Consider the following 46,567-nt stretch of genomic DNA (forward strand, 5'->3'; position numbering starts at 1 on the left):
GTAGCCATGACTGCACCTCATTACGATTGTGGTGAGGCTGCAGCCGGTGTGTCAGCACCGACGGCAGCCGCTTGAACCCGACGAGATGCGGAGCGGGGTAGAAATCAGGGTACTTTTCAGGCGCAGCGCGCTATGTGCTTGATGCGTGTGAGTGGTGAAGGCTCATGCGATTCCCACCCAACCACCACCTTTCCTGATTGTCATCCGACTGTCGCCGCCCGCTGTCTTGTGCTGGTCACAGGCAGGGATTATTGTCCATTCGGATTGCTCGAAACGGCAGTAATTACAGCAGTATCAATTGCTGGTATTTCAACGGGTTGTCGAGACTAATTCACGGTATTTTTCTGGTTTGTGGCGAGCTGTGGCATCGCAACGGCGCGGTGTTGCATCGGTCTTCCCGTCTGGGATCTGACGCATTCCATTTCAGGCCATCATTTTTTGCTCATGACGCAAGCCTCGCCCACCGCCGACGTCTTCTCCGCGCACTTCGGACTGACGTCCGATCCGTTCGCTGACGGCGAGCATTTCTTTGCCAGCGACCAGCACGTCCGCGCACTCGAATTCATGGCGCAGGTGCTGTGGTCCCGGGCACGGCTCGGTGTACTGACGGCGCCCCGCGGTTGCGGCAAGACCACGCTGATCGGCCGTTTCCTGCAAGGACTCGATGAGCGGTTCGTCGTCGCGGCCGTGACGCGCGATCACTTGGCGCCGCGTGATTTTCTTCTGGAAGTCCTGCGCCAGTTCGGTTTCTCGCTGGAAGACAACGACAAGAGCGACCGGCGCCGTCTGCTCGAGCGCTTTCTGAATCATCAGGCGGCGATGAATCGGGTCTGCCTGCTGATCGTCGAGAATCCGCAGCTGATGCATCCGTCGGTGCTCGAAGAGCTGCGGCTGCTGGCTTCGCTCGAGGTCGAAGGACGTCGGGTGCTGAAGGTGCTGCTGCTCGGCGAGCCGCCGATCGAGCGAGTGATCGAGTCGCCGGGCATGGCGGGCCTGCTGGCCGGCGGCGTGGTGCGGTTCGTGCTCGAGCCTTTCAGCGAGGACCAGACCGCGGCTTACATCGCCCATCGTCTGCGGGCGGCGGGCAGCAGCAATCCCGATGCGCTGATGCCGCACACGCTCATGTCGCACCTGCATGCGTGCAGCGGCGGGGTGCCGGGACAGATCAATCAGCTCTGCGAGCGTGCGTTCGCCTGCGCAGCTGAGGATGGAGCACAGAGCGTGACGGCAGAGGCGCTGGATCGTGCGATCCGCGAACTGGGTTGGCAGGCCCGGATCAATCGCAACCCCGATCTGGTCCATGCGCGGCGGCGCGCCGAGCTGCCGGAGGTCTGCGGCAAGCTCGTCATTTCGATGCAGGGAATGCCCGACCGCGAAGTCATCCTGGACCATGACCGGGTGCTGATCGGTCGCGGCGACGAAGCCGATGCCCGCATCGACTCCGTCTTCATCAGCCGCTATCACGCCCTGGTGGTGCGTCACGACGGTCAGGACCTGCTGCTCGATCTCGGCAGCACCAATGGCCTGCTGTACAACTCCCGTCGCGTCCTGCGGCGCGTCCTCAAGGATGGCGACCTGATCCAGGTCGGCCCGGCGAAAGTGAAGTACCTGAACCCGCTCGCCGTGCCGGCGGCGCAGCCGGATCCGGCGGAAACCATCTGCTTTGCACGGCCCGGATTCCCGCCGGCTGCGGACGAGGACGACGGCACCGGCACGGTCATCGCCTTCGGTCGACTGGACGAGACGACGACCTTCTCGGGACGCTGATTCGTTTCCCGATTCAGCCGCTTACGCTTGCCGCCCGAGGGGGCTGCCAGTAGAGTGTCGGCCTCCCAACGCCCGCACATCTTCCGCAACGTATCGCCTGGTTCCCTGTGTAGATCGCGATGCACGGGCCGGGCTGCTGCGCGGCAGTCGCAAGGGTGCATGGGGACCGGCGGGCAAAAAGAGACTGGCAAGCAGTGGATCGGTGGCGAGTTCATAAATTCGGCGGCTCGAGCGTCGCCGATGCGGTGTGCATGGAACGCGTGGCACGGATTCTCGAAGAGGATCCCAAGCCGCGCATCGGCGTCGTGCTCTCCGCCTGCAAGGGCATTACGGACGCACTGCTCAATCTCGTTGCCGCTGCCGAGCGCCAGGACGACGATACCGACCGTCGCATCGACGAGATCCGCAAGCGCCATCACGTCATCGCCGAAACGCTGCTGACCGGCGAGCCGCGTACAGAATTCCTCACCACCTTCGAGCAGGACCTGCGCGACATCGCCGGCATCCTGCACACCGTCAGGCTGATCCGCGCTGCCTCGCAGATGGTGCGGGACCTCATCTCAGGCTACGGCGAAATCTGGTCGACGCGCCTGTTCAGCGCCTACCTGCGCGCCCGCGGCAAGCGCCCGGGCAAGGTGCAGTGGGTCGATGCCCGCGACGTCGTCTCGGTCGAGTGGGGCTCGCTCGGACCGTCAGTGCGCTGGGACGTGTCGCAGCAGAACATCGCCAAGGTGGTGCCGCGCGATCCGGCGATCACGCTGATCATCACCGGCTTCATCGCGCGCGATCCGAAAGGCGTGCAGACCACGCTCGGCCGCAACGGCAGCGATTTTTCGGGCTCGATCTTCGGTGCGCTGCTCGATGCCGAAGAGATCGTGATCTGGACCGACGTCGATGGCGTGCTGAGCGCCGATCCGCGGCTGGTGCCCGACGCCAAGGTCATCGATTCGCTCTCGTACAACGAGGCGATGGAACTGGCGTACTTCGGCGCCAAGGTCATTCATCCGCAGACCATGGCGCCCGCGGTGACCAAGGGCATTCCGATCTGGATCCGCAACACCTTCGCGCCGGAAAAGAAGGGCTCGCTGATCTGCGAAAAGCCGACGTCCGACCTGGCCGTCAAGGGCATCACGTCCATCGATCGCTGCGCGCTGGTGAACCTGGAAGGCGCCGGCATGATCGGCGTGCCCGGCACGGCGCATCGCCTGTTCGGCGCGCTGCGCGATCACGGCATCTCGGTGATCCTGATCTCGCAGGGCAGCTCCGAGCATTCCATCTGTTTCGCGATTCCCGAGACCGAAGCCGGCCGCGCCGAAGCGGTCGTGCGCGAGGCCTTCGAGAGTGAACTGCGCCAGGGCCAGATCCAGAGCGTCGAAGTCACGACCGGCAGCAGCATCCTCGCCGTGGTCGGCGATGGCATGGCCGGATCGCATGGCGTGGCGGCCACGGTGTTCGGCGCACTCGGCAATGCGGCGGTGAGCGTGCGCGCCATCGCGCAGGGCGCATCCGAGCGCAACATCTCCGTGGTCATCGACGGCAAGCATTCCTCGCGAGCGCTGCGCTCGGTGCATTCCAGCTTCTATCTGTCGCCGCACACGATCTCGATCGGCCTCATCGGTCCCGGGCTCGTCGGCGGCGCGCTGCTCGATCAGATGGCCTCGCAGGTGGCGCGCCTGTCACGCGATCTCAAGGTCGATCTGCGCGTGCGCGGCATCATGTCGTCCAAACGCATGCACCTCGCCAATGTCGAAGTGCCGCTGAACCGTTGGCGCGATGCCGTCAGCGCGACCGGCGAATCGGCGGACCTCACGCGCTTCGCCGAACACATCCACGCCGATCACCTGCCGCACGCCATCATCATCGACTGCTCTTCGAGCAACGAGATCGCGGCGCGCTATCCGGAATGGCTGGCGCAGGGCATCCACATCGTCACGCCGAACAAGAAGGCCAACAGCGGCGATTTCGAGCTGTACCAGCGCCTGCAGGAAGCGAAGAAGCAGGGCGGCTCTCATTACCTCTACGAAGCAACTGTCGGCGCCGGCCTGCCGGTGATCCAGACGCTGCGCGACCTGCGCGACACGGGCGATGAGATCCAGCGGATCGAAGGCATTCTTTCGGGTACGTTGGCCTACCTCTTCAATGTGTGGGACGGCTCCGAGCCGTTCTCGTCGGTCGTGCGGACGGCGAAGTCGAAGGGCTACACCGAGCCGGATCCGCGCGACGATCTGTCGGGCGTCGACTTCGCCCGCAAGCTGATCATTCTCGGTCGCGAGATGGGTCTGAAGCTGGAGCTGAGCGACGTGCAGCTCGAAGGCCTCGTCCCGAAGGCACTCACGTCCTGCGGCCCGGACGAATTCCTCGACCGGCTGCCGGAGTTCGATGCGCCGATGGCGCAGAAGCTGGAAGCCGCGCGCAGCCGCAATCGCGTGCTGCGCTACGTCGGTTCGCTCGATGCAGCGAGCGGCAAAGCCTCGGTGGGCCTGGTCGAACTCGAACGGTCGCACACGTTCGCGAACATCAATCTCACCGACAACGTCGTGCGCTTCCTGACCCGGCGCTACAACGAAAATCCGCTGGTCGTGCAGGGTCCCGGCGCGGGACCGGAAGTCACCGCCGGCGGCATCTTTGCGGACCTGCTGCGCGTGTGCGCATACCTCGGCGCGAAACTCTGATGCGAACCACTGCGACTGCCTTTGCACCCGCCAGCGTCGGCAACGTGGCCGTCGGCTTCGACGTGCTCGGCCACAGCTTCCAGACCATCGGCGACAAGGTTACGGCGCGCCGCATCGCCGAGCCGGGCGTGCGCATCTCGTCCATCAGCGGAACGGTTGCCGATCTGCCGCGCGAGCCGGAAAAGAACACCGCCGGCATGGCCGTGCTGAGCATGGTGCGCGATCTGCAACTCGACTTCGGTATCGAACTCGAGATCGAGAAGGGCATTCCGATCGGTTCGGGTCTCGGCGGCTCGGCGGCCTCGGCCGTTGCCGGCGTGGTCGCCGCCAACGCGCTGCTGCCGACCTCGCTGAGCAAGCTCGACCTGCTCAAGTTCGCGATGAAGGGCGAGGCGGTCGCGAGCGGCGCCGTTCACGTCGACAACATCGCGCCGTCGCTGTTCGGCGGACTGGTGCTGACGGTCGGCATCGACAATCCCAACGTCAAACAGATTCCCGTGCCGCCGTCGGTGCGCTGCGTGCTGGTGCACCCGCACATGATGCTGTCCACGAAGGCGGCGCGCGAAATCCTCAATCGCTCGATCGATCTGTCCAACGTGATCTGGCAGTCGGCGAATCTCGCGGGCTTCCTCACCGGCTGCTTCACGGGCGATCTGCGCCTGATCCGCGAATCGCTGGAAGACGTGATCATCGAGCCGCAACGCAAGGTGCTGATCCCCGGCTTCCAGGCCGTGAAAGACGCCGCCATCGCCAACGGCGCGCTCGGCTGCTCGATCTCCGGCGCCGGCCCCACCGTCTTTGCCTGGTGCGACGAACCCAATGCCACCGCGATTCGCGACGCGATGGTGGCTGCCTTCGCCGCCCACAAGCTCGATTCCGACGCCTGGATCTCGACGCTCGATCCCGCCGGCGCCCGCGTGATTGACTAACGACGCTCCGTTCCAGACATGCACTACATCAGTACCCGCAACCCGCAGCACCGGGTGTTGCTCGGCGAGGCGATCGCGCAGGGCATCGCGCCCGATGGCGGATTGTTCGTGCCGGAAGAGTTCCCGCACTTCGTGCCGCATCAGTTCGAAGGCAGAAGCAGCCTCGTCGAGGTCGCGCAGCATCTGATTGCGCCCTTTGCAGCGGGCGACGCGCTGCTGTCCGAGGAACTGGGCGACATCTGTCGCGCGGCTTTCGATTTTCCCGCGCCGCTGGTCGAGGTGCCGCAGGCACCGTCGCCGCTGTGGGTGCTGGAGCTGTTTCACGGCCCGACGTCGGCCTTCAAGGATTTCGGTGCGCGTTTCCTGGCCGAGTGCCTGGAGCGCATCCGTCGCGGCGCGAAGCGCAAGCTGACGATCCTGGTGGCGACTTCGGGTGATACCGGCGGCGCCGTGGCAGCTGCCTTCCACAACCGGCCGTGGGTCGACGTGGTCGTGCTGTACCCGAAGGGTCTGGTTTCGCAGCGTCAGGCACAGCAGCTCGCCTGCTGGGGCGGCAATGTGCGCACCTTCGCGGTGCACGGCACGTTCGACGACTGCCAGCGCATGGTGAAGGAAGCCTTCCTCGATCGTTCTCTCGCGGAAACCCACCAGCTCTCTTCCGCCAACAGCATCAACGTCGGGCGCCTGCTGCCGCAGATGGTCTATTACGCCTGCGCCGGCCTGGAACTGTGGCGTCGCAACGGCCGCCGCGCGAACTTCATCATCCCGGCCGGCAATCTCGGCAACTCGCTCGCCTGCATCTGGGCGCGCCATGCTGGCCTGCCGATCGGCGAGATCGTGCTGTCGACCAATGCGAATCAGCCCGTGACCGACTTCCTACGCGACGGCGAATGGCAGCCGCGCGCTAGCGTTGCAACGCTCGCATCGGCCATGGACGTCGGCAACCCGAGCAACATGGAACGCCTGCGGACGCTGCACCCGGACTTCGAGGAACTGCAGGGCCAGATCGGCGCATCGAGCGTCGACGACATCGAGATCCGCGCCACCATCCGTCGCGATGCGCACGAACTGGAGCAGGTCTGGTGTCCGCACACGGCGACGGCCGCGAAGGTGTACCGGCGCCTGCTGGCCCGCGGCGCGAAGGGCGACTGGGTAGTTGTCTCGACTGCCCATCCAGCCAAGTTCAACGATATCGTCGAGCCCCAGATCGGCCGGCCGGTGGAGGTTCCGCCGAGCCTGGCGCGATTGCTGTCGCTGCCCCGACAGGAAAAGGAACTGGAGCCCACGCTCGATGCGTTAAGGGCGCAATTGCAGAACTGACATGCCGCTGCCGACGCAAATTCCCTCCTGGGCCTGGCCGCTCGCCGGTGCGATCCTGCTGATCGCGCTGCTCGCCTGGATTTTCCTGAAGATCCGGGCTTATCGCGCACGCCGCGCGATCGACGCCACCATCGCCAGCGTCGGCTACGAAATGCTCAAGAACGTGCTGCTGCCGAACGGCAACGGCGGCCAGATCCACCTGAACTACGTGCTGCTGACGCAGCGCGGCGTGCTGGTCGCGGATCTGCTCGACCTGCCGGGCGCCGTGTTCGGCGGCGAACAGATGCTCGAATGGACGGCCATCGGCAAGAAGCGCCGCTACACGTTCGCGAATCCGCAGCACGCGCTGTACGACCGCATGGCCGCGGTCAAGCAGTTGATCGGCGACGTGCCGGTGGAAGGCCGCGTCATCTTCACGCTGCGCGGCAGCTTCCCCAAGGGCAGGCCGCGCAACGTGCTGCGCATCGACGATCTCGCCGACGACTTCCCGGTCGTCGACAAGGTGCGCGGCAACATCACCGCCGCCTTCGGCAACGTCTGGGACAACGTCAAGAAGCACGCCGAGCCGAATCCGCTCGCGGCTTGAAGACTAGCTTCCGACTGTAGGTCAGGCTTCAGCCTGACAATTCTCAGGCCGGCTGAAGCCGGCCCCACAGGAAGAAGCGAACTAAGGATCTGAGGGTGAGGCCTCTTGATTGCAAAAGCCAAGACTCGCTGGCTCATCGCCTGCGTCGGCGTGATCGCCGCCGCATGTGTCGTCATTGCAGCGACAGCGACCCTGGCGAATCTGCCCGCTTTTGACGAACCGCTCATTCCAGAGTTGCAGGCACTGAAGGTCGTCCGGCCGCCAGTGCCGGAGCAGAATGCCTATCCCATAGCGCTTGGATTCCTGGCGGCAAACGATGTGGATCCGCGCGTCGTCGGCGAAGCGATGCTGAAAGCGCTGCACGAGCGCTACGAGGCCGGCCAGCGCATGACCATTCCTGCACAGGACATGCGCGCACTGCTCGGCACTGCGAGCCAGCACGAAGAACTGCGATCGCAGTTCAAAAGTCTTGAATGCAACGCCCGTGTCTACCTGGACTGCGCGAACCGCCTGATCGCCGAGGTTGCCGAAGCGCGCCTCGATGGTCGCCTGGCCGTCCTGTTTGCGAGATTCGAAACCCTTTCCCGGCAACAGCGATTCGACGAGGGCCAGGAGCGTGATGCCTACACGCCCGTTGCGCCCTATGACCCGATTCTCGACGTTGCCCGGATTCGGTTGGCGCAGCGCTTCGGCATGGATTCCAGTGTGGATTTCATTGCGCAGGCGGCCAATGATCTTCGTTTCTGGAGACTCATGCTGCGCGACGGCGACACCTTGGTCGCCAAGATGATCGCAATTGCAGGGCTGCAGAACACACTGGATTTCCTGTCGGCGCTGCTGAGAGACCGTGCGCTGACAGCTGCCGAGGTTCAGTCGATCCGGGAACTCGTGAGCCCGCTGACGCGGGAGGAGGCGGATATCGGTGAGGCGTTTCTTGCTGAAGCGCGGAGTTCCGTGCTGACGGACACCCCGCCGTTGGCGATGGGCGCTTCGCGGCTCGATCGCTGGTTGTTGCAGAGGAATGCCACGCTCAACGGGATCTATTCGGACATCCTCCTGCCCATGCGCTTTCGCGCCGCGCTCAGTCCAAGTGAGTTCTACCGCGAAGGTGGCTACCAGCCGCTGAACCCTGCGCGCCGGGCATTCCCTCCGTCCTTGTTCAATTGGGGCGGGGCGCGGCTCTATCGCAACTCCGGGTGGGACCCTCAGCAGTTCATTGCGCGAACCCACGACGAGAATGGACGAATCCTTCTGGTGCTGCTGCAGGCGGAACTGGAGCAAGCCTCCGGGGTGGCGGTCGACGCGGTGCTCGAGGCTTCTTCCTACCGCAACCCATACACCGGCAAGCCCATGGAGTACGACGTTCGGTCCCGCACCATCGGTTTTCAATGCCTGCATACGGCGTTTCACCCGCCGGCGTCTCCGGACAGATGCGTCGTCGCAATCGGCAAGCAGCCCTGAAGCAGGGATGTTCCCGGCCAGGTGCGCAAGGCGGCGCTCGGCCGCCCGCGCTGTGGAGCCGGCTTCAGCTGGCTTCTGACTGTAGGTCAGGCTTCAGCCTGACAGTTCTCAGGCCGGCTGAAGCCGGCCCCACAGGAAGATAAAAGGACCGGTCCGGCAGGAGACTCAGCGCGGCCGCTTCGCGTGTTCCGCCACCACCTGCGACACACATGCCGTCACGCGCTTGCCCGTTTCGATGTCCAGGAATTCATTCGGCCCGTGCGCGTTGGAATGCGGACCGAGCACGCCGGTCACCAGGAACTGCGTGCGCGGGAATTTCTCCGCGAGCATGCCCATGAAGGGAATGCTGCCGCCGGTGCCCATGTACATCGCGTCGCGGCCGAAGAAGTTCTTCGAGGCCGATTGCACGGCGGCTTCCAGCCAGGGCTCGGAAGAGGGCGCATTCCAGCCGCCCATGCTCGACTCGACTTCGAATCTGACACGCGCGCCATAGGGCGGATCGGCTTCGAGCGTGCGCTTCACCGCGGTGGCGGCTTTCTCCGGGTCGACGCCGGGCGGCAGACGGAACGACAGGACGAACGCCGTCATCGGGCGCAGCACATTGCCGGCGCTGCTGAGCGGCGGAATGCCGTCGACACCCGTGACCGATAGCGTCGGACGCCAGGTGCTGTTGAGCAGCAGTTCCGTCGGATCTTCCGACATGGGCCGCATGCCATCGAGGAAGGGGATCTTCCGAAACACTACGTCACCCAATGTTACTGCCGCAGCCTGCGCCTGCTGCGCACGATCCGGCGGCAACTGGCCATGCAGTTCCGGAATCAGGATGCGACCGGTCGCCGCATCTTCGACGCGCGCCAGCAACTGACGCACGATGCGGAAGCTGGAAGGGGCGATGCCGCTCGCCATGCCGGAATGCACGCCTTCGCGCAGCACCTCGACGCGCAGCGTGCCGATGAGGTTGCCGCGCAGCGAAGTCGTACACCAGAACTGATCGTAGTTGCTGCACTCGGCGTCGAGGCAGACGACCAGCGACGGCTCGCCGATGCGGTCGGCCAGCGCATCGATGTAGGCGGGCAGATCGGGACTGCCGCTTTCCTCGCCAGCCTCGATCAGGATCACGCAGCGGGCGAAGGGAATTTTCTGTTCGGCCAGTGCGAGCAACGAGAGCAGTGAGCCGAACACGGCGTAGCCGTCATCGGCGCCGCCGCGTCCATAGAGGCGGCCGTTGCGGATCACCGGCGTCCACGGATCGAGGCCGTCTTCCCAGCCCGTGAATTCGGGCTGCTTGTCCATGTGGCCGTACATGAGCACCGTGTCGTCGATGCTGCCGGGCACGTCGATGAACAGCAGCGGCGTGCGGCCGGGCAGGCGCACGAGTTCGATCTTCGTGCCGGGCAGGGCGCGTTGCTCGCACCACCGGCGCATGAGTTCGGCGGCGCGATCCATGTGACCGTGTTCGGCCCATTGCGGATCGAAGTTCTGCGACTTGTTGGGAATGCGGACGTAGTCGCAGAGCGTGGGAACGATCGAGTCGTCCCAGACGCGGTCGATGTACTGCTTCAGTTGCTGTGTGTTCATGGGGAGCCTCGAACGAACGTCAGTGCGTCCAGTTGAACAGTCGGACGGCATTCGCCGTCGTGGTTGCGGCCAGTTGCATGGCGGATTCGCCGCGTGCCTGCGCGATGGTCTCGAGCACGTGCGGCAGATACATCGGTTCGTTGCGCCGGCTGACCGGTTTCGGTTCGAGGTCGCGCGGCAGCAGGTAGGGCGCGTCGGTCTCGATGAGCAGGCGATCCGCGGGAATTTCGCGCACGACCTCGCGCAGATGATGGCCGCGACGCTCGTCGCAGATCCAGCCGGTAATGCCGATGTACAGGCCGAGATCCAGATAGGCGTGCGCTTCGGCGAGCCCGGCGGTGAAGCAGTGCGCGACGCCGCCGGCCAGTCGTGCGCGGAAATCCCGCAGGATGGCCACGAAATCCTCGTGAGCGTCGCGCTGGTGCAGGAAGACGGGCTTGCCGACCCGTGCCGCCAGTTCGAGTTGCCGTTGGAATGCCGTTCGCTGCGCGTCGCGCGGGGAAAAATCGCGGAAATAATCCAGGCCGCATTCGCCGACCGCCACGACCTGCGGCTGAACCGCCAGTTCGGCCAATGCCGAAAGCGTGGGCTCGTCGAGATCCGTCGCATGATGCGGATGCATGCCGGCCGTCGCACGGAATCTGTCCGGATGCACGCGTGAGAAATCGACGGCCCATTGCGTGCTCGCGAGCGAACTGCCGGTGATCACCATTCGCGTGACTCCCGATTCCACTGCCCGGGCAATCAATGCGTCGCGATCCGCATCGAAGCTGTCGTGCGCGAGGTTCAGCCCGATGTCGATGAGTTCCGGCGGCGTAGTCAAATCCTTCGGTCCGTGGCTTGGAGGCGGGAAAGCAGCGTGTGCTATCGTTCGGCGGCGATTGCGGCGCGAATTGTAGTGGAAAGAGCGGCGGAGTTTCCTGCATGAAGGTACGGCACTGGCCGTCCATCGTGACGATCCTGGCGGCATGGCTGTGTATACCGGCGCCGCAGTCCCGTGCCGACGCGGCGTCGGATCTGGACGATGCCGCGGCTCGCATCCAGTACGCGTTCTACACGCAGGATGTCCGGGCACTGCAGGAAGGCCTCGCACTGGTCGAGCAGCTCGATGCGACAGAACTCGCGCCGGGCATGAAGGATTATTACGCCGCCTACGGGCACTGGAAGCTGGCGCAGATCCTCACGGAATCCGCCACGGGCAAGGTGCCAGGCACTGCAGGCAAGGCAGCGGCAGACTGCGAACGGCAGGCCAAAGCGGCGCGAACGCAGGATGGGCGGATGGCCGAAGCGTACGCCATCGAAGCCGTGTGTCCTTCGCTGGAAGCCTCGCTGCTTTCGTCGAACTGCGCGGACAAACCGCTGCGTACGGCGCATGAGATCGATCCGCGCAATCCGCGAGTGCAGCTGATCGAACTGCTCTGTCGCCGCAAGGATCAGAAGGATCCGGCGGCGTACACCCGGCAGGTCGGCGAACTGGTCGATGCCTTCGAACGCGCGCCGCCGTCGCGTCCGGGAAAACCCGACTGGGGGCACGCCGAAGCATTGCTGCTGCTGGGCGAGAGCCATCTGCAGCGCGGTGATTCGCGCGCGGCCCGCGATGCGATCGAACGGGCGCTGGTGATCGCTCCGGACTACCGCAAGGCGCAGGCAATGCTGCAAACCGCCGCGGCGCGGCCGAACTGATCGAAGCAGCCTATACTCCCGGAATCATGGCTCGTTCATCATCGTCGGCCGCTCAACTGCAACTGTTCGAGGCGCGCGATCCGGCGCAACCCTGGCATGTCCGCATCAGCCGCCGCGCGCGACGCCTGTCCGTGCGTGTCTATCCCGGTGGAAGAGTCGAAGTCGTCGTACCGCCCGGCGCTTCGGCCGCGACCGTCGAGCGTTTCGTCGGGACGCATCGGCAATGGATCGATGAACGCGTCGCCGATCTTTCCGCCATCAGCGGAATTGCGCGGGATACGCTGCCCGATGCGGTTTCCCTGCCGGCGTTGCAGCGACGATTCGCAATCGACTATCGCCGCACCGCCAGTTCGGAAGTCCGCGCGGTGGTCGTGGCCCCTGATACGTTGATCGTCGCTGGCACGCTCGACAACGAACAGCGCGTCGCCCGGACGCTGCAGCGCTGGTTGATGAACCTCGCGCATACGGAGCTGAGCCGCGTGCTGGCGGAGATCGCCAGCGAACACGATTTCGTCTTCCGGCGCGTGCAGATCCGGCGTCAGCGCACGCGCTGGGGCAGCTGCTCCGCCAGCGGGACCATCAGCCTCAATGTCTGCGCGCTGTTCCAGGATCCGGCGGTCATGCGCTACCTGCTGATCCATGAACTCAGCCACACGCGCCACATGAATCATTCGCGCCGCTTCTGGGCGCAGGTGGAAGCCATCGAGCCCGACTACAAGCGGCTCGATCGCGAACTGCTGCAAGGCTGGCAACGTGTGCCGGGATGGATGTTCCGATGAGCGACGACTCTTCCTCCAAGCCGCAGGCGAAGCCTGTCGATCTGTCGGACGAACAGGTCTTCTGGGACCTGGGCGAATCCAAGAGCTATGGCCAGTACCTGCAGCTCGACAAGGTGCTGAGCGCGCAGCAGCCGATCTCGTACGAGCACGACGAGATGCTGTTCATCGTCATCCACCAGGCCTCGGAGCTGTGGATGAAGCTGTGCCTGCACGAACTGACGGGCGCGCTGGATCACATCCGCCGCGACGACCTCGGTCCGTCGTTCAAGATGCTGGCGCGCGTGTCGCGCATCCAGGCGCAGCTCACGCAGTCGTGGGACGTACTGGCGACGATGACGCCCGCCGAATACTCGGCCTTCCGCAACCAGCTCGGCCGCGCGTCGGGATTCCAGTCGTACCAGTACCGCATGCTCGAGTTCATCATCGGCAACAAGAACGCCGACATGATCGAAGTCCACCGGCGCGATCCGGTGCACTACGACGCCCTGCAGCGCATGCTGCACAGCCCGAGCATCTATGACGAATCGCTGCGGCTGCTGAGCCGCCGCGGTTTCGAGATCCCGCAGGACTATCTCGACCGCGACTGGTCCCAGCCCTACCAGCCCAGCAAACAGGTCGCCGCCGCATGGCTCGCGGTGTATCACAGCATCGAAGAAAACTGGGACCTGTACGACCTCGCCGAAAAGCTGGTCGATCTCGACATGAAGTTCCAGCTCTGGCGCTTCAGTCACATGAAGACGGTGGAGCGCATCATCGGCTACAAGCGCGGCACCGGCGGCACGGGCGGCGTGTCGTATCTGGCGAAGGCGCTGGAGCTGCGGTTCTTCCCCGAGCTGTGGACGGTGCGGACGTCGATGTAGAGACGGAAAATGGCCGCAAAAAGGCGCAAACGACACAAGGTCAGAAGCAGATCTTTTTCCTAGCCTTGCGGTCTTTGCGCCTTTTTGCGGCCATTCCTCTTCCACACCCGCCACCCCAGCAGCACTGCCACGATCGTCGCGTAGACGAGCGGTTCGCGGATGTCGGCTTTCACTTGCCACCAGTAGTGCCACACGCCTAGGGGCACGATCACGTAGATCACCCGGTGCAGCGTTTTCCAGCGTTTGCCGAGGCGGCGCATCATGCCGTTGGTCGACGTGATCGCCAGCGGGATCAGCAGCAGCAGGGCGGCGAAGCCGATCGTGATGAAGGGACGCCTGGCGATGTCGGGCAGGATGCCCGGCCAGTAGAGGCCCTGGTCGAGAATCATCCAGGTCAGGAAGTGCAGCAGGATGTAGCTGAAAGCGAAGAGGCCGAGCATGCGCCGCAGTTGCACCAGCCACGACGCGCCGAACCAGTCGCGTAGCGGCGTGACGGCCAGCGTGACGATGAGCAGCCGCAAACCCCACTGACCCAGCGTGTCCTGCACGAATTCGACGGGATTGGCGCCGAGCGAGCCGGCGATGCCGAAGGCGCGCAATACCAGCAGACAAAGCGGCAGCGAGCACAGCAGGAACACTGCCGGTTTGATGTACCGGCGCACCGCGCGTGTGGACGGCATGGAGCCTAGTAGTTCTTCGCCAGGTCCATGCCGCGATACAGATCGGCCACTTCCTTCTCGTAGCCGTTGAACATCTGCGTCGGCACGCGGGAGTTGAACAGGCCGGCGCCGATGCGGCGTTCGCGTGCCTGGCTCCAGCGCGGGTGATCCACCTGCGGGTTCACGTTGGCATAGAAGCCGTACTCGTGCGGCGCCGAAATATTCCACGACGTCGGCGGCTGCTTCTCGGTGAAGCGGATTTCGACGATGGACTTGATGCCCTTGAAACCGTACTTCCACGGCGTGACGAGCCGCAGCGGTGCGCCGTTCTGGTTGGGCAGTGTCTTGCCGTAGAGACCGACGGCGAGCAGCGCCAGCGGATTCATCGCCTCGTCGATGCGCAATCCTTCCACGTACGGCCATTCGAGAACGTCGTAACGCTGGCCCGGCATTTCCTGCGGCCGCAGCACCGTCTTGAAGGCGACGTACTTCGCTTTCGACGTCGGTTTGAACTTCTTCAGTACGTTCGCGAGCGGCACGCCGACCCAGGGGATGACCATCGACCAGGCCTCGACGCAGCGCAGTCGATAGACGCGTTCTTCCAGCGGTTGCGATTTGAGGAGGTCTTCGAGCGCGAACTTGCCGGTCTGCTCGGCTTCGCCTGCAATCGTCACGGTCCAGGGCTCGGCGCGGAAGCGTCCCGAGTTTGCTGCGGGCGCCGATTTGTCGATGCCGAACTCGTAGAAGTTGTTGTAGGTCGTGATGTCTTCGTAGCTGTTCTGCGGCTCGCGGGTGCTGAGCTGATCGTTGCGCGTGAACTTGAGCGGCGTCACCGCAGCATTCGCGTCGTGCGCAGCGCCGAGGCCCGTCACGCCGGCGGCCAGTGCGGCCTGCAGCAGCGTGCGGCGATTCAGGTAGGTCGATTCGGAGGTGATCTCCGACGGGCGAATGCCTGCCGAGTCACCGGGTTGTCTGCGCCTGATCCACATGAATCCATCTCCGCGAAAACGGGTCGACCGATCAATAGACCTGCCGGAGCGAGAAATTATCACGGGAACGCATCGCGGGCCCGCCACTGTTCGCCCGGATTCCTGCCTTTCGCGGCCCGAATGCCGCGTAACGCTTGCGGAATGACGCCCCTACGGCGTCAGGCATCAGGCGTGAAGAATCATTAATCGCAGGAGAGCACACATGGCAATCGGGTTTCGTGCGCCGACGTCGCTGGCGTCGAAGGCATTCATCATTGCGGGCATCGTCCTGCTGCTGCTGGTTCCGCTGTTGATGTTGCGAGGGCTCGTCAGCGAAAGGACTGCGCTGCGCGAGCAGGCGACGGCGAAGGTCGCGGAAGGCTGGGGCGGAGATCTGATCGTCGGCGGTCCGATACTGACCCTGCCCACGCTGAGCACGGTCACGGATGGCGAGAAGACGCAGGTCATCCGCTCGGAGATCTACGTACTGCCGTCGCGTCTGACGGCGACGATCGATCTCAATCTGGAGGAGAAGCCGCGCTACGTGGGGATCTATGGCGTGCCCGTCTATCTTGCCGGCGTCAGGCTTGCGGGGGAGTTCGACTTCCAGGCGCTGCAGTCGCAGCTGCACCGGCCCGGTGTCACGTATCTGTGGGAGGAGAGCCGTATCCGGTTGCCGTTGTCCGAGGTGCGCAGCCTGCGCGAGGTACGGCGGGCGCGCATCGGTGTCCAGGACATCTCGTTCGGACCCTCGAGCCAGGGGCCGTATCGGGGCATCGATGCGCCGGTGCAGTCATTCGAAAATCGTCAGCCGCTGACTTTCGAATTCGATGCGGTGATCGCGGGCACGCGCAGCCTTTCGATCCTGCCGGTCGGCAGCACGACGTCGGTGGCGATGCATTCCAACTGGCCGCATCCGTCATTCCAGGACGCGTTCCTGCCGGTCGAACATACCGTTACCGACAACGGTTTCGACGCGCGCTGGCAGGTGCTCGAGCTCAACCGGCCGTATCGACAGGTATGGATGCAGGGTGAGGTCAGCGAAGCGCAGCTGCTCGAATCCGCTTTCGGCGTGGGACTGTATCAGCCCGTCGATGTCTATCAGCGCGGCGAGCGCGCCATCAAGTACGCGCTGCTGTTCATCGCATTGACGTTCCTGACGTTCTTCGCCTGGGAGCAGGTGAGCCGCGTCCAGCTGCATCCGTTCCAGTATCTGCTGGTGGGACTCGCGCTGAGCACGTTCTATCTGCTGCTCATCGCGCTGTCCGAGCACATTGTGTTTCTGCTGGCTTACGTGATTGCGGCGACGGCGCTGGTCCTGTTGATCGGCATCTACATCGCCGGCGCGCTGCATAGTCGCGTCCGAGGCCTGGTGGCGGGCACGGCGATGACGGTGGTCTACGGCCTGCTGTACGTGCTGGTGCTGTCCGAGGATTATGCCCTGCTGCTCGGCGCCATCATTCTGTTCATTGCGCTCGCTGCAGTGATGCTGGTGACGCGCAGGATCGACTGGTATCGCGCGTCGGAGCCGGTCGAGAGCGATTGATTCCTTCTCATCTGCCTGTGGGGCCGGCTTCAGCCGGCCTCTTTAAGAAGTCAGGCTGAAGCCTGACCTACAGGAAGACCAGACACCTAGACCGGCGGCGGACCCTCCGGAAGCTGCGGCAGCGAATCGGCAATCTCGAACCAGTTGGCCTTGGAACTGACATGGATATGCGCCTGCGGCCGCATGCCGGGATCGTCGTCGAGCGTGCCTGCGGGAATCACGACGACGTCGCGCTCCGGCGAAACACGCGGCGCCGCGCCGCCGCACTTGCCGCAGAACGCCACCGAGAAGAAACGCGCCTCAGGGACCTTGTACGTCCGCACGTCCGCCTCGCCGCGCACGAACTGAAAATCGCCGAGCTTGTAGAAGAGATTGGTGGCATGGGCGCTGCTGCGACCGCGACGGCAGCGCGTGCAATGACAGTTCATCATGCGCATCGGCTGACCCGTGAGTTCGAACGCGACGCAGCCGCACAGGCAGCTGCCCGCGACGATACCTTCGCGCTTCTCGGCAGCGGGGCGCGTGACGCCGGTCGTGCCGAACTCTTCGGGGTATTCCTCGTGCTGGGGCAGGGCGTCGGCAATCTGTGTCCACGGTGCCCGCGAACCGACGAACCAGTGCGCCTGCGGCTTCAGGTCGAGATCGCCCAGCAGATTGCCTGCCGGGCAGATGACCATGTCCATGTCCTTGAGCACCGACGGCGCCACCGAACCGCAGGAGCGGCAGAACGAACGCTGGCCCTTGTCGGAAGAGACGTACGTCGCGACATTGTCTTCGCCGGCGATCCAGCGGAAGCCCATCAAGGGCGCAGCGGCAAAGGTCGCGAACGATCCGCCGTGATGCTTGCGACACATGGAGCAGTGACAATGCACCATGGCATTGAGCGGGCCATCGATTTCATAGCGGACCGCGCCGCATAGGCAGGTTCCCTCGATCGGCGGATGCTTGTCCGACATGGGTGGCTCCGGAAGACGACGAATCGTTCGACGATAGCAATATGTGACGGAGTCCTCCACAGGCAGGACTCGCGACGCAAATTTAGGGTTTTGATGGGTTCATCCGCCGCCGCAGGCCATGGTAAAAGACCAGCGAACATGACCACCGAGACGACACAACGGCTGAGTCTGCGCGAGCAGGTCGAGAACCTGCTGCCGACCTGGCAGAGCTGGTATCCCAGCCTGTTCCATGCGGCCGAGGATCTCGGCCTGATCCGCGCGCGCGTGTGCTCGCCTGATTCGCTGATGCTGTCGAACCGTCACGCCGCCGTCCGGGAAGAAGCCGTGCGCGCGTTCAAGGAACAGTGGGGTGTGGAAGACGAACAGGAACTGCCGCCGGCCCAGCACCTGCAGCTCGTGAAGCGCATCCAGGATCAGATGCGGTCACGGAACAACCGCAAGCAGGGCAATGTCGCGAAACGTCGCGGCAGATAGATCAAGAATGAATGGCCGCAAAAAAGCGCAGACGTACGCAAAGTTCAGAGTCGGATTCTTTTCACAATGTGTGTTCTTTGCGCCTTTTTGCGGCCATTAATCTTCTCCTGTCTTCAACTTTCCAACGCCGCCAGATCGCGCGCGTAGTTCGCGTACGAATCCTTCAGCGAAGCTGAATTCAGCAGCATCGTGGCGATGACTTCGTCGCTGCCCGGCTTCATTACGCGCGTGCGGATCCACATGCTTTCGGTGCGGCGGCTGCCGCTCAGCGCCACCACTTCGCGTTCGATCTCGTAGTCCTCGCCGACGAACAGCGGGCCGCCGATGAGGCGGATTTCCTGATCGGCGAACAGGCCGACGACCGGACCGCGGACGGGAAATTCATTCGCGTCGCGGCTGTGGTTCAACAGCACGCTGATCATCTCGACGGGAATGATCGCGCGACCCCAGGGCGAGCTGCCGGCGCCGGCGGCCGAATACCAGGGCGAATTCTCCGTGATCACCTTGAGCTTGTCGGCCAGCGAGAAGGGATAGAGGTGGCCCATGTGCTGGTTGGCGTCCATGCGGATGCGCATCCGTTGGCCGCGCATGCCGACGCTCACGTCGTGCAGGATGACGAGCCTGTCGGGTGGCGCCAGATCCTTGATGCGCTGTTCGAGTGCCGAGGGCGGGTTGTCGCTGCCCACGGCGGCGGTGCCGCGCAGGATCTCCACGCCATCTTCGCGCTGCATCCAGATCGTCGTCTGGGTTTCGCCGTTCTTCGGCCTCGCGACGAAAGCGCGCACGCGTTCGCCCTCGAAGCAGGGATTGCGGTAGTGGGCGGAGAGACAGCCGCTTTCGAGCCAGCGCGTTCCCCACAGCGCGACACACAGCGGTACGAACTGGCTGAAATGCGTCGGACCTTCGATCGTGCCGCCTTTGAAGCCGAGTTTCTGCGCGGTCGCGTCGTCGTGGATGGAGGTGTGATTGTCGTACTGCTGTGTCGCGAGCATCTGCCGCGGACCGCGCAGGGGGCCGACGAGCAGGTCGGCGGAATCGTCGATGGGTGTGTCGAACGGTGCTTGCATGGCGGTCATCCGGAGATCTTCGTGAAGTCGGGTGGACGCCGTTCGGCAAAGGCCCGGAAGGCTTCGGCGGCTTCGGCTGTTTTCAATCGCTGACCGAAGATCTCGCCCTCGCGCTGCATGACGGCGGAAATCGCCGCTGCGTCACGCATCAGTTTCTTGGTGGCTTGCAACGCGCCGAGCGGTCGCGTCGCAAGCGCCTTGGCGGCTTCGAGCGCTTTCGCACGAACCTGATCCGCCGGCACGGCCGCATTGACCAGTCCGATGGCGGCTACCGTCCTGCCGTCGACGGGTTCGCCGAGTGCGAACATCTGGAAGGCACGCGCGTGTCCGATACGGGCGGGAATCAGCCAGCTCGATGCCGCTTCGGGCACGAGCGCGAGATTCACGAACGGCGTGGAGAGCTTGGCGTTCTCGGCAACGTAAACGAGATCGCAGTGCATGAGCATCGTGACGCCAATGCCCACGGCGAAGCCCTGCACAGCGGCGACGTAGGGCTTTTCCGCCCGAGCCAGCGCATCGAGGAACATGTGCGACTTCATTTCGCTGCGTGCCAGCTGGCCCGAGGCGACTGCGGCGAAGTCGCCGAGATCGTTGCCGGCGGTGAAGGCATCGCCCTCGGCTTCCAGCAGCACGGCGCGTACCTGCGGATCTTTCTCGGCGCTGTCGAGCGCGTTGCCGAGGGCCGCGTACATGGCATTGGTGATCGCGTTCTTCTTGTCCGGCCGGTTGAGCGCGATGCGCATGACGCGGTCTTCGACGCCGATGCGGATGTGGTCTGTCATGGCGGGCTCCAGATGAGAGGCGGCGCCGATTATCGGTGTGCGGCCGTTGCGAATTCAATCGATGCTGAAAGTGACGGAAGTGACGCGGGTGACGAAAGTTACGTGGGTCCGAAATGCAGAAGGGGGAGCTCTCGCTCCCCCTTCTTCGTCACCTTCGTGACCCTCGTGACCTATGTCACTCGTTCCATCATGCAGCCTTGCTGCCGCTCGCCAGCTGACGCAGCACGTAGTGCAGGATGCCCCCGTGCTGGAAGTACTCGCGCTCCTTCGGGGTATCGATGCGCACACGCACTTCGAACTTGATCGGCGCGCCGCTATCCGGCGTAGCGACCACGGTGACGACCTTCGCCGCGCCGCCGTTGAGCCCGATGATCTCGAAGCTTTCCTTGCCGGTGAGACCGAGCGACTGCGCGTTCTGGCCTTCCTTGTACTGCAGCGGCAGCACGCCCATGCCGATCAGGTTCGAGCGGTGGATGCGCTCGAAGCTTTCGGTGATGACGGCTTTCACGCCCAGCAGCATCGTGCCCTTGGCGGCCCAGTCGCGCGAGGAGCCCGTGCCGTATTCCTTGCCGGCCAGAACCACGAGCGGCGTGCCTTCCTGCTTGTAGCGCATGGCGGCGTCGTAAATGCTCATCTGTTCGCCGCTCGGGACGTGGACGGTCACGCCGCCTTCGGTGCCCGGAGCCAGCAGGTTGCGCAGGCGGATGTTGGCGAACGTGCCGCGCATCATGATCTCGTGGTTGCCGCGGCGTGCGCCGTAGGAGTTGAAGTCCACCGGCTGTACGCCCAGCGATACGAGGTATTTCGCGGCCGGGCTCGTCCTGGAAATGTCGCCCGCCGGGGAGATGTGGTCCGTCGTGACCGAATCGCCCAGCAACGCCAGCGCGCGGGCATTGCGGATGTCGGCGACCGGGTTCGGCTTCATCGTCATGCCGACGAAGTACGGCGGATTCTTCACGTAGGTCGACTTGTCGTCCCACTGATAGATCTTGCCGGCGCCGAGGCTGATCGCATTCCAGTTTTCATCGCCGGCGAACACGCTCGCGTAGCCCTTGCGGAACATGGCGGAGTCGACCGACTTGTTGATGAACTCCTGAACCTCGGCAGGCGAGGGCCAGATGTCCTTGAGATAGACCGGCTTGCCGTCGGCGCTCGTGCCGAGCGGTTCGGTCGTGAGATCGAGGTTCAACGTGCCGGCGAGGGCGTAGGCGACGACGAGCGGCGGCGAGGCGAGGAAGTTCATCTTCACTTCCGGATGCACGCGGCCTTCGAAGTTGCGGTTGCCCGAGAGCACCGATGTCGCGATCACGTCGCCTGCTTTCACGGCTTCAGAGATCTGCGGCAGCAGCGGACCGGAGTTGCCGATGCAGGTCGTGCAGCCGTAGCCGACCGTGTAGAAGCCGACGGCTTCCAGATCCGGCGTGAGGCCGGCCTTCGTCAGATAGTCGGTCACGACGCGCGAGCCGGGTGCCAGGCTCGTCTTCACCCACGGCTTAGAGGTCAGGCCGAGCTTGCGGGCATTGCGGGCGACGAGGCCGGCAGCAATCAGCACGGCGGGGTTCGACGTGTTGGTACAGCTCGTGATGGCGGCGATCAGCACGTCGCCGTCCTTGACGTCGAACGACTTGCCGTTGACCGTCGCCTTGCCGACGCCGGTGGCCGACGGATTCTTCTTCGAGCGTTCTTCCGCCATCGTGGCATGCGTCCTGGCGTAGGTCTGCTTCGCCGTGCGCAGCGGCACGCGATCCTGCGGACGCTTCGGGCCGGCGAGCGAGGGTTCGACGGTACCGAGATCGAGTTCGAGCACGTCGGTGTAATCGGCCTGTGCGTCGCCGTTGTTGCGCCACATGCCCTGGTGCTGTGCGTAGGCCTTGACCAGCGCGATCTGCTCGGCGCTGCGGCCCGTCAGGTCGAGATACTTCAGGGTTTCTTCGTCGATCGGGAAGATGCCGCAGGTGCTGCCGAATTCCGGCGCCATGTTCGCGATCGTCGAGCGATCGGCGAGCGGCAGGTTCGCCAGGCCATCGCCGAAGAACTCGACGAACTTGTCGACCACGCCTTTCTTGCGCAGCATTTCGGTGATCGTGAGCACGAGGTCGGTCGCGGTCGTGCCGGGCTTGAGCGTGCCCGTCAGCTTGAAGCCGATGACGTGCGGGATGAGCATCGTGACCGGCTGGCCGAGCATGGCCGCTTCGGCCTCGATGCCGCCGACGCCCCAGCCGAGCACGCCGAGGCCGTTGACCATCGTCGTGTGCGAGTCGGTGCCGACCAGCGTGTCCGGGTAGGCCCAGTTCACGCCGTCCCTCTGCGCATCGAACACGACGCGCGCGAGATGCTCGACGTTGACCTGGTGAACGATGCCGGTGTTCGGCGGCACCACCTTGAAGTTCTGGAACGCGGTCTGGCCCCAGCGCAGGAACGCATAGCGCTCGGTGTTGCGGCTGAAGTCGATGCGGTTGTTTTCGACGATGGCCTGCGGCGAGCCGTAGGCATCGACCTGTACCGAGTGGTCGATGACCAGTTCGGCCGGCGACAGCGGATTGATTTCATCGGCATTGCCGCCGAGCTTGATCATGGCTTCGCGCATCGCGGCGAGGTCGACGATCGCGGGCACGCCGGTGAAGTCCTGCATGATCACGCGGCTTGGCGTGAAGGAGATTTCGTAGGAAGGCGCGGCCTTCGGATCCCAGTTGAGCAGCGCATCGATGTCGGCGCGCGTGACATTCACGCCGTCTTCGAAGCGCAGCAGGTTTTCGAGCAGGATCTTCAGGGAAAAGGGCAGGCGTGCGACGTTGCGGTCCTTCAGCGCGGCGAGGCTGAAGATTTCATAGTTGCGGCTACCGCAAGCGAGCGTGGTGCGCGCCTTGAACGAGTCTTTCATGCGTCCTCCGGGAAAAATGGACCGGGCAGTCGATCGCGAATGGACGGACCCCGGTTTTCAGCGCGCGGAATTATAGCCGCTCCGCGAGTCGAAGTAGACCTGAAAACTGAGTCAGTGGGGTCGGTCGATATATGAAACGTCTGGCAGCCAGAGGCCCGCGATCTAATGAGAACCAGTCTCAGCCACGGGCGACGATAGGTCGCGCGTATGGGGACGGGTGGATTCGATGACTCCGCCGCCCAGGCACTCCTCGCCGAGATAGAGCACGGCGTACTGCCCCGGTGTCACGGCGCGCTGCGGCTGGACGAACCGGATATCGACGGTGCCGCGGTCGATCACCGTCACGCGGCAGACCTGGTCGGCCTGGCGATAGCGAACCTTCGCGGTGCACTCGAATCGGGGCGCGGGTGCAGCGCCCGCGACCCACTGCATCTGCGCGGCCGTCAGGCTGTCGCTCAGCAGTGCCGGATGATCGTGCCCCTGGACCGCGAGCAGCACGTTGCGCTGCAGATCCTTGCCGGCCACATACCAGGGCGCTTCCGATGCATCGGCCTGGCCGCCGATGCGCAGGCCCTGGCGCTGGCCGAGCGTGTAGTACATGAGTCCCTGATGCCGGCCGAGCCGGCGGCCGTCGAGCGATTCGATGTCGCCGGGCTGCGCGGGCAGGTACTTCGACAGGAACTCCGCGAACGGACGTTCGCCGATGAAACAGATGCCGGTGCTGTCCTTCTTGTCGAACACGGGCAGCGTCAGGTCGCGCGCGATGGCACGGATCTCGTCCTTGTGCTTGTCGCCGATGGGAAAGAGCGTGCGGGCGAGCGAGGCGGCGGGCATCGCGTGCAGGAAGTAGCTCTGGTCTTTCCCGGGATCGAGGCCCTTGAGCAAGCGCGGCCGCGGTTCATGCACCACGCGCGCGTAGTGGCCGGTCGCCACCCATTCCGCACCGAGCCGGCGTGCGTAGTCGAAGCACACGCCGAACTTGATCTCGCGATTGCACAGCACGTCCGGATTGGGCGTACGTCCGGCGCGATATTCCTCCAGGAAGTACGCGAACACGCGCTCGCGATATTCACCGGCGAAACTGACCTTGTGCAGCGGAATGCCGAGCTGTTCGCATACCTTCCGCGCATCCTGAAAATCCGCGGCGGCCGTGCAGTAGCCGTCTTCGTCCTCGTCCCAGTTGCTCATGAACAGCCCCTGGACTTCGTAGCCCTGCTGCAGCAGCAGCCACGCGGCGACGGACGAATCCACGCCGCCGGACATGCCGACGATGACGAGAGGTGAGGCCATGAACGGGGAGATTAACCGTCTGCAACGACCACAGGATCTGCTGTGGGGCCGGCTTTAGCCGGCCTGAGCAGTGTCAGGCTAAAGCCTGACCTACAGGAAGAAGCAGATGCCGTGGGGATACTCAAAGGCGACTGAAGGTCGGCAGATCGTCGATGATGTCGCGCGGCTGCGAGCGGCGTTCGGGACCGACGTAGGCAATGCCGGACAGCAGATGCTGCACGACATCCAGCGGATAGCGACGGCCCTGCAGATAGTCATCGATGCAACGCGTGACCATCGGACTGCGCAGGCGCGCGGCGCGCAGGTCGATCTGCCTGCGGTTCATCCACAGCGCACGTTCGATGCCGCGATCCAGGCGACGTGCGGGATCGTGCGCAGTGACCTGGCCGCAGAAGGCGAAGCGCAGGAAGGTGCGCTGCTTCTCGGGCTGATCCCACAGGTATATGCCGGTCAGCGCCTCGGGCTGGAAGGTCCAGGCCGTTTCTTCGAGCGTCTCGCGGATGACGGCGGCGATCAGTTCCTCGCCGCGTTCGACGTGCCCGGCAGGCTGGTTGAAGACCATGGCATTGCCCACGCGCTCTTCGACGAGCAGGAACTCGCCGTTGCGTTCGACGATGGCAGCTACGGTCAGGTCGGGCCTTAGCGACATTTTGTCAGTATATCCGTGACCTTACGTCGGAATTGTGAAGTATCCCAAATATAGGGCACAAACCGGGCGCATGAGCAGCAGGCAATCGCCGTCGGGACGTCAGACGTCGCGCGCAAGCCGGTTGGCGATGCCCGTGTAGGTCGCCGGCGAGAGCGCCAGCAACCCCTTCCTGGCTTCTTCCGGAATGGCCAGTCCGCCGATGAATTCGCGCAGGCTGGCGGCATCGATGCGCTGGCCGCGCGTCAATGACTTGAGCTGTTCATAGGCGTTCTCCACGCCGAACCGCCGCATGACTGTCTGGATGGGTTCCGCCAGCAGTTCCCAGTTCGCATCCAGGTCCGCAGCCAGCTGCTTGCGATCCACGTCGACACGCTCCAGACCGCGCTCGATAGATCGCCACGCAATCAATGAATGGCTGACCGCGACGCCAACGTTGCGCAGCACGGTCGAATCCGTGAGATCGCGCTGCCAGCGCGACACCGGCAGCTTGTCCGCGAGGAAGCGCAGCATCGCGTTGGCGAGTCCCAGGTTGCCTTCGCCATTCTCGAAGTCGATGGGATTGACCTTGTGCGGCATGGTCGACGAGCCGACTTCGCCGGCCACGACGCGCTGCCGGAAATAGCCGATCGAGATGTATCCCCAGAAGTCCCGGCACAAATCCACCAGGATCGTGTTGATGCGTGCGAGTGCGTCGAAGTACTCCGCGTTCCAGTCGTGCGGCTCGATCTGGGTGGTGTACGGATTCCAGACGAGGCCGAGCGATTCGACGAAGCGCGAGCCGAGCGCCGGCCAGTCGACCTGCGGATACGCCACGACGTGGGCATTGAAGTTGCCGACGGCGCCATTGATCTTGCCTTCGATCGACACGGCCGAGAATCGCAGGCGCTGGCGCTGCAGGCGATACACGAAGTTGGCGATTTCCTTGCCGAGCGTCGTCGGCGTCGCCGGCTGGCCGTGCGTGCGCGACATCATCGGCGCGTCGGCATTGGCGTGGGCCAGCGTCTTCAGGCGCGCGATCAACGCATCCAGCCGCGGCAGCAGCACCTGGTCGCGCGCTTCCTTGAGCATCAGCGCATAGCTGAGATTGTTGATGTCCTCGGACGTGCAGGCGAAATGCACGAATTCGCGCCGTGAACGCCAGGCCGGCACGGCATCGAGCCGGCTCTTCACGAAGTATTCGACGGCCTTCACGTCGTGATTGGTTTCGCGCTCGATGCGCTTCACTTCGACGGCATCGGCATCGGTCAGCTCGGCAGCCAGCGCATCGAGCACGGTCAATGCTTCCGTGGGCAGTCCGCGCAGTTCTTCGATGCGCGGCTCGGCGGCGAGGGCCTTGAGCCACAACGCCTCGACGCGCACGCGCTGGCGGATGAGGCCGCGCTCGCTGAAGAGCGGACGCAGTTCGGCACACTTGTCGGCGTAACGGCCGTCGATGGGAGAGATGGCGTTCAGGAGATGAATGTTCATATGTAGAATCATACCGCACGCTGTCGTTTCCGGTCCGGACGAAACCGGATCGGGATTTCCCTTCCGGCAGCTTTATCGACGGAGCCCAATGTGACGAAGAGCGGATTTCGCATCGAGCGCGACAGTCTCGGCGAACTCAAGGTTTCCGCCGATGCGCTGTGGGGGCCGCAGACCCAGCGCGCGGTCGAGAACTTTCCGATCAGCGGACTGCGCATGCCGCGCGATTTCATCCGCGCGCTCGGCCTGATCAAGTGGGCGGCGGCCACCGCCAATCTCGAACTCGACGGCCTCGATCCGAAACGCGCCGGCGCGATCCAGAAAGCCGCTCTCGAAGTGATCGATGGCAAGCACGACGCGCAGTTCCCGGTCGATGTGTTCCAGACCGGTTCCGGCACCAGCAGCAACATGAATGCCAACGAGGTGATCGCGCACCTGGCGAGCACGGCCAAGGTGCCGGTGCATCCGAACGACCACGTCAACATGGGCCAGAGTTCGAACGACGTGATCCCCACGGCGATCCACCTGAGCGCCTTGCTGGGCATCGAGCAGCATCTGCTGCCGGCGCTCGCCTATCTGAACGCGGTGATCACGCGCCGCATCGGTGAGATCGGCGACATCGTCAAGACGGGTCGCACGCATCTGATGGACGCGATGCCCGTGACGTTCGGCCAGGAGCTGAGCGGCTGGCACGCGCAGATCGAACTGGGTACGACGCGCATCATGGAATGCCGGCCGCGGCTGCAGGCGATTGCGCTCGGCGGCACGGCCGTCGGCACCGGCATCAATGCCGATCCGAAATTCGCGGTACTGGCGGCGCGCTATCTGTCGCTGAAGAGCGGGCTCGAACTGCGGCCCAGTCCGAACTACTTCGAATCATTGTCGTCGCAGGACGCCGCCGTCGAACTCTCCGGCCAGCTCAAGACGCTGGCCGTATCACTGACCAAGATCGCCAACGATCTGCGCTGGATGAACAGCGGTCCGCTCGCCGGCATCGGCGAGATTTCGCTGCCGGTGCTGCAGCCGGGCAGCAGCATCATGCCGGGCAAGGTCAATCCCGTGATTCCGGAAGCCGTGACGATGGTGGCGGCGCAGGTCATCGGCAACGACGCGACGATCACGGTTGCGGGACAGTCCGGAAACTTCCAGCTCAACGTCATGCTGCCCGTCATCGCCTACAACCTGCTGCAGAGCATCGACCTGCTGTCGAATGCGGCGCGCGTGCTGGCGGATGCGGCAATCGCCGGCTTCAAGGTGAACGAGTCCGCCGTCACCGCGGCGCTGGAACGCAATCCGATCCTGATCACCGCGCTCAATCCGGTCATCGGTTACGAACTGGGCGCGAAGATCGCCAAGCAGGCTTACGCCGAGCGCCGCCCGGTGCGCGAAGTCGCCGCCGAGCAGACGAAGCTGCCGCCCGAGGAACTCGCCCGCCTGCTCGATCCGCGCGAATTGACCAAGGGTGGCGTCAAAGCGGAAGGCGGCGGCTGACGTGTCGGGGCTTTCCGATCGACTGGAACTGCGCCGGCGGATCGAGGCGAGGCTGCACGGTTCGCAGCCTGCGACGGATCTGACGACGGCGCATGCCGGCGGCATCGCGCCCGAGTTCAGCGACCGCTTCCGGCGCTTCTATCCGGCATCGCTCGCGCCCGCCGCCGTGCTGGTGCCGATCGTGGATCGTGACGAAGGCCCGACGATCCTGCTGACGCAGCGCTCGGCGCAGCTCAAGAACCACGCGGGACAGATCAGCTTTCCCGGCGGACGCATCGAATCCTCCGACGCCGGTCCGCTGGATGCGGCGTTGCGCGAAACGGAGGAGGAGGTCGGCCTCATGCGCGACTACATCCAGGTCGCCGGCTATCTCGATCCGCTGGTCGTGCTCACCGGTTTCTGCATCACCCCCGTGGTGGGCTTCGTCAACCCGGGCTTTACGCTGAAGCTGAACAGCCGCGAAGTCGAGACGACGTTCGAGCTGCCGCTCGCGCATCTGCTGGACGAAGCGAATCACCTTTCGCGCGAGCGCGTCATCGGCGATGTGCCGGTGCAGGTCTATGACATTCCTTTCGGCGCGTACCAGATCTGGGGCGCCACGGCCGGGATATTGATGAACCTGTATCGATTGCTTGCCGCTCCGCCCGTCAACCGCTAGCGAGTTGCCATGTCATCGATTTCCCGCCTGCTCGCCCTCATGTCGCGCCTGCGCGATCCGCAACGCGGCTGTCCGTGGGATCTGCAGCAGAACTTCGACTCCATCGCTCCGTACACGATCGAAGAGGCTTACGAAGTCGCCGATGCCATCGAACGCAAGGATCTGGAGGCGCTGCGCGACGAACTCGGCGACCTGCTGTTCCAGGTCGTCTTTCATTCGCAGATGGCGAGCGAGCAGGGCACCTTCGCCTTCGACGACGTGGTCGATGCCATCTGCGACAAGATGGAACGGCGCCATCCGCACGTCTTCGGCGATGCGCGCATCGACGATGCGGAGCAGCAGACCCTCGCCTGGGAAGAACAGAAGCGGCGCGAGCGTGCAGCGACCCGCGACAGCGTGCTCGACGATGTCCCGCTCGCCCTGCCGGCGCTGACGCGCGCCAGCAAACTCGGCAAGCGGGCCGCACAAGTCGGATTCGAATGGGCGGACGTCGGCGGCGCCGTCGACAAGCTGCAGGAGGAACTCGGCGAGCTGCGCGAGGAAGTCGCGGCCGGCGCCGATCCGCAGCGCATGGAGCATGAGATTGGCGACGTGCTGTTCTGCGTCGTCAACGTCTGCCGTTATCTGAAGATCGATCCCGAGAAGGCGCTGCGCCTCACCAATGCGAAGTTCGAACGCCGCTTTCGTCATGTCGAGCGTGGTCTCAAGGCCGAGGGTCGCGCGCCGGAGCAGGCGACGCTGGAGGAAATGGACCGGTTGTGGGACGAGGCGAAGAAGGAGGAGTGACGGGAGTGACGAAAGTCACGGGGTCTTCTGGCCTTCGTCACTTTCGTGACTTTCCGTGACTCCGCCGCAGACCCAGCCGCGGCGAAGATTCAGCCTTCATTCAGAGCTTCGATCCTATCGTGCGTCCCATGCCCGGCTTCATCCCGCCGGGTGTGGAGAAGAACATGACGATTTCCGCTCGCGGTGCGAGTGTCCTGGCGGTTCTCACGGGTCTGTGTGTGACCTCGGTCACACTGGCAGCGCCTCCTTCCTGGTCCAACGCGCGGCACGAAGACTACGACTACGCTCCGGTCGTGCGCGCCGAACCGATCGTCAGGCAGGTCCGGGTGGAGACCCCGCGCCGCGAATGCTGGGACGATGCCCGCACCGTTGAATCGCGCCCGCACATTTCCGAGCCCGCCGTCGGCGGCCGTACGCTATTGGGCGGCATCATCGGCGGCGTGATCGGCCATCAATTCGGCAGTGGCAGCGGCCGTGACGCCGCGACGATTGCCGGCGCCGCGATTGGCGCGGGCGTCGGCTACGACAGCGCGCGCCGCGCCCATGGCACCTCGACCACGCAGGAAGTCGTGCAGCGCTGCGAAGTCCGTTACCAGGATCAGTACGAAGAGCGCATCGATGGCTATCGCGTCACGTACCGTTACAACGGACGCGAATACACCACCCGGATGCCGTACGACCCGGGTTCGAAGATCCGGGTCCGGGTGGCCGTCGCGCCGGCAGAGTGAAAATCCACGGGTCGATGGGGTGTGAATCGTCACCCCATCGACCGTAAACTACCGCTCCCATGCGATCCCGCCTTTCGCTGCTGGCAATGATTTCCGCCCTGGCCCTCGGCCTGGCGGTGCCGGTGGCGGGTGCCCAGAGCCTGATCGAAAAGCGCCCTCGCAGCGAACGTCAGACGGATCGCCCGCGCGTATCGCTCGATCAGGCCGTCAACATGGCCGAGAGCCGCTATCGCGCCAAGGCCGTGAAGGCGCAGCAATCCCTCAATGGCGATCGTGTGGTCTACAACATTCGTTTGCTGAGCGGCGACGGTCGGGTGTGGACCGTGCACGTCGATGCACAGACGGGGCAGATGTACTGATGCGCGTCCTGGTCGTCGAAGATGAAGCTGCGCTGCGTGAAACCCTCGCACAGCAGCTCAAGGATTCCGGCTTCACCGTCGATCTTGCGGCCGACGGCGAAGAGGGGCTGTACTGCGGGCGCGAATACGCCCTCGATCTCGCCATCATCGACCTCGGCCTGCCGAAGCTGCCCGGGCTCGAACTGATCCGCAAACTGCGCGCCGAATCCAAGACCTTCCCCATCCTCATTCTGACGGCGCGTGATCGCTGGCAGGACAAGGTCGAAGGTCTGCAGGCCGGCGCCGACGACTACGTCGCCAAGCCGTTTCACTTCGAGGAACTGCTGGCGCGTGCACAGGCGCTGCTGCGACGTTCGGGCGGCTGGGCTCAGCCTGTGCTGCGTTGTGGCCCCGTCGCGCTTGATCCGCGCACGCAGGACGTGACGGTGAACGACAAGCGCGTCGAGCTGACGAGCTTCGAATATCGCATCCTCGAATACCTCATCCATCGCGCCGGTGAGGTCATCTCCAAGGCCGAACTCACCGATCGTCTCTACGCGCAGGATTTCGATCGCGACAGCAACACCATCGAAGTCTTCATCGGCCGCCTGCGCCGCAAGCTCGATCCGGACGAAACCATCAAACCGATCGAAACACTGCGCGGCCGCGGCTACCGCTTCGCCCTGCAGCGCGAATAACGAGAAACAGAGGAGAAGAAATTTCCACGGGGAACACGGGGAACACGGGGGTTCGGAACCGAAGAAATCTCTTCTTATCCCTGTGCCCCCCGTGTCCCCCGTGGAAATTTCTTCTCCTTCTGACTCCGTGATCTCCGTGTGAACCTCTGATGCAGCCGCACTCGTTAAGCACCCGACTGCTGGCTTCCGTCAGCGTGCTGCTCGTGCTGTTCTTCGGCATCACGATCGTGGCGCTCGATCTCGTGTTCCGCGATCTCGCCGAGCGGTCGGTGCGCGACCGGCTGGAGGTTCAGGTGCTGGCGCTGATTTCCGCATCGGAAGAAGAGCCGAATGACGGACTGCAGCCGGCGGCGCAGCTCGCGGAAATGCGGTTCAACAATCCCGGTTCCGGTCTCTACGGCGAAATCGTGCGCAGCGACGGTTACGTGAGCTGGCGATCCGCATCGCTGGCAGGAACCGGACTGGAGTTCTCGCCCACGCTGCATCCGGGCGAACGACGCTTCGGCGAATTGCGCGGGGCGGACGGAACCGTGGTGCTCGCGCTCAGTCGCGCGATCGAATGGGAATTCAACAGGAAGAAAACACGCTCCTTCGTGTACAGCGTCGCCGAGAGCCGCGAACCGTACTACGCGCAATTGAACCGCTTCCGCGTACAGCTCTTCGGCTGGTTCAGCGTACTGATGCTGCTGCTGCTCGGTGCACTGGCCATTCTCCTGCGCCGCCTGCTGGCGCCGCTGCGACGTGCGGAGCGGGAGATCGAAGCGGTCGAGGTTGGCGAGATTACGGAACTCGGCGGCGGCTACCCGCGAGAGCTGCTGGGCATCACCACCAATCTCAACGCGCTGTTGCGCAGCGAGCGCGATCGCCTGCAGCGCTATCGCAATACGCTCGGCAATCTCGCGCACAGTTTCAAGACGCCGCTGGCGGTGATGCGCAACCTGCTGGACTCGCCTGCGGGCCAGGAACTCGCGGTGGCGAAGCTGCTCGACGAACAGGTCGGCCGCATGGATGACATCGTGAAGTATCAGCTCAAGCGCGCTGCGGCCTCGGGCGGCACGGGCCTGGGTACTGCGCCGGTCGACGTTCGCGACGCGCTCGAAGCGCTGCGCGGTGCGCTGCTGAAGGTGTATATGGATCGCGGCATCGCCTGCGACCTCAGCGTGGCCGAAGGCTGCGTCTACTTCGGCGACCGCGAAGACCTGACCGAGATGGCCGGTAACCTGGTGGACAACGCGTTCAAGTGGGCACGCAGCAAGGTCCGCGTGACGGCGAATCGGCTGTCGAGCCCGATCGCGCGTCGCGACGGCCTGCAGATCCTCGTCGAAGATGACGGCCCGGGCATTCCGCCGGCGGAACGCGCACGCGTGCTGGATCGCGGTGCACGACTGGACGAGCGCGTGAGCGGGCAGGGCATCGGACTCTCTGTCGTGCGCGAAGTGGCGAAGCTCAATGGCGGCACGATCAGCATCGGCGAGTCGGCGCTGGGCGGCGCGCTGATCGAGATTCGCTTGCCGCCGGCGTGAGAGGATTGGCCGCAAAAAGGCGCAAAAGAACGCAAGGTCCAGAATGGAAATCCGGATCTCTGCTTTTCCATTTTGAGTCCTTTGCGCTTTTTCGCGGCCAATCTCATTTCTGAACCATGACCACCGCGCAGAAATCCATCAACGACCGCCTGCTTGCGCTGCGGGAGCGATTGCCGCTGACGCGGCTGACGGACCGTGCGCGGCTGGCGCGGGAGATGGATCGGCTGTTTGCGCGCCGGGATCATGGCGCGGAGTTCGAGCGGGTCGCGGCGGCGCTCAGCGACTCGATCGATAAATCTGCGGGGCAGGTCGAGCGGCTGCGGCAGTTGCCGTTACGGCTGCAGTTCGATGCCGAGTTGCCCATCACTGCGCATCGCGAAGAAATCGCGACGGCATTGGCGAAGCATCAGGTGATCGTCGTGTGCGGCGCGACCGGGTCGGGAAAGACGACCCAGCTGCCGAAGATCTGTCTCGAAGCAGGGCGCGGTGCGTTCGGTCTGATCGGCCATACGCAGCCGCGGCGCATCGCGGCGCGCGCGATTGCCGACCGGCTTGCCGTCGAACTGGGCACGACGGTCGGCGGCGCGGTGGGTTATCAGGTGCGCTTCACCGATCGCGTCGGTCCGGATGGCCGGATCAAGCTCATGACCGACGGCATCCTGCTGCGCGAACTGGAAAACGACCGGCTGCTGCGACGCTACGACACGCTCATCATCGACGAGGCGCATGAGCGCAATCTCAATATCGATTTTCTGCTGGGCGTACTGAGACAGATCCTGCCGAAGCGGCCGGAACTGCGGATCGTCATCACGTCCGCCACCATCGATCCGCAACGCTTCGCGGACTTCTTCGGCGGTGCGCCCGTCATCGAAGTGTCGGGACGCAGCTATCCGGTGGAAGTGCGTTATCGGCCGCTGTTCGGCGATGACGAGGAAACCGAGCTGTCGCTGCCCGAGGGCATCGTGAGCGCGGTGCGCGAGCTGGATCGCGAGTCGCGCGGCGACGTGCTCGTGTTCCTGCCGGGCGAGAAGCAGATCCGCGATGCGGCCGATGAACTGGGCAAGGCGAAGCTGCATCACACTGAAATCCTGCCGCTGTATTCGCGGCTGTCGACGCGCGATCAGGAACGCATCTTCGAGGGCCACAGTGCGCGCCGTATCGTGCTGGCGACCAACGTCGCCGAGACGTCGCTGACGGTGCCGGGCATCAAGTACGTCGTGGATTCCGGACTCGCGCGCATCAGTCGCTACAGCGTGCGCGGCAAGGTGCAGCGACTGCCCATCGAACCGGTCTCACAGGCCAGCGCCGATCAGCGAAAGGGCCGCTGCGGCCGCGAAAGCGAAGGCATCTGCATCCGCCTGTTTGCCGAAGACGAATTCCTGCAGCGCCCCGAGTTCACGCCGCCGGAAATCCTGCGCACGAATCTCGCCAGCGTGATCCTGCAGATGTCGACCTTGGGCCTCGGCGAACCCGAGGACTTTCCGTTCGTCGATCCGCCGGATACGCGCCTGATCAACGATGGTTATCGGCTGCTGCAGGAACTGAAGGCGGTCGACGATTCGCGCCGCGTGACCAGTCTCGGCAAGCAGATCGCGACGCTGCCGGTCGACCCACGGCTGGCGCGCATGCTGGTCGCGGCCGGTCATCATCGCTGCGTCGCCGAGATGCTGATCCTGAGTGCGTTCCTGGCGAGCCAGGATCCGCGCGAGCGCCCATCCGATGCGCAGCAGCAGGCCGACCAGAAGCACGCCACCTATGCCGATCCGCGCTCGGATTTCGTCACGGTCCTGAATCTGTGGAAGCTGTTCCAGGAACAGAGCGCCGCGCTTTCCGGCAACCAGTTGCGCAAGTGGTGCCGGGAAAATTTCGTGTCGTTCCTGCGCATGCGCGAATGGCAGGAACTGCACCGGCAACTGGGCGAGGTCGTGGCCGATCTCAAGCTGCCGATGAATCAGGCGCCCGCCGAGTACGGCGATCTGCATCAGGCCATTCTCACGGGCTTCCTTGGCGGCATCGGCGTGCTGGATGAGAAGCGCGAATACGAGGGTGCACGCGGTACGCGCTTCGTGATCGCGCCGGGCACACCGCTCGCATCGAAGCCGCCGAAGTGGGTGGTCGCCGCCAGCCTGATGGAGACGACGCGTCTCTATGCGCGCATGGTCGCGGCGGTCGAACCGCAATGGATCGAAGCCGCCGGCGATCACCTGGTGAAGCGCAGCTACAGCGAGCCGCACTGGGTCGAGGAACGCGGCTTCGTCGCGGCATTCGAATCGACATCGCTGTACGGGCTCACGCTGTCGGCGCGGCGGCGGGTGAACTACGGCAATGTCGCGCCACGCGAAGCGCGCGAGATCTTCGTGCGCGAGGCGTTGATCGAGGGGCGTTCGAAACTGCGCGCCGGTTTCATCAAGGAGAATCGCGCGCTGCGCGAGCAGGTCGAGCGACTGGAAGCGAAGATCCGGCGCCGCGACATCCTGGTCGACGAACAGGCGATGGTCGAGTTCTACCTGTCGCACCTGCCGGAACACATCCATTCGACGGCGGCACTGGAACGCTGGCTCAAGGAGCCGGCCAACGTGGACGGCGCAGCCCTGAAGATGCAGCGCGCCGATCTGCTGCGACGCGCAGTCGATGACATCGACGAGAACAACTATCCGGAGCAACTGCGCATCGAGGGCAATGCGCTGCCGCTGGTCTATCGCTTCGAGCCGACCGCTGCCGACGACGGAATCACATTGACCGTGCCGGAGCCGCTGCTGCCGATGCTCGACGCCGGGCAGCTCGCCTGGCTGATTCCTGGCTGGCTGGAAGAGAAGGTCACCGCCGCGTTGCGCGCATTGCCCAAGTCCATCCGGAAATCGCTGGTCCCCGTGCCGGAGCATGCGGCACGTGCCGTCGCGGAAATCGACCGCAAGGGCGATTTCAACGCCGCGATGGCAGCGTGGATCACGCGCGCGACCGGCGAGCCGATCTCAGGTGAGGAAGTGTCCCGACTGCCGCTGCCCGATGCGCTGCGCATCAACATCCGCGTCGCCGATCTGCAGGGAAATCGCATCGCCGAAGGTCGCGATCTCGGCGAACTGCGGCGGACATTGCGTTCCCGCGGGACCGATCCGGTGTCGCAGGCGCGTCAGATGGCGGCAGCGACGAAGCATCGCACCTGGGATTTCGGTGCCTTGCCGCACGAGCAGTCGGTCGAGCGCAAAGGGTTGCGCTTTACGGTCTGTCCGACCTTGCACGACCGCGGCGACAGCGTCGACGTCGTCGAGAGCAGAAGTCCGCAGGAAGCCGCTGCGATGCTCAGGCAGGGCGTGTTGCGCCTCGCCGTACTGGCCTTGCCGGAGCAGTTCAAGTACGCGCGCAAGCGCTTTGCCGACCAGCGCGAACTGGTGCTGCTGGGGCAGGGGCTCAACCTGGGCCGCCCGCTCGCCGATGCACTGGCTGAGCGCGCTTTCATGGAATGCTTCCTGGCCGCGGAATCACCGCTGCCGCGATCGGCCGAAGCGTTCCAGGCATTGCTGGATCGGCATCGCGCGGACTTCGGCGCGCAGGTGGATCGCCTGGCGACGCAGATGATCGACACGCTCAGGGAGCTGCGCGGCGTCCGCGAGAAACTGCGTGGCCTGCAGAGCCCGGCATTCAAGTCGATCGTCGATGTCGCCACCGCGCAGCTCGCCGTGCTGGTGCCGTCCAGTTTCCCGCTCGACGTGCCGCCGCTGCTGTGGCCGCATCTGCCGCGCTATCTCAAGGCGCTCGTCCGCCGGCTCGACAAGATCGCAGGCAACGTGAAGCGCGATCTCGAACTCGCACAGCGTGTCGCGCCATTCCTCAAGGCCTTCAACGAACTCGACCGCGCGAGCAAAGGTCAGGCGATCCGCACCGAACTCGACAAACTGCAGTGGATGATCGAGGAATTCCGTGTGTCGCTGTTCGCCCAGGACCTGCGCGCGGTCATTCCTGTTTCGGAGAAGCGCCTCGCCGATCAGCTCGAACTGGCTCGCGCAGAAGCACGCCGGGTGTAAGCGAGTCTGATCCCCTCCTCCGCGTAGCGGGGGAGGGTTAGGGTGGGGGCAGCAACGCAAACTGCGCTGCCTGCTTGCAACGGCTGCCGCGCTCTTGCTGGCGACATCTGTCCTGGTCAGGCGTCCCGATTTCTAGGGCGGTCAGGGGGGAGGGGATGTGACACCGTATCTGTCATCCGAACTCCGGCCAAAGATGGACCACGCCCAAGTCTAAGCGATCCGGTTCATGCGAGTGACGAGGGCTCGGCCTTCGTCACTCGCACCGTCTGCGTCCCGGACAGATCCTTTCCCTTCAACCCGAAGATCACGCGCGTCGATGCAAACCGCCGCACAACCGCCTCGTACAGCCCGAAGCATCCGGCCATCGTCGTGATGAGCACAGTGGCGTACTTTCCCCACGGTCCCCACGACGCCTGGATCACGTAGTACCCGATCGCCACGATCAGCGTCTGGTGAAGGATATAGACGGGGTACGACGCATCGCGCGCCCAGCGCAGCAAGCCGTTGCTGAACGACAGGTGTTGCCGGCCATAGCCCAGGAACACCATCAGCCAGCACCAGGTGAAGACATTCGCGACGATCGCATCCGCGGGTGTGTCGCGCCGGATGACACCGAACTCGAACAGTGCCATAGCCAACGCGAAGATGCCCATGCCGATCGCGAACGAGCGGTGACGCCACTTGGCAAACCAATCCCAGACGCCAGGCATGGACGCGAGAGCAAACCCATACAAGGTCAGCAGAAGATAGTGATCGAAGATGTACCAGTCGCGCACAAGGTTGTGCGATTCGGGGAACAGCGGCTTGAGCAGCGCCTCGTTAATCGCCAGCGGCAGACCCAGCAGGTATAACCACGGACCTGGCTGCAACGTCCAGCAGCTGCGGCGCCACGTCGCGAGTAGTGGCAGCAAGAGCATCACGTAGACGTACAGATACGCGATGAACCAGAGGTGGTGCCAGCTGAAATCGCCTTGCGGATACAGATGGAATTGCAGCACTCGCTCGATGAAGAACGATGCGTAGTCGCCCTGCCACTCGCCGCGAAAGAGCCGCTCGAAATAGATCTGCGGCGGCACGATCAGGAACATGCCGAACAGCAGCGGCAGCAGCAATCGCCATGTCCGCTCGCGCAGTATCTGCATCGCTGTGCGACTTCCCAGCGCGAACCACATTCCCGCACCGGCGATGACGAACAGCAGCGGCATCCGCAATCGGTGCGCGATATCCATCGGCAGTCGCAGCGACTCGATGACCTGCGCGTTCTCGATGTGCCAGCCCCAGCCGACGAAGATCATGCCGGTGTGAAAGAACAGCAGCACGAAGATGGCCAGCACGCGCAGCCAGTCCAGGAAGTCGTAGCGGGTCGAAGATGTCGTCATGGCGGCGGCCTCCCTTGGACTCATGGAGACGATCCTGCGCGCTCGTGCATGGAGGTGCTGCGACCTCGGGGTCAGCGGGGTGGTGGCCGGGGCGAGCGGGACCTGAAGAGGTTTCGCTCTCTATGCTGGCTACGAGGCTACCGCCCCATCCGGGAGAACAGCTCGTCGCGATAGCGACGACTCAGCCGCAATGTATGTCCGTTCCGCAGATGAACTTCGTAGTCGCCTTTGAATAGCGGAGTGAGCGACTGGATCTCGCTCACGTTCACCGCGGTCGACTTGTGAATGCGGACGAATCGCTCTTCGCCGAGCTGGGTCAGCAGATCCTGCAGCGTGCGTCTGAGCATGTAGGAACGGGACGCCGCGTGGACATGCACATAGTTGTCGTCGGCTTCGAGCCAGTGGATCAAGCGGCTCTCGATGAGCTCCAGCCGCTCGCCCACCGGCACCAGCAATCGATCGCTCGACCCCGTCTGTCCGCGAGCAGTCCTGACAGACTGTGCGCGCGTGCCCGTATCGAGGCGCTCTCGCACACGCGCCACAGTACGCAGCAGGCGATCTTTGTCGTAGGGCTTGAGCAAGTAGTCGACGGCGTTCAGGTCGAATGCTTTCACGGCATGCTCGTCGTATGCGGTGACGAACACGATGAGCGGTGCGCGCTCCGGTTCCAGCTGAGCAGCAACTTCGAGGCCGTCCAGGCCTGGCATCTGGATATCCAGATACACGACGTCGGGCTTCAGACTATCGATCGCCTGTGTCGCCGCAAGACCGTCGCCTGCCTCGCCTACCAGTTCGAGACCTTCCTGTTCGCCGAGCCACTGCCGAAGTTTTTTCCGCGCTGGCGTCTCATCATCCACGATCAGGACGCGAATCACGCCTGATGCTCCCGCCACGGCAACCGGACTCGCGCGATCACATCGGCATCATTCTGTCGCAACTCGAGCGTCGCATCCGGTCCGTAGTCAACGTGCAACCGCTCACGACAGTTGCGCAATCCGATACCGCCTGTCGTGTTCGTGAAGTCGAGCGTTCCCGTATTGGCGATCGACATCAGCAGCCAATCGCCGTCGCGGCTCGCCGTGATTCGGACGACGACAGTCGACTGGCTGCGCTCAACGCCGTGCTTGAAGGCGTTCTCCAGCAACGGTTGCAACAGCAGCGAAGGCACGCTCGCGAAGAGCGTCTCTTCGGCGACGTTCCACCGAAGATCGACACGATCGTCGAAGCGTTCTCGCATGATGAGCGCATAGAGATCGAGCACCCGCAGCTCTTCCGCTAGCGAAGTCAGCTCCGATCGATGCATGCTCAGACTGATCCGCAGCAGATCGCTCAGACGCACCAGCAGACGATCCGCGCGCTCCGGATCCGAATGCATCAGCGACGATATCGTGTTGAGCGCGTTGAACAGGAAATGCGGCCGCAACTGGCTCTGCAACTGCTGTAGCTGCGATTCCGCGAGCGCCTTCTGCACCGATAGCAGCCGTTCGCGCTGCGTGCGCCATTGCGCGAACGAATCGAAGCCGAAAACGATGCCCAGCCACATTCCCGCAAATAGAACGAGCTTGGCGGTTTCATACGGCACCACGAAGAGCCAGGGCTCATGGTTGTAGGACCTGCCGACCAGCGTGTAGACGCCGTGACGAATCAGATAGATCGATGCGATGAACGTCGGCACGATGAGCGGCAGCCATTTCAGATGCTGGGCGAGCCACAGCCAGGGCCGGTCGAGATAGACCGCGTAGCGCTCGTCGACCCGACGCTGCGCGATGAGCCATACCGTGGCAATGAGCGCCGAGCTGCCCTCCCAGAGCAACGGCTCCCACCAGCGAATCGTGTGGCTGAGCGATGCATCCTGCAACGCCACGACGAGCATCGTCAGCCAGAACAGCCCCCAGAGACTGAAAAGGGCGGCATTGCCGGTGGCTTCGCGAACGGTCATGCGGGGTAGTTTAAGCAGACCAACGCGGCAAGACGCTGGGGATTGGGGTGAGCGGGACGATCTAGCGGGAAAGCTCCCACCCTACAAGAAAGACCGCTCAGGGCGCAGCCTTGAAGCCCAGCCCACGCCGAGCATATGGAGCCTGATCGTGCCGACGCGTCCGCCGGCCTTGATGTCGGCGCGACCTGTCGTGTGAATCTCGATCTCGTCCTGATCGAAGCTCGTGATGATGATTTGATCGCCGCCCTTCGCAGTGAAACGGCGCGTCTGATCAGGCCCGGGGCGTCACCACTGGTCGAGCGACACGGCCTGCTTGCCGGCGAATCGCTGCTGAATGTGCCGGCCAAGCCTGTCCGCGAAGCTGCCGCGCGAGCCGATCGTCATGTTCACGAGAACGACCGCCGCATAGTCATGCTTGGGGCTGAAGAACGCATAGCTGCTGTATCCACCGGTGGCGCCATTGTGCGCGTACGTTTCGGCTTCGGTGTCGTAGAGCCAGGCATAGGCGATGCGCGTCGCGCCCGCCACGTCCGATTGAAGCTGCTGCGAGCGATCGAGCGCTGCAGGAAGCGTACGGGCATAGGGATCTGCGGCATTGCCGGCCGAACGCTCGCGAGGATGCAGATTCCATTCGAGATACGTCAGCATGTCTGCGGCGGTCGAGCGGATCGCTCCCGCACCCGCAAGCGCATCGAAATCCCAGCCCTGCGCAGGAACAAGATCGGTTGCGTGACCCTGGATGAGGCGCGCGCGTCGTTCCGGCGACAAGGCGGTTGCTGTGTCGGTCAAGCCCATGGGTAAGACGATCGCGCGATGCAGCAGCTCCGGATACGCAATGCCGGCACGATTCGACAGTGCCTGGCCAAGCAATCCGAATCCCAGATTGCTGTACAGGAACGTCGGGGCAGCGGGTTTTGCGACGCCATGTCCGAGGATGAACCCGTAGAGTTCTTTCGCACCGTAGTCGATGTAGGGATCGTTGCTGTCTGCCGGACGGAAGTTGCCCGGCATGCGCGGCAGACCGGAATGCTGTGTCGCCAGATCGAGCAGCGTGATTTCGGCGCCCTGCGGTTTCGCAACCGCTCCCTGGGGCAACAGCTCGCGCACTGCGGTGTCAGGCCGTACTGAACCGCTCTCGATCATCTGAGCCAGCAGCAATCCCGTGAAGGTCTTCGTGATCGAGCCGATCTCGAAGAGCGACTCGGTGGCGGCGTTGCCGAAGGTGAAGATGCGCCGGTCTCCTCGCGTGACGACGCCGATCGCAACGCCGATCGGTTTGCCCGGCGCGAGAATCCCTTCGCGTAATGGTTTCTGCAGGTCCTGCCTCAGCACCTCCTGCATCCTGGCCGCGCTGACCGGCGCAATGGCGTCGTCGAAAGTGATGGGAGGCAGTGGCGTTGCCGTAAGGCGAACCTGCTGTCGCTCGAAATTCAGTGCAATGGGTGCACCCGGCGAATCATCGGGATTCTTTTGAGTCCAGGTGCCGGAAAGCGTATCGCCATTGCTCGACAGTTTTCCGGTCCAATGTCCTTTGACGACCGGAACGTCGAACGAGAAATCGCGCTCCGAATACTTCGGGTTCGAGCAGGCAATGTCGAACGCATTGAGATCCACGCTGTCGACCGTGCAATGGAGCTGGCCCTCGATGTCGCTCTTCACTACGAGCTGGGTGCGCAGCTCCCGTCCTTGAGGCTTCGCGACGCCCAGCCAGAATCCATCGACGGGGGAGGGCTCGCGTGCGGGCACGAACGTCTCGCGCAGAAATACCAGCGGCAATGGCTGTCCCTGTGACCAGGTGCCGGAGAGCCTGGCGCCGCCGTCCTCGATCGATCCCGACCAGGAGCCGTTGACGATGGGTATCCGGAAGGAGAGCGACTGCCCGTCGATACGGACATCGCTGCATTTGAGCCCGTTTGCGCCCTGATTGGGACTGTCCAGCGTACAGCTGAGCGAGCTGCCTTCGTTCGCGACGATGTGCAGCTTGAGCGTGATCGGGCCCAGTGTTCCGACGTAGTCGCCTTGCACCGTTGGTGCTTGCGCTCGCGCAGGGTCCGGGGCGAGCGCAGCCAGTACCAGCAGAACGATGAGATGCGGAAGTCCTTTCATGTCGGGTTCCTTTCGATGGAGTGCTACGCGGGGAGTTCGGAAGAAGAGTCAGGTCTTCTCCGTGAGGACGGAGAGCTGATCCAGGCGCTGATGCAGCTTTCTCAGGGTTGGGCGCTGCGTCAGCGCCAGGATGGCTGCGATGATCACCAGCACGAGCAGGATGATCGGAACGGTGGCTGCGGCGTTCGGTCGTTGCAGATGCAGCGCGATCAGGAGGATGCCCGGCCCGATCGTCAGCGGAAGCACGTACCACCACAGGAATGTCGCCGAGAGTTCCCGCCGACGCTCGAGCTCGCTTCGATAGAGGGCGAGCGTCTGTTGAAAGTCGAGCGATGCCGGAATGCGGGTGACGCGGCCGCGGCTGTACAGGTAGACGCTCACGAACAGTGTCCCGGCGATGCACAGGCCGAGACCGACGATTTCTCCCATGCTTTCTCGAAGGACCGCTTGCTTGAGGCAGAAGATCCACCAGACGGCAAGCACGACGCCGGCGCCGAGCTCGATACGAGTGGTACGCCGGACAATGTGCGCATAGGCGCTGAGCTCGGTGTGCAGTTCCTGCGCAGACATGCAGCCTGCGGGAGCGGCATAGTGCTGAGTGCCCGGCAGAAGCTGGACGCGCAGGAAGTAAAGGATGGCAAAGCCCAGCGGAAAACCGATCGTCATCGCCTCCATGGACACCCTCCAGGCAGGCGCGGCGAGTGCAAGTGCGGCTTGCGACAACAACACGGCTACGGCGGCAACTGCGACATCGCCGGCAGCGGCCAGCCAGCAGTTCGGGGCGGGAGAGCGATAGATGTCACGCGCGGTCAGAGCGGCCAACGCAACGAGCGCGGGGACAACGGCAACGCCCCAGTGCGCCTGGTTCGGACCCCAGAAGACTCCAAACCAGAAATAGAAGGCGAGAAAGGCTGCCAAGGCAGGATTGAGCGTGCGGCGCAGTCGACTCCCGATCACGAATGGCAGCGTACCGAGCACATCCATCACATATCGGGCCGGAGACACATAGCGCTCGCTGAGATCGCCGAGCACATGTTCCCGACACACCGGCGGCGTGAGCAGGCGCACGACCCGCTCGATCACTTCTGGCGGACGGGCTTCCATTTTCCTGACCATATTCCTGCTCCCCATGCGTGCTCGACGGCATCGCAGATGCGGCGCGCCGTCACGACAGATTCACGCAGCGCTATTTCACCGTCCCGCTCCAGGCGGTAGTGCCGCTTCGAGCGACCGCCGCGCTCGGGGGTTGGATCGGCGAGCCAGGAAGAGATCAGGCCCTTGTCCTCCAGCCGATCCAGCGTGGCGTACACCGCTCCGAGTGCGACGGCCTTGGGGTTCGAGAGTTTCTCGACGACCTCGTGAATGGTGACGCCGTAGGCATCGTCCTTGAGGCGCAGAACCGCCGTCATGACGACTTGTTCGAACTGGCCCAGGGTCGGTGCGGTCTTCATTTGTCATACAGAGTAGAACAAATGAAGTCGATGCCGCAAGCGCAGGAGCGGCCCCCGCTGCGCGGACGAGGGGATCAGATCGGCGCGATCCTGAAGTCGATGCCCTGCGCCAGCGGCAGCTCCTGACTCCAGTTGATGGTATTGGTCTGCCGGCGCATGTAGGCCTTCCAGGAATCCGAACCGGATTCGCGGCCGCCGCCGGGATCCTTTTCGCCGCCGAAGGCGCCGCCGATCTCGGCGCCCGAGGTGCCGATGTTCACGTTGGCGATGCCGCAGTCGCTGCCCATCGCGGACAGGAAACGCTCGGCGTGGCGGATGTTGTCGGTGAAGATGGATGACGACAGGCCGTGGTCGACGGCGTTGTGCATGGCGATGGCATCGTCGAGATCCTGGTATTCGATGAGGTACAGGATCGGGCCGAAGGTTTCGGTTCTGACGATCGACCAGTCGGCCTTGGCGCGCACGATCGTCGGCGCGACGAAGTTGCCGTTGCCGGGCAGGATCTTGTCGCCGCACAGCACGGTGCCGCCGGCATGCTTGGCCGATTCGATCGCGGCCTTGTAGCGTTCGACGGCGGACTGGTCGATCAGCGGCCCCATCAGCGTGCCTTGCTCCATCGGATCGCCGATGCGGACCTGCGCGTAGGCGCGCAGCAGGCGCTCTTCCAGCTCTTTCGACTTCGAGCTGTGCACGAACACGCGCCGCGTGCTGGTACAGCGCTGACCGGCGGTGCCGACGGCGCCGAACACGATCGACGGTACCGCGAGATCCAGGTTCGCAAACTCATCGACGATGATGGCGTTGTTGCCGCCGAGTTCGAGCAGGCTTTTACCGAGCCGTGCGGACACGCGCTCGCCGACGCGACGGCCGACGGCGGTGGAACCGGTGAACGACACCAGATCGACGCGCCGGTCGTCGACGAGCTTCTCCGCCAGTTCGTTGCTGGCGCTGATGAAGAGCTGGAAGATGCCGGGATAGCCATGACGCTCCAGCACGCGATTGACGAGTCGTTGCACGGCGATGGCAGTGAGCGGCGTCTTGGGCGAGGGCTTCCAGATGCAGACGTCGCCGCAGATCGCCGCGAGGAATGCATTCCACGACCACACCGCCACCGGGAAATTGAAGGCGCTGATGATTCCGACGACGCCGAGCGGATGCCATTGCTCATACATGCGATGCAATGGGCGTTCGGAATGCATCGTGTAGCCGTACAGCATGCGCGACTGGCCGACGGCGAAGTCGGCGATGTCGATCATCTCCTGCACTTCGCCGTCGCCTTCGGGCTTGATCTTGCCCATCTCCAGCGTGACGAGACTACCGAGCGCGTCCTTGTGTGCACGCAGCTCATCGCCGACGAGGCGCACGGCTTCGCCGCGCTTCGGCGCCGGCACCGTGCGCCACTGATCGAAGACTTCACGCGCGCTGCGGATCGTGCGTTCGTAGTCGGCGGGCGAGGCGGTCTGCACGCGTGCCAGTAATTCGCCGGTGGCGGGATTCACCGAATCGATCACCGGGCCAGCCGTGTCTTTCGACCAGCCGCCGTCAGCGGACCACGAACCGGCATTGAGTTCGCGGAGTTCCAGCGCCTTGAAAATGTTCTGCATGATCAACCCCGACCCGAACGCTGGTGACCGGTGCGTCCGCTGACGACCATCTGTGCCGAGATTTCCTTGCCCGTGCCAGCCGCATAGTGTTTGCCGAAGCGGTTCTCCAGCACGTCGAGCAGCCGGAAATCTTCCTGACGCACGAAACCTTTGTACCTGCCCTGGCCATTGAGCACGAGATCGACGACGGCGGTGATGCCCGATGCCGTCGTCACCTGGATCGCCGACCACAGCCGGCCCGCGATCATCTGCGGATACACCTTGTTCACGTAACTCTCTTCGCGCAGATCGCCGTCCTGCGTGCCGGTGACGGCCACGTAGACCACGACGACATCCTGCAGCGTCTGCGGCACGGCGTTTTCGAGGATGCGCTTCAGCGTGCCGCGGTCGTGATTGAGCTTCAGATCGTTCATGAGCAGGCGCATCTGCTCGCAGTGACCGGGATAGCGCATGGTCTTGTAGTCCATGTTCTTCACGCGCTCGCCGTAGGTCTCGCCGAGCGAGCCGAGTCCGCCGGAGGTGTTGAAGGCTTCGTACAGCGTGCCGTCGAGTTCGATTTCCTCCAGACCTTCGAGCGGTGCGACTTCGATGCGGCGTCCGTCCACCAGCGCTTCGCAGGGATTGCCGTATTCGTTGATGAGACCTTCGGTCGACCAGGTCAACGAGTACTTGAGGACGTTGTGCGGATGCTGGGGCAGGGCGCCGACGCGCAGCTTCACGGTGCGCAGTTCATCGAAGTGGCCGATGAGTTCGTTCGCCGCGATGGAGATGAAGCCGGGCGCCAGGCCGCTCTGGGGAACGAATGCCTGGGCAGCGCCTGCGGCGATCTTGCGCACCGCGCGCGTGACTTCGACGTCTTCGGTCAGATCGAAATAATGTATACCCGCGCGACGCGCCGCTTCGGCCACTGCGACATTGCAATAGAAGGGCAGACTCGAAATGACGGCATCCACCGGATGCTGTTTCAGATGGCCATCGAGCGCCCGCGCATCGGCCGCATCGAGCGTGTGAGCGTGCAGGTTCGCGAGGCCATGGGCTTTGACCACCGAATTCGCCGCAGCGCCGGCGACGTCGGCGAGATGGACCTGGTACGAGCCGGATTCGGCGAGCAGGCCGGAAATGAGCGCGCCGATCTTGCCGGCGCCGAGAATGAGCACTTTGTGCATGAACGACACTCCGTGGGAAGGCGGCCATTTAAGGCGCGTCGGCGGCGACTGTAAACGCGGTTCACGGACTGTATGCAAGTCGGGGTCGGCGAGCTTCTGGAACGCGGTAGCGGGTGTTAGGATCGGCGCGCATTTTTTCGCATTTCTCCCGAGTTTTTTCCCATATGACGCGCAGCCCCGACCTGATTGAATGGCATCCCGCGAGCTGGCAGAGCAAGGCCGCGGCCCAGCAGCCCACCTATCGCGACAAGGCCGCGCTCGATGGCGTCGTTGCCGAACTGTCGAGGTTGCCGCCGATCGTCGTGTC

General features: G+C 64.1%; 39 protein-coding genes. 20 read left to right on the forward strand and 19 right to left on the reverse strand.

All coding sequences use genetic code 11. The features are described 5' to 3' along the window. Positions 1-444 precede the first annotated feature (444 nt). The 6 genes from V7D81_RS13625 to V7D81_RS13650 all read left to right on the forward strand — a co-directional run bounded on the left by V7D81_RS13625 (position 445) and on the right by V7D81_RS13650 (position 8,735). Entirely contained in the window at positions 445-1,767 is a 1,323-nt protein-coding gene (locus V7D81_RS13625) for an AAA family ATPase (protein ID WP_324317134.1), read from the forward strand. Positions 1,768-1,961: 194 nt separating this feature from the next. Beyond that, positions 1,962-4,439, forward strand: a complete 2,478-nt coding sequence (gene thrA, locus V7D81_RS13630) for a bifunctional aspartate kinase/homoserine dehydrogenase I (RefSeq protein WP_324317136.1) — start codon at positions 1,962-1,964, stop codon at positions 4,437-4,439. Beyond that, the gene (locus V7D81_RS13635; RefSeq protein ID WP_324317138.1) at positions 4,439-5,368 is read left to right on the forward strand and encodes a homoserine kinase; all 930 of its coding nucleotides are present in this window, start codon (positions 4,439-4,441) and stop codon (positions 5,366-5,368) included. Before thrA ends, V7D81_RS13635 begins: the two co-directional genes overlap by 1 nt. A gap of 18 nt (positions 5,369-5,386) precedes the next feature. After that, positions 5,387-6,688, forward strand: a complete 1,302-nt coding sequence (gene thrC, locus V7D81_RS13640) for a threonine synthase (protein WP_324317141.1) — start codon at positions 5,387-5,389, stop codon at positions 6,686-6,688. Position 6,689: 1 nt separating this feature from the next. Beyond that, positions 6,690-7,274 carry an NERD domain-containing protein gene (locus V7D81_RS13645; RefSeq protein WP_324317143.1) on the forward strand — a complete coding sequence of 195 codons (585 nt, stop codon included), beginning with the start codon at positions 6,690-6,692 and terminating at the stop codon, positions 7,272-7,274. Between the two features lie 105 nt (positions 7,275-7,379). Next, positions 7,380-8,735: a hypothetical protein gene (locus V7D81_RS13650; protein WP_324317145.1), complete on the forward strand. Its 1,356-nt coding sequence runs from the start codon at positions 7,380-7,382 to the stop codon at positions 8,733-8,735. Between the two features lie 165 nt (positions 8,736-8,900). On the opposite strand, the gene V7D81_RS13655 is transcribed toward V7D81_RS13650, so the two are convergent. Then, the gene (locus V7D81_RS13655; RefSeq protein ID WP_324317147.1) at positions 8,901-10,313 is read right to left on the reverse strand and encodes a M20 family metallopeptidase; all 1,413 of its coding nucleotides are present in this window, start codon (positions 10,311-10,313) and stop codon (positions 8,901-8,903) included. Between the two features lie 19 nt (positions 10,314-10,332). Continuing rightward, positions 10,333-11,136 carry a TatD family hydrolase gene (locus V7D81_RS13660; RefSeq protein ID WP_324317149.1) on the reverse strand — a complete coding sequence of 268 codons (804 nt, stop codon included), beginning with the start codon at positions 11,134-11,136 and terminating at the stop codon, positions 10,333-10,335. Between the two features lie 101 nt (positions 11,137-11,237). On the opposite strand from V7D81_RS13660, the gene V7D81_RS13665 reads away from it, so the two are divergent. The 3 genes from V7D81_RS13665 to kynA are packed head-to-tail and all read left to right on the forward strand — an operon-like array spanning position 11,238 to position 13,635. Beyond that, positions 11,238-11,996 carry a hypothetical protein gene (locus V7D81_RS13665; RefSeq protein ID WP_324317151.1) on the forward strand — a complete coding sequence of 253 codons (759 nt, stop codon included), beginning with the start codon at positions 11,238-11,240 and terminating at the stop codon, positions 11,994-11,996. Positions 11,997-12,022: 26 nt separating this feature from the next. Continuing rightward, entirely contained in the window at positions 12,023-12,775 is a 753-nt protein-coding gene (locus tag V7D81_RS13670) for a M48 family metallopeptidase (protein WP_324317153.1), read from the forward strand. After that, complete coding sequence (gene kynA / locus V7D81_RS13675) at positions 12,772-13,635, forward strand: tryptophan 2,3-dioxygenase (RefSeq protein ID WP_324317155.1); 864 nt, start codon at positions 12,772-12,774, stop codon at positions 13,633-13,635. The genes V7D81_RS13670 and kynA overlap by 4 nt, the downstream gene beginning before the upstream one ends. A 59-nt stretch (positions 13,636-13,694) precedes the next feature. Here kynA and V7D81_RS13680 read toward each other — a convergent pair whose 3' ends face one another. Both V7D81_RS13680 and msrP read right to left on the reverse strand, forming a co-directional pair. After that, complete coding sequence (locus V7D81_RS13680; RefSeq protein WP_324317157.1) at positions 13,695-14,315, reverse strand: sulfite oxidase heme-binding subunit YedZ; 621 nt, start codon at positions 14,313-14,315, stop codon at positions 13,695-13,697. Between the two features lie 5 nt (positions 14,316-14,320). After that, positions 14,321-15,283, reverse strand: a complete 963-nt coding sequence (msrP, locus tag V7D81_RS13685; protein WP_324317159.1) for a protein-methionine-sulfoxide reductase catalytic subunit MsrP — start codon at positions 15,281-15,283, stop codon at positions 14,321-14,323. 202 nt (positions 15,284-15,485) lie between these two features. Here msrP and creD point away from each other — a divergent pair, with 202 nt between their 5' ends. Continuing rightward, the gene (creD, locus tag V7D81_RS13690) at positions 15,486-16,808 is read left to right on the forward strand and encodes a cell envelope integrity protein CreD (protein WP_324317161.1); all 1,323 of its coding nucleotides are present in this window, start codon (positions 15,486-15,488) and stop codon (positions 16,806-16,808) included. Between the two features lie 86 nt (positions 16,809-16,894). Here the strand turns inward: creD and V7D81_RS13695 are convergent, their stop codons facing one another. After that, positions 16,895-17,764, reverse strand: coding sequence for a GFA family protein (locus V7D81_RS13695; RefSeq protein WP_324317162.1), 870 nt, complete (start codon positions 17,762-17,764; stop codon positions 16,895-16,897). Positions 17,765-17,902: 138 nt separating this feature from the next. Between V7D81_RS13695 and V7D81_RS13700 the strand changes: the two genes are divergently transcribed. Next, positions 17,903-18,238, forward strand: a complete 336-nt coding sequence (locus V7D81_RS13700) for a hypothetical protein (RefSeq protein WP_324317164.1) — start codon at positions 17,903-17,905, stop codon at positions 18,236-18,238. A 113-nt stretch (positions 18,239-18,351) separates the two neighbouring features. Here the strand turns inward: V7D81_RS13700 and V7D81_RS13705 are convergent, their stop codons facing one another. The 6 genes from V7D81_RS13705 to purB all read right to left on the reverse strand — a co-directional run bounded on the left by V7D81_RS13705 (position 18,352) and on the right by purB (position 26,374). Continuing rightward, on the reverse strand, positions 18,352-19,305 hold the full coding sequence (locus V7D81_RS13705; RefSeq protein ID WP_324317166.1) for a hypothetical protein: 954 nt from the start codon (positions 19,303-19,305) through the stop codon (positions 18,352-18,354). 5 nt (positions 19,306-19,310) lie between these two features. Further along, positions 19,311-20,087 (reverse strand): enoyl-CoA hydratase-related protein, encoded by a 777-nt coding sequence (locus tag V7D81_RS13710; RefSeq protein WP_324317167.1) that lies wholly within the window; start codon positions 20,085-20,087, stop codon positions 19,311-19,313. A 187-nt stretch (positions 20,088-20,274) separates the two neighbouring features. Continuing rightward, positions 20,275-22,968, reverse strand: coding sequence for an aconitate hydratase AcnA (gene acnA / locus V7D81_RS13715; protein WP_324317169.1), 2,694 nt, complete (start codon positions 22,966-22,968; stop codon positions 20,275-20,277). 162 nt (positions 22,969-23,130) lie between these two features. Continuing rightward, entirely contained in the window at positions 23,131-24,258 is a 1,128-nt protein-coding gene (gene mnmA, locus V7D81_RS13720; protein WP_324317171.1) for a tRNA 2-thiouridine(34) synthase MnmA, read from the reverse strand. 121 nt (positions 24,259-24,379) lie between these two features. Continuing rightward, on the reverse strand, positions 24,380-24,907 hold the full coding sequence (locus V7D81_RS13725; RefSeq protein WP_324317173.1) for an NUDIX hydrolase: 528 nt from the start codon (positions 24,905-24,907) through the stop codon (positions 24,380-24,382). A 99-nt stretch (positions 24,908-25,006) separates the two neighbouring features. Then, positions 25,007-26,374: an adenylosuccinate lyase gene (purB, locus tag V7D81_RS13730; RefSeq protein ID WP_324317175.1), complete on the reverse strand. Its 1,368-nt coding sequence runs from the start codon at positions 26,372-26,374 to the stop codon at positions 25,007-25,009. Positions 26,375-26,464: 90 nt separating this feature from the next. Here purB and V7D81_RS13735 point away from each other — a divergent pair, with 90 nt between their 5' ends. The 8 genes from V7D81_RS13735 to hrpA all read left to right on the forward strand — a co-directional run bounded on the left by V7D81_RS13735 (position 26,465) and on the right by hrpA (position 36,615). Then, entirely contained in the window at positions 26,465-27,862 is a 1,398-nt protein-coding gene (locus V7D81_RS13735; RefSeq protein ID WP_324317177.1) for a class II fumarate hydratase, read from the forward strand. A 1-nt stretch (position 27,863) separates the two neighbouring features. Continuing rightward, entirely contained in the window at positions 27,864-28,520 is a 657-nt protein-coding gene (locus V7D81_RS13740; RefSeq protein ID WP_324317179.1) for a CoA pyrophosphatase, read from the forward strand. Positions 28,521-28,529: 9 nt separating this feature from the next. Next, positions 28,530-29,306: a nucleoside triphosphate pyrophosphohydrolase gene (mazG, locus tag V7D81_RS13745; RefSeq protein WP_324317181.1), complete on the forward strand. Its 777-nt coding sequence runs from the start codon at positions 28,530-28,532 to the stop codon at positions 29,304-29,306. Positions 29,307-29,470: 164 nt separating this feature from the next. Further along, positions 29,471-30,034, forward strand: a complete 564-nt coding sequence (locus tag V7D81_RS13750; protein ID WP_324317183.1) for a glycine zipper 2TM domain-containing protein — start codon at positions 29,471-29,473, stop codon at positions 30,032-30,034. Between the two features lie 59 nt (positions 30,035-30,093). Then, positions 30,094-30,393 carry a PepSY domain-containing protein gene (locus tag V7D81_RS13755; RefSeq protein WP_324317185.1) on the forward strand — a complete coding sequence of 100 codons (300 nt, stop codon included), beginning with the start codon at positions 30,094-30,096 and terminating at the stop codon, positions 30,391-30,393. Next, on the forward strand, positions 30,393-31,070 hold the full coding sequence (locus V7D81_RS13760; RefSeq protein ID WP_324317187.1) for a response regulator transcription factor: 678 nt from the start codon (positions 30,393-30,395) through the stop codon (positions 31,068-31,070). The genes V7D81_RS13755 and V7D81_RS13760 overlap by 1 nt, the downstream gene beginning before the upstream one ends. Before the next feature lie 149 nt (positions 31,071-31,219). After that, the gene (locus tag V7D81_RS13765; protein ID WP_324317189.1) at positions 31,220-32,593 is read left to right on the forward strand and encodes an ATP-binding protein; all 1,374 of its coding nucleotides are present in this window, start codon (positions 31,220-31,222) and stop codon (positions 32,591-32,593) included. 116 nt (positions 32,594-32,709) lie between these two features. Then, positions 32,710-36,615 carry an ATP-dependent RNA helicase HrpA gene (gene hrpA / locus V7D81_RS13770; protein WP_324317191.1) on the forward strand — a complete coding sequence of 1,302 codons (3,906 nt, stop codon included), beginning with the start codon at positions 32,710-32,712 and terminating at the stop codon, positions 36,613-36,615. A gap of 224 nt (positions 36,616-36,839) precedes the next feature. Here hrpA and V7D81_RS13775 read toward each other — a convergent pair whose 3' ends face one another. From V7D81_RS13775 to V7D81_RS13810, 8 genes are all read right to left on the reverse strand, one after another. Continuing rightward, positions 36,840-37,994, reverse strand: a complete 1,155-nt coding sequence (locus V7D81_RS13775) for an acyltransferase family protein (RefSeq protein WP_324317193.1) — start codon at positions 37,992-37,994, stop codon at positions 36,840-36,842. A gap of 137 nt (positions 37,995-38,131) precedes the next feature. Further along, positions 38,132-38,869 carry a LytR/AlgR family response regulator transcription factor gene (locus V7D81_RS13780; RefSeq protein WP_324317195.1) on the reverse strand — a complete coding sequence of 246 codons (738 nt, stop codon included), beginning with the start codon at positions 38,867-38,869 and terminating at the stop codon, positions 38,132-38,134. Continuing rightward, positions 38,866-39,933, reverse strand: coding sequence for a sensor histidine kinase (locus V7D81_RS13785; RefSeq protein WP_324317196.1), 1,068 nt, complete (start codon positions 39,931-39,933; stop codon positions 38,866-38,868). Before V7D81_RS13785 ends, V7D81_RS13780 begins: the two co-directional genes overlap by 4 nt. A 285-nt stretch (positions 39,934-40,218) precedes the next feature. Further along, positions 40,219-42,039, reverse strand: coding sequence for a serine hydrolase domain-containing protein (locus V7D81_RS13790; RefSeq protein ID WP_324317198.1), 1,821 nt, complete (start codon positions 42,037-42,039; stop codon positions 40,219-40,221). Between the two features lie 48 nt (positions 42,040-42,087). Next, positions 42,088-43,143, reverse strand: coding sequence for a hypothetical protein (locus V7D81_RS13795; RefSeq protein WP_324317200.1), 1,056 nt, complete (start codon positions 43,141-43,143; stop codon positions 42,088-42,090). After that, entirely contained in the window at positions 43,119-43,490 is a 372-nt protein-coding gene (locus V7D81_RS13800; protein WP_324317202.1) for a PadR family transcriptional regulator, read from the reverse strand. The genes V7D81_RS13795 and V7D81_RS13800 overlap by 25 nt, the downstream gene beginning before the upstream one ends. A 74-nt stretch (positions 43,491-43,564) precedes the next feature. After that, positions 43,565-45,097 (reverse strand): L-piperidine-6-carboxylate dehydrogenase, encoded by a 1,533-nt coding sequence (amaB, locus tag V7D81_RS13805; protein WP_349257658.1) that lies wholly within the window; start codon positions 45,095-45,097, stop codon positions 43,565-43,567. Further along, on the reverse strand, positions 45,097-46,260 hold the full coding sequence (locus tag V7D81_RS13810; RefSeq protein WP_324317206.1) for a saccharopine dehydrogenase family protein: 1,164 nt from the start codon (positions 46,258-46,260) through the stop codon (positions 45,097-45,099). The genes amaB and V7D81_RS13810 overlap by 1 nt, the downstream gene beginning before the upstream one ends. A 164-nt stretch (positions 46,261-46,424) precedes the next feature. Here V7D81_RS13810 and V7D81_RS23285 point away from each other — a divergent pair. Then, positions 46,425-46,567, forward strand: a 143-nt coding sequence (locus tag V7D81_RS23285) for a 3-deoxy-7-phosphoheptulonate synthase (protein WP_349257659.1), incomplete at its 3' end; no start/stop codon positions are given.

It is taken from the genome of Povalibacter sp., from assembly GCF_036735925.1.
Taxonomy (GTDB): domain Bacteria; phylum Pseudomonadota; class Gammaproteobacteria; order Steroidobacterales; family Steroidobacteraceae; genus Steroidobacter.

What these genes read in the sequence shown, in the direction of transcription:
- V7D81_RS13625 (WP_324317134.1), top strand. Translation starts at nt 445, where the DNA reads ATGACGCAAGCCTCGCCCACCGCCGACGTCTTCTCCGCGCACTTCGGA.
- V7D81_RS13635 (WP_324317138.1), top strand. Translation starts at nt 4,439, where the DNA reads ATGCGAACCACTGCGACTGCCTTTGCACCCGCCAGCGTCGGCAACGTG.
- thrC (WP_324317141.1), top strand. Translation starts at nt 5,387, where the DNA reads ATGCACTACATCAGTACCCGCAACCCGCAGCACCGGGTGTTGCTCGGC.
- V7D81_RS13645 (WP_324317143.1), top strand. Translation starts at nt 6,690, where the DNA reads ATGCCGCTGCCGACGCAAATTCCCTCCTGGGCCTGGCCGCTCGCCGGT.
- V7D81_RS13655 (WP_324317147.1), bottom strand. Translation starts at nt 10,313, where the DNA reads ATGAACACACAGCAACTGAAGCAGTACATCGACCGCGTCTGGGACGAC.
- V7D81_RS13665 (WP_324317151.1), top strand. Translation starts at nt 11,238, where the DNA reads ATGAAGGTACGGCACTGGCCGTCCATCGTGACGATCCTGGCGGCATGG.
- V7D81_RS13670 (WP_324317153.1), top strand. Translation starts at nt 12,023, where the DNA reads ATGGCTCGTTCATCATCGTCGGCCGCTCAACTGCAACTGTTCGAGGCG.
- kynA (WP_324317155.1), top strand. Translation starts at nt 12,772, where the DNA reads ATGAGCGACGACTCTTCCTCCAAGCCGCAGGCGAAGCCTGTCGATCTG.
- V7D81_RS13680 (WP_324317157.1), bottom strand. Translation starts at nt 14,315, where the DNA reads ATGCCGTCCACACGCGCGGTGCGCCGGTACATCAAACCGGCAGTGTTC.
- msrP (WP_324317159.1), bottom strand. Translation starts at nt 15,283, where the DNA reads ATGTGGATCAGGCGCAGACAACCCGGTGACTCGGCAGGCATTCGCCCG.
- creD (WP_324317161.1), top strand. Translation starts at nt 15,486, where the DNA reads ATGGCAATCGGGTTTCGTGCGCCGACGTCGCTGGCGTCGAAGGCATTC.
- V7D81_RS13695 (WP_324317162.1), bottom strand. Translation starts at nt 17,764, where the DNA reads ATGTCGGACAAGCATCCGCCGATCGAGGGAACCTGCCTATGCGGCGCG.
- V7D81_RS13700 (WP_324317164.1), top strand. Translation starts at nt 17,903, where the DNA reads ATGACCACCGAGACGACACAACGGCTGAGTCTGCGCGAGCAGGTCGAG.
- V7D81_RS13705 (WP_324317166.1), bottom strand. Translation starts at nt 19,305, where the DNA reads ATGCAAGCACCGTTCGACACACCCATCGACGATTCCGCCGACCTGCTC.
- V7D81_RS13710 (WP_324317167.1), bottom strand. Translation starts at nt 20,087, where the DNA reads ATGACAGACCACATCCGCATCGGCGTCGAAGACCGCGTCATGCGCATC.
- acnA (WP_324317169.1), bottom strand. Translation starts at nt 22,968, where the DNA reads ATGAAAGACTCGTTCAAGGCGCGCACCACGCTCGCTTGCGGTAGCCGC.
- mnmA (WP_324317171.1), bottom strand. Translation starts at nt 24,258, where the DNA reads ATGGCCTCACCTCTCGTCATCGTCGGCATGTCCGGCGGCGTGGATTCG.
- V7D81_RS13725 (WP_324317173.1), bottom strand. Translation starts at nt 24,907, where the DNA reads ATGTCGCTAAGGCCCGACCTGACCGTAGCTGCCATCGTCGAACGCAAC.
- purB (WP_324317175.1), bottom strand. Translation starts at nt 26,374, where the DNA reads ATGAACATTCATCTCCTGAACGCCATCTCTCCCATCGACGGCCGTTAC.
- mazG (WP_324317181.1), top strand. Translation starts at nt 28,530, where the DNA reads ATGTCATCGATTTCCCGCCTGCTCGCCCTCATGTCGCGCCTGCGCGAT.
- V7D81_RS13750 (WP_324317183.1), top strand. Translation starts at nt 29,471, where the DNA reads ATGACGATTTCCGCTCGCGGTGCGAGTGTCCTGGCGGTTCTCACGGGT.
- V7D81_RS13755 (WP_324317185.1), top strand. Translation starts at nt 30,094, where the DNA reads ATGCGATCCCGCCTTTCGCTGCTGGCAATGATTTCCGCCCTGGCCCTC.
- V7D81_RS13760 (WP_324317187.1), top strand. Translation starts at nt 30,393, where the DNA reads ATGCGCGTCCTGGTCGTCGAAGATGAAGCTGCGCTGCGTGAAACCCTC.
- V7D81_RS13765 (WP_324317189.1), top strand. Translation starts at nt 31,220, where the DNA reads ATGCAGCCGCACTCGTTAAGCACCCGACTGCTGGCTTCCGTCAGCGTG.
- hrpA (WP_324317191.1), top strand. Translation starts at nt 32,710, where the DNA reads ATGACCACCGCGCAGAAATCCATCAACGACCGCCTGCTTGCGCTGCGG.
- V7D81_RS13775 (WP_324317193.1), bottom strand. Translation starts at nt 37,994, where the DNA reads ATGACGACATCTTCGACCCGCTACGACTTCCTGGACTGGCTGCGCGTG.
- V7D81_RS13785 (WP_324317196.1), bottom strand. Translation starts at nt 39,933, where the DNA reads ATGACCGTTCGCGAAGCCACCGGCAATGCCGCCCTTTTCAGTCTCTGG.
- V7D81_RS13790 (WP_324317198.1), bottom strand. Translation starts at nt 42,039, where the DNA reads ATGAAAGGACTTCCGCATCTCATCGTTCTGCTGGTACTGGCTGCGCTC.
- V7D81_RS13795 (WP_324317200.1), bottom strand. Translation starts at nt 43,143, where the DNA reads ATGGAAGCCCGTCCGCCAGAAGTGATCGAGCGGGTCGTGCGCCTGCTC.
- V7D81_RS13800 (WP_324317202.1), bottom strand. Translation starts at nt 43,490, where the DNA reads ATGAAGACCGCACCGACCCTGGGCCAGTTCGAACAAGTCGTCATGACG.
- V7D81_RS13810 (WP_324317206.1), bottom strand. Translation starts at nt 46,260, where the DNA reads ATGCACAAAGTGCTCATTCTCGGCGCCGGCAAGATCGGCGCGCTCATT.